We start from the raw sequence: 54,848 nt of genomic DNA on the forward strand, positions 1-54,848 counted from the left end.
CCGCTCGGCGGCGCGCGTCATGTGAAGCTGCGCGGCCACTTCCACGAAGACGCGCAATTGCTCGAAGGTCATCGCAATCCCTGCCGCCCCGGATCGCGGAGCCGGCATCGGTTCTACAGCGAACCGTCGGAGATTAGAAGGCGCGGGCCGTTTTGGGTGGAACACACCAACGGCTCCGGTCAAAGACCGGAGCCAAGCGGGTTTCGCTCAGGCGCCGCGCGGGCTTTTGGTATCAGACGAGGCTGACCAGCCCGTAGCCGCCCACCGCCGCCACAAGGGTCGCCGCGCCGCCCAAGGCGAGGGGCTTGAGGCCCTTGGCCTTCAGCTTGCGCAGGTCGCTGTCCAGGCCGATGGCCGAGAGGGCCACCGCCAGCAGGAAGGTGGTGACGGGCGCCGCGATGGCCTTGGTCTCGGCGGGCAGGATGCCCAGGCTGTTGATGCCGATCACGCCGATAAAGGCGAACACGAACCACGGCACGGGGGCGGACGCATCCGTCGAAGCCTCCCGGCGGCGGGCGAGGAAGGCCAGCGACAGAACCAGGGGCGCCAGCAGCATCACGCGGGTGAGCTTGGCGATGGTGCCCACTTCGCCCGCTTCCTGGCCGCCCTGGAAGGCGGCGGCCACCACCTGCGCCACCTCATGCACCGAGGCGCCGGTCCACAGCCCGTAGGCGTGGCCGCTGAGGCCCAGGAGCGGCATGAGCAGCGGGTAGACGAACATGGCCACCGAGCCGAACAGGGTGACGCAGGCCATGGCATAGGCCACGTCCTCGTCGGTGCCCCGCGTCACCGTATTGGTGGCGACGATGGCCGAGGCGCCGCACACGGCGGTGCCGGCGGCGATCAGCTCGGTGAGGCCGCGCTCGACGCCCATGAGGCGGCCGATCCACTTGGTGGCGAAGAAGATGAGGAGCAGCGTCGCCGCCACCGCCGCGAAGCCCGCCGCGCCCACGTCCGCCACCTGGCCGAACGTGACCTGGAGGCCCAGCAGGATGATGGCGAAGCGCAGGATGGGCCGGGCGGCGAATTTCAGGCCGGGCTTGGCGGCGGCAGGCACCGTGAACACGGTGTGGGCCGCCATGCCCATGAACACGCCGAGCACCAGCGGGCTCACCAGCGTGAAGCCGCTGACCGCGCGCAGCACATAAGCGAGCACCGTGACGCCCACGGCCAGAGCGAGGCCCGGCGCGAGGGCTTTCAGCCGCGCGGCGGCGGGAGCGTCAAGCCTCGGCTTGTGGGCGATGTCCATGGCGCGAAAAATTCCGGGATCCTCAGTCGCCTCAAGGAAACCAGCGGGAGAGGGGCAATCCCATCAAATTCTAATTATGGGTTTGATCCGCCGAACTTATTCATCGCGGGCGGCGTGCGGCGCGGGAGACGTGACGATTGGGTGACGTGATCTGGCGCAACGACGCCCCGTCCCGCCTCCGCCAGGGTGGGCGCGACGAAGAAGGGATCGCACGCCGTGTCCTTCCTCCAGCCCCACCAGACCCCGACATCCGCTGGTCCGGCCGCCCGGATATCCGCACCGGAGAAGCTGCTCGTGCGCTCCGTGAGCTACCATTACGGCCGCACCCAGTCGCTGTTCGAGGTGAGCCTGCCCATCCACCGCAACCGGACCACGGCGCTCATCGGGCCGTCCGGCTGCGGGAAGTCCACCCTGTTGCGGGTGCTGAACCGGATGTTCGAGCTTTATCACGACCAGACCGCCACCGGCGAAGTGCTCATGGACGGGGTGGATATCCTCTCCCACGGCCTCGACCCCATCCTGGTGCGCACCCGCATCGGCATGGTCGCCCAGAAGCCGACGCCCTTTCCCATGTCCATCTTCGACAATGTGGCGCTGGGCGTGCGCCTCAATGAGGAATTGCGCCCGGCGGCGCTGAAGGAGCGGGTGGAATGGGCGCTGCGTCGCGCGGCCTTGTGGGATGAGGTGAAGGACATCCTCCCTCGCAGCGGGCTCGGCCTCTCGGGCGGCCAGCAGCAGCGCCTATGCATCGCCCGCACGCTGGCGGTGCGGCCCGAAGTCATCCTGCTGGACGAGCCCTGCTCCGCGCTCGATCCGCTCTCCACGGCCAGGATCGAGGAGACCATGGACGAGCTGAAGGCCGACCACACGCTCGTCATCGTCACCCACAACATGCAGCAGGCGGCGCGGGTCTCCGACTTCACCGGCTTCATGTATCTGGGCCGACTGGTGGAGTTCGGCCCCACCGACGACCTGTTCACCAACCCGAAGGACGAGCGCACCCTGCGCTACGTCACCGGCCGGTTCGGCTGAGCGCCGCTATCTCTTTGTCTTTCCGCGTTTCCTTCACGCGAACCGCTTCACGCTTCGCTCGGAGACGCTTTAAAGCGCGATCACGGTTCGCCCGCGCACCTCGCCCTTCAGGATGGGATCGGCGAGGCCGATCACGTCCTCCAGCCGCACTTCGCGGGTCATGTGGGCGAAGTCCTCGGGGGTCAGAAGATCGCCCAGGCGCGCCCAGACGGCGGCGCGGCGCACGGTGGGATAGGCCACCGATTCCACGCCCAGCAGCGCCACGCCGCGCAGGATGAACGGGAAGACCGTGGTGGGCAGGTCGCTGCCGCCCGCAAGGCCGCAGGCCGCCACCGCGCCGCCATAGGCGGTGGCCGCGAGCACATTGGCGAGCACGCCGCCGCCCACCGTGTCCACCGCGCCCGCCCAGGTCTCGCTCTGGAGCGGCTTGCCCGGCACGGCATAAGTGGCGCGATCGACGATGTGCGCGGCGCCCAGCGCCTTCAGATAGTCCGCCTCGGCGGGGCGGCCGGTAAGCGCGCTCACCTCATAGCCGAGCCGGGAGAGCAGGCGCACCGCCACGCTGCCCACGCCGCCTGCGGCGCCCGTCACGAGCACGGGTGCGCCCGCGGCCAGTCCGTGCCGCTCCAGCGCCTCCACGCACAGCATGGCCGTGAAGCCGGCGGTGCCCAGGACCATGGCTTCGCGGGCGGAGAGGTTCGGCGGCAGCTTCACGAGCCATTCGCCCTTCACCCGGGCGCGTTCCGAAAAACCGCCGGACCAATGCTCGCCCACGCCCCAGCCTGTGAGCACCACCGTGTCGCCCGCCGCGAAGCCGGGGTTCGCGCTGGCCCGCACGGTGCCCGCGAGATCGACGCCCGGCACCATGGGGAAGGTGCGCAGGATGCGGCCCAGGCCCTTCAGCGCGAGGCCGTCCTTGTAGTTCAGGGAGGAATATTCCACGTCGAGGGTGACATCCCCGTCCGGCAGGTCCGCCAGCGTGATGGCCTCCAGCGCCACCGTCTGTCCCGCCTCGCTCTTGCGCGCCATGATGGCCCGGAAGGTGTCGCTGCTCATGGTCCGGTTGCTCCCTTTCGCCGTGCCGGTTGTCCGGCCGCGTGCGGTTCTTGCCGGCACTGAAGCCGAAAGCGGGCGGGCTGACAATCGCGCGTCATGCGGCCATCGCGCAGTCGGTGCAGGATTGGAACCAAGCGCGGGCTTTGCCGATTTCTGCTAGGCTATATCGCGGAGGGTCATCATGGGTATCATCTGGACCATCATTATCGGCTTCGTCGTCGGGCTGGTCGCCAAGTTCTTCTATTCCGGCGCCAATGAGCCGCGCGGCTTCATCCTGACCACGGTGCTCGGCATCGTCGGCGCGCTGGTGGCCACCTATCTCGGCCAGGCCATCGGCTGGTACCATGCGGGCGAGAGCGCGGGGTTCATCGGCGCCATCGTGGGCGCCCTCATCGTCCTCGTCGCCTGGGGCCAGCTCGCCCGGCGCATGTGAGATCGGCGCGCGGGCTCTTCGGTCTCGGTGGCGTGAAGGGTGTCCCGCTCCGGGGGGAAACCCTCTAATGTGGGATCGCCCCTGACGCGAGACCTTTCATGCCGCCCCGTCCTCCCGCCGAACTCGGCGCGCCGGTGTCCGAGATCGAGACGCCGGCTCTGGTGATCGACCTCGATCTGTTCGAGCGCAACCTCGCCACCATGGCCGATGCCGTCGGGGGGTCCGGTGTGCGCCTGCGGCCCCATGCCAAGGCGCACAAATGCCCCGATATCGCCCTGCGCCAGATGGCATCCGGAGCGATCGGTGTGTGCTGCCAGAAGGTGAGCGAGGCGGAAGTGTTCGTGGCGGCGGGCATTCCCGATGTGCTGCTGACCAATGAGGTGGCGGACCCGCGCAAGCTGCGCCGCCTCGCCGATCTGAGCCGCACGGCCCGCATCGGCCTGTGCGTGGACGGTCCCGCCCATGTGGCGCGCCTCGCGCAGGCGAGGGCGGGCCATGAGGGGCGGCTGGATATCCTCATCGAGATCGATGTGGGGCAGGGCCGGTGCGGCATGCCGGTGGGGCCGCAACTGGTGGACCTCGCCCGTGCCATCGACGCCGTGCCGGGCCTCTCCTTCGCCGGGCTCCAGGCCTATCAGGGCAAGGCCCAGCACCTGCGCGCGCCGCAGGACCGGCGCACGGCCATCGGCCATGCGGTGGAGCGGGCGCGCATCGCCAAGTCCATGCTGGAAGGTACCGGGATCGCCTGCCCCATCGTGACCGGCGCGGGCACGGGCACCTTCGCGCTGGAAATGACGTCGGGCATCTATACGGAGCTACAGCCGGGCTCCTACGCGCTCATGGATGCGGATTATGCCCGCAACGCCTTTGACGGCCCGGTCTTCGCCCATGCCTTGACCCTGCACGCCACGGTCATCAGCACCGCCGTGCCGGGGCAGGCGGTTCTGGACGTGGGCTATAAGGGCGCGGCGGTGGATAGCGGCCTTCCGGTGCCGGTCTCGCCCGCGACCGAGGTGCTCGGCATGTCGGACGAGCACACCGTTCTGCGCCAGCCGGAGCGCGCGCCGCTGGCGGTGGGCGACCGGGTCATCCTCTTGCCCGGCCATGTGGACCCCACGGTCAATCTCCACGACTGGTTCGTGGGCGTGCGCGACGGGCGGGTGGAGACCCTCTGGCCCATCACCGCGCGGGGCGCAGGGCTGTAAAGCATTTCCGGGGGAAGCCCAGGACACGAAAAAGCCGGGGCGTTTGCAGGAAACGCCCCGGCTCTGATCTCAGGCTGCGGAAGCGGCGATCAGGCCGCCTTGGCTTCCAGGGCCACTTCGAAGGCCGCTTCGGTCTTGGCCTTCACCTCGTCCAGCGTGACGCCCGGCGCCAGCTCGATGAGGCGGAGCGGGCCGCCGCGCTTCGGGAACTCGAACACCGCCAGATCGGTGATGACCATGTCCACCACCTTGGTGCCGGTGAGGGGCAGGGTGCATTCCTTCAGGAGCTTGGAGGCGCCGGAGCGTTCCACATGCTCCATGAGCACGATCACCTTGCGGGCGCCGGCCACCAGATCCATGGCTCCGCCCATGCCCTTCAGCATCTTGCCGGGCACCGTCCAGTTGGCGATGTCGCCGGTCTCCGACACCTGCATGGAGCCCAGGATCGAGAGATCCATGTGCCCGCCGCGGATCATGGCGAACGCATCGGCGCTGGAGAAGTAGGAGGTGGAGGGGATCTCGGTGATGGTCTGCTTGCCGGCATTGATGAGGTCGGGATCCTCTTCGCCCTCATAGGGGAAGGGGCCGATGCCCAGCATGCCGTTCTCGCTCTGGAAGCTCACATCCATGCCGGGGGGCAAGGCGTTGGCCACCAGAGTGGGGATGCCGATGCCGAGATTGACGTAAAAGCCGTCCTCGATCTGGCGGGCGGCGCGGGCCGCCATTTCTTCACGGGTCCAGGCCATGTCAGCGCGCTCCCTCGGTCACCCCTTCGCGGGGGCGTGTGATGACTTTTTCAATCCGCTTCTCGAAATGATCGCCCACGAACAGGCGGTCCACATAGAGGCCGGGCGTGTGGATGGAATCCGCGTCGAGCGCGCCGGTTTCCACCAGTTCCTCCACCTCGGCCACCACGAGGCGACCGGCGGTGGCCATCATGGGATTGAAGTTCCGCGCGGTCTTCCGATAGATCAGGTTGCCCTCGCGGTCGCCCTTCCACGCCTTGATGATGGAGAGGTCGGCGGTGAGGCCGGTCTCCAGCACATAAGTGTGGCCGTCGAACTCGCGGGTGGGCTTGCCCTCGGCCACCACGGTGCCGACGCCGGTCTTGGTGTAGAAGCCGCCGATGCCAGCCCCGCCGGCGCGGATGCGCTCGGCCAGGGTGCCCTGCGGGTTCAGCTCCAGCTCCAGCTTGCCGTCCAGATAGAGGCGCTCGAACAGCTTGTTCTCGCCCACATAGGACGAGATCATCTTCTTCACCTGGCCATTGGCCAGGAGGATGCCGAGGCCGAAATCGTCCACGCCGCAATTATTGGAGATGAAGGTGAGATCCTTCACGCCCGCTTCCTTGATGGCGGCAATGATGTGCTCGGGAATGCCGCACAGGCCGAACCCGCCGGCCATGATCACCATTCCGTCCTTGAGCGCCCCCTGAAGGGCGCTTTTCGCGTCCGTCCGGACCTTGTCGCGCATGAGCGCGTCCTCCCTTGATGTCTCGTCCTCAGATCAGTTCGACCGCGCGTTTTGCGAAGGCTGCCGCAAGGCGCCCCGTCTCGCCCGCATTCTCCGAGGAGGCGGTGCCGGCCTTGGCGCGCGCCGCAATGCCCTCGAAGATCATGGACCAGCGGAACAGGGCAAAGGCCATGTGGAACGGCCTCATCCGCGCTCCGTGACGCACCGCATCATCATAGGCCGTTACATACGTCTCGCGCGAGGGAATTTCGAGGGCGGCGAGGTCGATGCCGGCGATGCCGCCATACTCGTCCGGGGTGGAGACCCAGGCCATGGCGCTGTGGGCGAGGTCCGCCAGCGGATGGCCCAGCGTGGACAATTCCCAGTCCAGCACCGCCACCACCCGGGGCTCGGTGGGGTGGAACATGAGGTTGCCGATGCGGTAGTCGCCATGGACGATGGCGGTGACGTCGTCGTCAGGAATATTTTCCGGCAACCAGGAAATGAGGCGCTCGATATTGGCGTCCTCACGGGTGCGGATCTCCGCCCATTGGCGGCTCCACCGGCTCACCTGCCGGGCGAAGTAATTGCCGGGCCGGCCATAGTCCGAAAGCCCGGCCGCCGCCACATCCACATTGTGGAGCGCGGCGAGGGTGCGGGCCATGTCCAGATACATGGCGTGCCGGTCCGCCGGGGCGACGCCGGGGAGGGTGCAGTCGTGGAAGACGCGCCCCTCCACCTTGTCCATCACATAGAAGGGCGTGCCCACCACGCCGCGGTCGTCGCAATAGAGCAGCGCCGCGGGAACCGGCACGCCCGTGCCCGCCAGCGCGGAGATGATGCGATGCTCCCGGTCCACCGCATGGGCGGAGGGCAGGAGCGGGCCCGGGGGCTGCTTGCGCAGCACCAAGGCGCGATTGTCGTAGGTGACGAAGAAGGTGGGGTTGGACTGCCCGCCCGCAATGGCGGCGAAGCGCGGCGTGCCGTCGAGGCCGGGAATGGCCCCGCGCAGGAAGGCGTCCAGGCGCGCGGTGTCGAAGCCGGTCGGTGCGTCGCTCATGACGGGGCCACCGGCCAGCGCCAGAAGGAATTCCCCTCTTCCGAGAGGAAGCGGTTCAGCACCATCTGGTGCACCTCGTCGGCGCCGTCCACGAGGCGGGCCTGGCGGGCATAGCGGTAGATCCATTCCAGGACCGTGTCCTTGGAATAGCCCCGCGCGCCGTTGATCTGGATGGCCATGTCCACCGCTTGGTGAAGCGTGTTGGCGGCCTGGATCTTGGCCATGGAGATTTCCTTGCGCGCCCGGCTGCCCCGGTCGAGGGCGAAGGCGGCCTTCATCACCAGCAGGCGGCCGATCTCGATATTCATGGCCGTCTGGCCGAACTTCAACTGCACGCTCTCCCGGTCCGCGAGGCGCACGCCGAAGCCTTCGCGCACATCCGCATAGGCGCGGGCGATCTCCATGGACCGCTTGGCGAGGCCCAGCCAGCGCATGCAATGGGTGAGGCGCGCCGGGCCGAGGCGGATCTGCGTGGCCTTCAGGCCGTCGCCTTCCTGCATCAGCACGTCCTGCGGGGCGATGGTGAGGCCGTCAAACTCCAGCTCGCAATGGCCGCCATGCTCCTCCGGCCCCATGATGGGGATGCGGCGGATGATGCGCCAGCCGGGCTGGTCGCGGTGGAACAGGAAGGCGGTCAGCCCCTTGCGCGGGTCATCGGACGTGCGCGCCATGAGGATGAAGTGCGCCGCCTCCTCCGCGCCGGTGATGAACCATTTGTGGCCGTAGATGCGGTACGACCCGTCCGGCTGCTTCTCGGCGCGGGTGCGCATCATGGAGGGGTCGGAGCCGCTGCCGGGATGGGGCTCGGTCATGGCGAACACCGAGCGCACGTCGCCATTGACGATGGGGACGAGCCAGCGCGCCTTCTGGTCCGGCGTCGCCACCTTGTCCAGCAACATCATGTTGCCGTCGTCGGGGGCGGCGGAATTGAACACCACCGGCCCGAAGATGGAGCGGTTCATCTCCTCGTAGCAGACCGCCATGCCCATGCGCCCGATGCCGAGGCCGCCGCTCTCCGGGGGAAGCTGGAGGCACCAGAGGCCCGCCGCGCGCGCCTTGGCGCGCATCTGGCGCAGGAGACCGGTCTCGATGTTCTCGTGGGCGTCATAGGCGGCGGGGTCCGCCTCCAGGGGAATGATCTCGCGGTCCACGAAATCCGCGATGCGGCTGCGCAGGTCTTCCAGCGCCGGGGAGATGGTGAAGTCCATGGGAAGCCTCAGAGGGAAGAGACGAGATGGCCGCCATCCACCACCAGCGAGGTGCCGGTGACATAGGCGGAGGCGTCGGAGCACAGGAACAGGAGGGGACCGTTGAGGTCGCTCATCTGGCCAAGGCGGCGATAAGGGATGCGCTTCACCAGCGCCGCGCCCGCATCGCTCGCGAAGAAGTCGCGGTTGAGGTCGGTTTCCACATAGCCGGGGCACAGCGCGTTTGCCCGCACCTTGTGGCGCGCCCATTCCAGGGCCATGGACTTGGTGAGCTGCACCAGCCCCGCCTTGGAGGCGCAATAGGCCGCCACCTGCCCGGCCACGCGATGGCCGAGAATGGAGGCCACGTTCACGATGGCGCCGCCCTGCTTGTCGGCCGCCATGGCGCGGGCGGCGGCCTGGCCCATGAGGAAGGCGCCCTTCAGGTTGGTGTCCATGATGCGGTCCCACACCGCTTCCTCCTCGTCGAGGAGGCCGGTGGTGGAGGTGACGCCCGCATTGTTCACGAGCACGTCCAGCCGCCCGAAGGTCTGGGCGACGCTGTCCACCGCCGCTTCCGCAGAAAGACGGTCGGTCACGTCCAGGGTGACGGCCAGCGCCGCGCCGCCCTCGGCGGTGATGCGCGCGGCGAGCGCCTCGCAATCCGCGCGCTTGCGGGCCGCCACGGCGACCTTCGCCCCGGCGGCGGCGAGCACCTGCGCGAAATGGGCGCCGAGGCCCTGGGAGGCGCCGGTGACCAGCACCGTGCGTCCGTCGAGGGATGCGTGAAAGCTCATATGGCGGCCTCCCATGGCCCGTATGGGCCTTAATTTTTCGAGCGAGCGCTCGCTTTATAGACTTCGCCGCCCGCCCTGTGCAATAGGAGATGGTGCCCCGGCAAAGACCGGGGCCTGTGCCCGCAGGGAGCGGAGCTTGAGCCACCCATCGCCCGTCGCCCGTCCGCCTCTCGCCCGCCTGGACTTGTCCATGGAGGCGCTGGCGGCGCGCATCCTCGCGCGCCATTCCGAGACGGTGCGGGTGAAGAAGGCCCATGTGGCCACCATGCGGCTCGCGCGCATCATGGAGAGCACGCTGGCACTGGCCAACCGGGTGGGCTTCCACTCCATGAGCCTGCGCGACCTCTCGACGGAATCCGGCCTCTCCATGGGGGCGCTCTACGCCTATTTCGACAGCAAGGAGACGCTGCTCCTCATGATCCTCGGCACCGTGTCCGAGGTGGTGGAGGAGGCGCTGGGGGAGCCGCCGGCCGATTTGCCGCCGCCCGAGCGGCTGCGCTGGCTGCTGGCGGGCCATGTGGCCCTCACCGAGGCCATGCTGCCCTGGTTCACCTTCGCCTACATGCAGGCCAAGAGCTTTCCGCGCGAGGCCCGCGACATGGCGGTGGCCAGCGAGCAGCGCACGGAAGGGCTGATCGCGGCCATTTTGGCGGATGGGAACGCCACCGGCGATTTCCGGGTGGCGGACGTGGAGATGGCCGCAGCCCTCATCAAGCCCATGCTTCAGGACTGGTACGTGAAGCGCTCGAAATATCGTCGGCGCAAGGTGAGCGCGGCGGCCTTCACCGACGCGCTCATGGGCTTCGCCATGGCAGCCCTGGGGGCGCGGGCGTCCGTTCCCGCCTGATCCTCAGCCCTGCGTGGAGGCCATGGCCCGGGCGGGCAGGATGGCGGCCAGCACCAGGAGGCCGCCCACCGCCAAAAAGGGCGCGGGCGGCAGCACCACGAGAAGCTGGGTCATGAGCCCGGAAATGAAGACGCACACGGCCACCGCCGCGCTGGAGAGGCCCAGCACCCATCCCCGCTCCGTCTCCTCCACCACGCCCGAGGCGGCGGAGAGCAGCGACACATAGCCGAACACATTGGCGATGCAGATGCCCACCGCCAGCACCACCTGCGCGGTCGCGCTCACGGGGAAGGCGGTCATCACCAGCAGCGCGCCGCAGATGGCATGGCCGAAAATGGCGATGCGCCGCTCTTCCTTCAGCCACTTCGCCACCGGCCCGTAGGCCACCGCCGAGCCCAGCATGAAGCCGACGCCCATGGTGACCGAGAACAGGCCAATGCCTGCCGTCGAGAAGCCGTGGACGCGCTGCATCTCCACCAGGATGAAGGTGTAGTAGATGAGGAAGCCCAGCTGGAACAGGAAGAAGGACGCGAGCGGCGGCACCGCCGCCGGCCGGTCCTTCAGCCGCGCGAACAGCAGGAAGGGCTGGCGCCAGTCGAAATGAAAGGCCCGGCGTGGGGCGTCCTCGCCGAAGCGGGCGCGGGCCAGCATCACGGTGTTGATGACGCACAGCACCAGCGCCACCGCCAGCGGCAGGCGCAGGTCCAGATGGCCCAGCACGCCGCCGATGGCGGGGCCGGCCATGAGGCCCACCGTGTTCACCACCGTCACTTGCGCCATGGCGGCGCCGCGCTCGGACGGGTCCACCGCATCCACCATGCTGGCCTGGGCGATGGGGGCGGTGCCGGACATGAGACCCGCCAGGAGGCGCCCGGCGAAGAACAGCCAGAGCTGGTCCACCACCAGCGAGAGCCACATGAGCCCATAGGAGGCGGCAAGCCCCGCCATGCAGGTGAGCAGCGTGCGCCGCCGCCCCAGCGCGTCGGACAGGTCGCCCAGCAGCGAGCAGCCGAAGAAGGCGCCGATGGGGAACAGCCCGAAGGCGAGCGCCATGAGCGTGTCCCGGTTCTGCGCCGTCACCACTGCGCCAAACCCCTGTGCGCCCGCGCCCGGCCCGTCGAACAGGCTGACGATGAGCGGGTACATGAGCCCGAAGGAGAAGATGTCCAGGAAGACCGCGAGGAACAGCGGCGCATGGCTCTTGAAAAGGGTGACCTTCATTCAATCGATCCTAGAGCCGGATGTGTTGAGACGGCAGCGCTCCGCGATCCCATCTCAACACTGAATCCGTCTCCTTTTTTTGAAAAATGAGAAGGCGATTCACCGTTTGGAAGGAAGCAAACTGCTTCCTTCCAAACAGATCCGCGCTCTGAAAAAAGCCAGAGACCTCCTTGCCCTCTGCGCACGCCGCGGGCAAGCGGCTCCCGGGTCGGGAATGAAACCGGATTCGGATGGGTTTCCGGTGGCACCGGCGGTCGCCCATGGATTAGATGGCCTGAAAACCCGTGGGAGGGATCAGCCATGGATCTGGGATTGACCGGAAAGACCGCTCTGGTGCTGGGTGCCGGTGGAGGGCTGGGCGGCGCCATCGCCCGCACGCTTGCCCGCGAAGGCGCGAAGGTGGCGGTGGCGGACCTGGACGGTGCCGCGGCCGACCTCACCGCCGCCGATATCCTCGCGCACGGAGGTCGCGCCGCCGCCGTCGCCTGGAACCTCGCCGACCTCACCGCCATCGGCCCCGCCGTGGCGCAGGTGGAAGAGGAACTGGGCCCGGTGGACGTGCTGGTGAACAATACAGGCGGCCCGCCCCCGACCCCGGCGGGCGGCCAGTCCACGGAACTCTGGGGCGTGCAGTTCCAGTCCATGGTCCTGTCGGTGATCGCCCTCACGGACCGCGTCCTGCCCGGCATGCGCCAGCGCAAATGGGGGCGTATCATCACCTCCACCTCCTCTGGCGTGGTGGCGCCCATCGCGAATCTCGGCATGTCCAACGCGCTGCGCCTGTCGCTGGTGGGCTGGTCCAAGACCCTGGCGCGCGAAGTGGGCCGCGACGGCATCACCGCCAATATCGTGCTGCCCGGCCGCATCGCCACGCAGCGCATCACCTTCCTGGACGAGCAGCGCGCCAAGCGCGAGGGGCGCCCGGTGGAGGAGGTGGCGGCGGAAAGCCAGGCCTCCATTCCCGTGGGCCGCTATGGCGATCCGCAGGAATATGCGGACATGGTGGCCTTCCTCGCCTCCACCCGCGCCGCCTATGTCACCGGCTCGGTGATCCGCGTGGATGGCGGGCTCATTCCCAGCATCTGATCCTTCCCCCAGCCTGCGCGGCGCCGTGCCGTCAGGCTACCGCATGCGCCACGCTGCGGCGGGTGCGGGCGAGGCGGCTCTCGCCGGTCTCCTCGCCGAAGCAGTAATCGAAATCGTCGCACGCGGCGCAGCTGGGCGCCGTGCACAGGACGAAGCCTTCCTGCTCGCACAGGCGGCGGTAGAAATACTTCTTCCATTTCATGTTGGTGGTGTTGCCCGCCGCCAATGCCGGGAAATGCGTGGCGAGAAGCCGGTTCAGCTCGCCGCGGTCCCGGAGGCCGAGATCCTGCCACAGATGGTTCGGCCGCAGCGCGCGGCAGGCGATGATTGCCGCGAGCCAGCGGGCGGCCTCGTCTCCCGGCCGCGCCTGCGCGTGCAGGAAATCGTGCAGGATCGCCCCTTCCTCGTCCTTCGGCGCGTGGCCCACGGGCACGCCGAGGCAGGCCAGCGCGCGGGGCGTGAAATAGCGGCCGATAATCGTCTCCAGCGCCTCGGCATCAAGGCCGAGGCAAGGGCCGAGCGCCAGGTTCTCGTGCAGGGCATCCTCCGCCGAAACCGCGATGGCGCAGGCGAAGACGTGCGCGTCGAACAGATGGGCCTCGACGCGCCGCGCCGTGTCGGAGCCGGCCTTTCCGGTGCGGGCACAGGCGCCGCGCCGGCGCGGGCCCATCAGCGCGCTGAAGAGACCGTCCGCATGGCGACCCATGGCGCCCTCACGCGGCCAAGGCGGCGGCCTTGTCGGCCGTCACATGGGTCTGGCACGCCTTGGGGCAGACCCGGGCGCAGGCGCCGCAGCCGATGCAGGCGCCCGCATTGTCCACCACCATGACCTTGCGCACGAGTTCGCCGTCGAAATCGTCGTCCTCGTCCTCATCCACCTTGCCGAGCATGGCGTTCCCGTCGCCCACGCCCCACAGGTGCATCACGTCCCGCGAGCAGACCTTGTAGCAGCGCCCGCAGCCGATGCAGGTGGTGGCGTCGATGGCGACGAGATAGTCCGGCATCCAGTGGGAGCCGTCGCGGGAGAGATGGGCCATGGCGATGCTCCGGGCGTCAGGCGGGTTGGGATTCGAGCGCCTTCAGGCGCTTGCGGGCATCATCCAGGGCCTTGAACGTGTCGTAGGTCTCCTGCGCCACCTCCAGGATATTGGTCCAGTTGATGGGCAGGTCCTCCGACAGGTCGTGGAGGTTCATCTTCCAGGTGACGGACTTGGACGAGAGCTTCTTGATCTCGGCCTTCAGCGTTTCGATGTCGGACATGGCTGTTCCTTCAGAGACGGGCGACGTCGGGATAGGCGCGGATGAAGGTGACGGCGTCGTCCAGGGCCTTGGTGCCGGCCTCGGCCAGCTTGGCCAGGCTCTCGAAGCCGAAGCGGTGGACATCGCGCACATGGCGGCTCAGCACCACGAGGCGGCCGGCGGTGAGCAGCACGCGCCCGAAGCCCTCATGGCTCATCTTCATCATGGGGCTGGCGATGAGCTGGGTTTCCGCCTCAATGGCGAGGCCGACGGACGTGTAGAACATCTCCACCCGCCACAGCACGTCGGGGTCGGGATCGCCCATGATGGGGATCTCGCGGCGCTGCTCCTTGGTGACGATGAAGTCCTTCAGGATCTTCGCGTCGGGCTTGCCTTCCCAGCTTCCATACGTGTCCTGCGCCCGCATGAGGCGGACCAGGGACTTGAGGAAGGGCGTGGCGAGCGCCTCTGCGTCGGCGTCCTCTGCAGTCAGGGCGTCGGTCATGCGTCTCTCCTCTCACTCATCATCATCAACGAAGGACGGCTTCGGCGCGCCCGCGCCGGATTCGGCCAGGATCTTGCGCAGCCAGGGCGGCGGGGAGCCCGCCAGCATGTCGCGGGTGCGCTCCAGAACGGTGTCGATGGGCTGGGCCTGCGGGATCTTGATGGGATGGATGCGGGCCGAGACCACCTTGGCGGCGGAGGGGCCGCCGATGGCGAGGCAGAACAGGAGGTGGCAGCCCTTCAGCGCCTCCACCTTGGGCGTGATCTTGTCGTCGCCGTCATTCTGGTGCTTGCCGCCCTCGTCCGAGACGAGATCGAAGGCCACCGTTTCCACAAAGCTCCAGCCGTCCACGCTCACGTCATAGACGGCGAACTTCTTGGCCGAGCCGAAATGAGCGTTCAGCCCCTTCATGTCCTGGGTCGCGATAGCGATGCGGATGGCGGGGCCGGAGGGCGGCGCGGCCTGGGCGCCCTCGCTCTCAACGAGCCGCAGTCTGCGCGTGGCTGTCATGGGTGTCCTCGCTGGTCGGGCGTCTGTCGCGGAACGGGTTGAGGGACTGGGGCGTGGGCTCCCGGCGGTTGGCCTGGAAAATATTGGCCGCCTCGAAGATCAGGTTCCGGGCGCCCTGGTAGCCCACCGTCAGGCGGTGCTGGCTGCCCAGGCGGTCGAACACGGGGAAGCCCACGCGCATGAGGGGGATGCCCAGCCGCTCCGACGCCTGGCGGCCGTGGCTGTGGGTGACGAGCAGGTCGCAGCCCGCTGCGCGGGCCTCGAAGTCGCCGAGGTCGCCCACCAGCACCTCCCGCGCCGGCACCTTGCGCAGGATGGGGCTGCTGCCCGTGGTGGTGACGGCGAGCGCGATCTCGGCGCCAAGGCCGGCGAAGAAGCTCGCCAGGGTGAAGAGCAGGTCCGGCTCGGCGGCGAGGGCGATCTTCTGCCCGCCGAAATGGAAATGCCCGTCCAGCAGCGCGTCCTGGAGCTGGCTGCGCTGGCGGCGCAGACGCGCGGGCACGGGGCGCCCGGACAGCCTGGCCAGCAGCGCCACGAAGCGGTCCACCGCCTTCAGGCCGGAGAGGCTCTCGAACACAGTGAAGGGCACGCCCGCCCGCGCCTCCAGCAAGGCGGCGGGCGCCCGCACATGTTCGGCCAGCGCGATGGTGTGGACGGAGCGGCCCATGGCGCGGATGTCGGGCACCAGCGTGCCGCCATAGGCGGTGGGCACCCAGCGCTCCGGCACCGTGCCGTCCAGCGAGCCGGAAATGTCCGGCAGGATGATGGGCTCCAGGCCGAACGCTTCCACGAGGTCGCGCAGATGCTCGATGTCGGCCACCGTGTGGTGCCAGCCGGGCAGGATATTCACCTGGGTGAGGCTCACCATGCGCTCGGGATTGGGGGGCACCAGCGCGTCCACCATGGAGGTGACCGCCTTGGTCCAGCCTTCCTCCATGGCGCCCTCGAAATCGGGTGTCTGGGCGAGCACCACTTCCGTGCCCGCCAGCGCGTCCGCATTGCGGCGGCGGATGGCGGAAAGGTCGGCGGCGAAGTCCTCGCCGCGCGTCTCCACGAGGGCGGTGGTGCATACGCCGATCAGGCTCGGCTTGGTGCGGGTCTTCAGGTTGAGGATGGCCTCCTCCAGATGATCCGCGCCGCCCAGCACGGTGGCCACCTCGTCCATGGCGGTGGTCTGGAGGGGGATGGCCTCCTTGAAGTGCCGCACCAGCAGCACGAGGGCGAAGGAGGTGCAGCCCTGCGAGCCGTGGAACAGGGGCATGGCCCCGTCCACGCCCAGATAGGCGAGGGCGGCGCCCAGCGGCTGGCTGGACTTCAGCGGATTGAGGGAGGCGGCCTTGGTGCGGGGGATGACGGCGGTCATGGCGCGCGCCTCAGCATTCGGCCATGTCGTCGGCGCCCGCGCCGGCGAACTTTTTGCGGTGATGGGCGAGGAAATGGGGATCGGCTTCTTCCCGGCTCCCGATGACCCCCTTTCCCGCTTGCAGGAGAGGGCTTTCCGTCAGGTTCCCCTCCCTGTCCCAGGGGGCGTCCTCGCGCACCGTTTCCCAGACGGGGTTCTCGATGGCGAGGGCGATCCGCTTCACCAGCTCCACCATCCCGTCATAGCCCGCATAGGGGAAATGGCGCTCCTGGTTGATGTCGAGCCACGGCATCTTGGCTTTCAGCGCGATGAACTGGGTGCGCCCGCCGGAGAGCATGATGTCCGCCTTGTTGGCGGCGAGCATGGCGTAGAGGTCGCGCGGCGCCATGGATTCGAACATGTGGTGCTCGTCCTTGAGGAGTTGCTTGATGCGCTCCTTGTCCTCGTCCGTGGACTTCTTCACCGAGGTGCCGACGATCTCGATGCCGATCTCCTGGAGCGCCGCCACCACCGACCAGGACTTCACGCCCCCGGTATTGAGCAGCACGCGCTTGCCTTGGAGCCGGGGCCGGTACGCCTCCATCCTGGCCCAGGCGATGGCCTCTTCCTGCGCGATCAGCGCCTCGGTGCGATTGAGGAGGGAGGGATCGGCGCCGCGCGAGACCAGAAGCCGCGCGGTCTGGCGCAAGGCGTCGGACGTGTCGGAGATGCCGTAGAAGGAACCCTCGAAGAAAGGGATGCCCCAGCGCTCCTCCATCTTGCGGGCGAGCGTGATAAGGGCGGTGGAGCATTCCATCATGGTGACGCGCGCCGTATGGGCGCCGGCCACGTCCAGATAGCGCGCATCGCCGGGGATTGAGGCGCGGATGCGGATGCCCAGCGCCTCGAACAGGGGCTTCACCGCCCAGAACTCGCCGGAGAGATTGAACTCGCCGAGGATGTTGATGTCGGTGGGGCCCACATCGTCGGGCTCATGGGTGCCGATCACATGGTCGAGCAGCGCCTCGCCCGCTAGCTTGTTGCCGAGATTCTTCGAGCCCACGAAGCCCGGCGCGTTCACCGGCACCACGGGCAGGCCGTATTTGGCGGAAGCCGCCTTGCATACCGCCTCGATGTCGTCGCCGATGAGCGCGGTGACGCAGGTGGAATAGACGAAGATGGCGGGCGGGTTGAAGGCTTGCGCGATCTCGCGCACCGCCTTGTAGAGCTTGCGCTCGCCCTGGCCCATGACGATGTCGAGTTCCGTGAGATCCGTGGTGAAGGACCGCCGCCACAGGTCCGAGCCGGAGGACCCCGCGCCCCGATTGTCCCAGCTATTGCCCTCGCACGCGAGCGGGGCATGGATGAGATGGGCGGCGTCGGTCACCGGCTGGAGCACGATCTTGGCGCCGTCGAAGGCGCACCCGCCCGCCGCCGCCCCGGGGGTGAGCGGCTTGGAGCAGCCCTTCTTGCGGGCCTTGGCGTCCTTGGCCTGGTTCTTCTCGCAACCGGGCTCGTTGAACATGTCCGCGATCTTGTCCTTCAGCATGGCCGCGCGCTCCTGGCATGTGGACTCGGCATCTGGATCGGAAAGGCCCCGGGCGATGGGCGCCCGGGGAAGGCCGCCGCGCGTGCAGGAGCGCGCGGCGGGGGGCTCGTGTCAGCGCGTCAGATCGAACGAATAGTCGGTCTTGGACGGGATGTTGGTGTCCTGGTCGAGCTTGTCGAAGATCTTGTCGAGCAGCGTCGTCAGGAAGCGCAGGCCGCCCTGGTAGCCCATCAGCGGGAAGCGGTGATGGTGGTGGCGATCGAAGATCGGGAAGGCGGTGCGGATCAGCGGCGTGCCCGTGTCGCGCTCCAGATATTTCGCGTAGGAATTGCCGAGGATGAAGTCCACCGGCTCGGTGAAGAGCAGCGAGCGCAGGTGCCACAGATCCTTGCCCGCCCACACCTGCCCGGCACGGCCGAAGGGCGAGGAGGCGAGCAGCGCCTTCATGTCCTCTTCCCACTGCTTGTTGCCGTTGGTGGCCAGGCAATGGATGGGCTCGCCGCCGGTCTCCAGGATGAAGCGGGTGACGCCGTAGACCACATCGGGGTCGCCGAAGATCGCGTACTTCTTGCCGTGCAGCCAGGACTGGCTGTCGGCCATGGCGTCGATGAGGCGGCCGCGCTCCATGGTGATGGCTTCGGGGATCTCCTTGCCGGTCAGCTCGGAAATCTTGAACAGAAGCTCGTCGGTGGCGCGCACGCCCAGCGGGTAATGGAGGTTCACCGTCTCCTGCCCGTGCCCGGCGATATAGTCCATGGTCTTGCGGGTGCAGTATTTCTGCAGCGACACGGTGGCCTTGGCGTTGAGCGCGTCGGCGGTCTGCTCCAGCGTGGTGCCGCCCGAATACATGCGGAACTCGCCGTCGGAGGGCGTGTCATAGGTGTCCGAGGCGTCCTGCAGCAGGGTGTATTGGACACCCATCAGGTCCAGCAGGCGCTTCAGCTCGCGATTATTGCCCACGCAGAAGCCGTCGAAGCCGGGAATGAGGGTGATCCCCTCGCCCGCGACCCGTTCCTTATCCTTCCAGAAATGCTCCAGGATGCCCTTGATCATGGAATCGTAGCCGTCCACATGGCTGCCCACGAAGGCAGGCGTGTGGGCGAAGGGCACGTCATAGTCCTGGGGCACGGAGCCCTTGGCCTTGGCGGTCTGGATGAAGGCGTGCAGGTCATCGCCGATGACTTCCGCCATGCAGGTGGTGGAGACGGCGATCATCTTCGGCTCGTAGAGCGAATAGGTATTCGCGAGGCCGTCGATCATGTTGTTGAGGCCGCCGAACACGGCTGCGTCCTCGGTCATGGAGGAGGAGACCGCCGAGGAGGGCTCCTTGAAATGGCGCGAGAGGTGCGAGCGGTAATAGGCGACGCAGCCCTGGGAGCCGTGGACGAAGCTCATGGTCTTCTCGAACCCGGCGGAGGCGAACACGGCGCCCAGCGGCTGGCATGCCTTCGCGGGGTTCACCACCAGCGCCTCGCGGGCGAGGTTCTTCTCGCGATAGTCCCAGCTCTTGGCATATTCGCGCTGGGCGTCCACGGCCTCGGAAGAGGCGGGGCATTCGAACTGCTCGCGCTTGCGGGCGAACATTTCCTGGTATTCGGGCTCGCGGAACAAAGGGGCGTGGTCGAGCACATGCTCTGCGGATTGGGGCATGGTCTGATCCTCATCTGGCGGCCGCGCCATACGGCGGCACGCGCGTGTGGGAGCAAGGGAGTGTCACGGGGTGCCGGGGCGCGGGCTTGCGCGCTCCGGCACGGTCGATGCCACGAGGGCAGAATGGAGGGGCGGCCGCGCGGCCGCCGCGCTCACTCGGCGGCTTCCAGGAAGCCCTCGCTCTGCGGCTTCTTCTTCCAGGGCGGGTCGAACAGGCCCCAGACCGGATTGTTGATGGCCAGGTCCATGTCGCGGGCGAAGATGGCGAAGCCGTCATAGCCGTGATACGGGCCCGAATAGTCCCAGGAATGCATCTGGCGGAACGGGATGCCCATCTTCTGCACCGGGTACTTTTCCTTGATGCCGGAGCCCACCAGATCCGGGCGGATCTTCTCGATGAACTTCTCCAGCTCGTAGCCGGTCACGTCGTCATAGATGAGCGTGCCGTCCTTCACGTAATGGCCGGTGCGCTGGTAGTCGTCGTTATGGGCGAACTCATAGCCCGTCCCGGCGATCTGCATGCCCAGGTCCTCATAGGCGGTGATGACGTGGCGGGGGCGCAGGCCGCCCACATAGAGCATCACGCTCTTGCCTTCGAGGCGGGGCCGGTACTTGGCGACGACCGCGTCCACCAGCGGCTGGTACTTGGCGATGACCGCCTCCGCCTTCTCCTCGATCTCGGGGCCGAAGAACTTGGCGATGCTGCGCAGCGAGGCGGCGATCTGGGAGGGGCCGAAGAAATTGTATTCCATCCACTGGATCGAATACTTCTCCTCCATGTAGCGGCAGATATAGTTCATCGACCGGTAGCAATGGATGAGGTTGAGCTTCGCCTTCGGCGCGCGCTCGATCTCGGCCAGCGTCGCATCGCCGGACCAGTTGCCGACGATCCGCAGGCCCATCTCCTCCAGCAGGATGCGGGAGGCCCAGGCGTCGCCGCCGATATTGTAGTCGCCGATGACGTTCACGTCGTAGGGCGTGGTCTCGAACTCGATCTCGCCCTCCTGGGCGGCGAACACCCAGTCGCGGATGGCGTCGTTGGCGATGTGGTGGCCCAGCGACTGGGACACGCCGCGGAAGCCCTCGCAGCGCACCGGCACGATGGTCTTGCCGATTTCCTTCTTCTTCTTCCGCGCCACCGCCTCGATGTCGTCGCCGATGAGGCCGATGGGGCATTCCGACTGGATGGAGACGCCGTGATTGAGCGGGAACAGCGCGTCGATCTCGGTGATCACCTTCTCCAGCTTCTTGTCGCCGCCGAAGACGATGTCCTTCTCCTGGAAGTCGGACGTGAACTGCATGGTCACGAAGGTGTCGATGCCGGTGGTGCCGATATAGTAATTGCGGCGCTGGGACCACGAATACTGCCCGCAGCCCACCGGGCCGTGGGAGATGTGGACCATGTCCTTCACCGGGCCCCACACCACGCCCTTGGAGCCCGCATAGGCGCAGCCCCGGATGGTCATGACGCCGGGAATGGACTTGATGTTCGACTTCACGTCGCACTCGGTGAGGAGCTTCTCCTCGCCCTCTGCCGGGGCGTCCGCGTCATCGACGCCCTTGGCCACCGAGAGATGCTTGCGCCGGCGCTTGGCGAACTTGTCAGGATAGGCGGACAGCACGTCCTCGATGATCTTCTCGTGGAGCGCGCCGTCGTTTTCGTAATCGAGGCTCATGGCAGTCAACCTCTTCTGGCGACCGGAAGGAAGGGGCCCGGCGCGCGGCCGGGCCACGGTTCTCGTGTCAGACGGCGGCGGCCGCGGCCTTCGCGGCTTCCTTGGCGGCAAGCTCGGCGAGCTGCTGCTCCTCGGTCTTCATGATGCCGAAATCGAGCAGCATCTCCTCCAGCTCCTCCATGGTGATGGGGGTGGGGATGGTGCCCTTGCCGGCATTATTGTGGACCTTCTCCGCCAGCGTGCGGTATTCGAGCGCCTGCTTGCTGTCGGGCGCGTATTCGATCACCGTCTGGCGGCGCAGCTCGGCGTGCTGGACGATGTTGTCGCGCGGCACGAAATGGATGAGCTGCGAGTTCAGGCGCTTGGCGAGGGCATCGGCCAGGTCCCACTCGCGGTCGGTCTGGCGCTCGTTGCAGATGAGCCCGCCCAGGCGCACGCCGCCGGAATGGGCGTATTTCAGGATGCCCTTGGCGATGTTGTTGGCCGCGTAGAGGGCCATCATCTCGCCGGACATGACGATGTAGATTTCCTGCGCCTTGTTCTCGCGGATGGGCATGGCGAAGCCGCCGCACACCACGTCGCCGAGCACGTCGTAGGACACATAGTCCACGTCGTCATAGGCGCCGTTCTCCTCGAGGAAGTTGATCGAGGTGATGACGCCGCGCCCCGCGCAGCCCACGCCGGGTTCCGGACCGCCGGACTCGACGCACTTGATGCCCTTGTAGCCGACCTTGAGCACGTCCTCGAGCTCCAGGTCCTCCACCGAGCCCGCCTCGGCCGCGAGGCTGAGGACGGTGTCCTGCGCCTTCGCATGGAGAATCAGGCGGGTGGAATCGGCCTTGGGATCGCAGCCCACGATCAGGATTTTCTGACCGAGATCGACAAGGGCGGCGAGGGTGTTCTGGGAGGTGGTGGACTTGCCGATGCCACCCTTCCCGTAGAATGCAATCTGGCGCAGACCGGCCATGGTCAAACCCCACTTGGTTGTTTCGACATCGTCAGTGATGCCACCATCGGCGCGCGGCGCTCGCCGCCACCGACACCATCACCGCAACCGCCGTGCCAAACGGCTTTCGAGCCGTGGGGTCATCCTGAAAATCATTCACTTTCAATAGTTTGCGCGGGTTGACCGCTCGGCGAAAGACGTTTCCGGCCCCTGTCTCGAACCTGACAAAACACGACAGCGCTGTGAGATTTCCGGTGTCCGTGTCGGGTGGCAGGGGGCCGGCCCAGCTGTCGCACAGCGCTGTCGGGAACCGGACATAGCTGTCGCGCGCCGCCGGAGAGATATAAAAATATAACATTAAATCAACAGCTTATGACACGGCGTCGAACTTGCAGCGCACGGCGCACCAAAACCAGCGCGAGATGAGACATGACCGCCATCGACCACACCGCCTTTGCCCGCCTGGAGAGCGAGGGGCGGCTTCTCAATCCGGTCCTGAAGGGGCCGACCCACAAGCCCGGCCGTTTCGGCTTCCGTGGCGAGCTGGCCCTGAAATTCACGCCCAGCACGGCGGGCGAGAAGCGCCCGCCGGAACTGGCGGTGGACCAGGTCATCTCCACGACGCGCGAGGGCGAGCCCACCATCGCGCTGTTCGCGGCCTACCTGCTCTCGTTCGATTATGCCGGCGTCCTGGCGGATGTGCTGGGCGAGACCCTGTCGCCGGAGGGGAAATACTTCCTCTTCTGCAACAACATTCCGCTCGACCGGAAATTCCGGCTGGCGCTGGGCGGAGCCACGTTCCACATCGTGCCCATCGACGAGGCCACGGTCTATAACGAGCTGCTGGAGCTTCTGAAGATCGACAAGACCGACCTGAAGAAGCTGGACACGGCGGGCAAGCAGGATTTCGTGGCCGACAAGGCCGCCCGCTTCTCCGCGTCCTGGCCCTTCCTCACCTATGAGGAGGCCCTGGCCATCATGGGTCCGGTGCGCAATCCGGGCGAGAACCGTCCGGTGTGAGAAGAGGCCGCCGGAGGCCCGGCTTCCGGCGGCCTCTGCCAGGAGAAGGGCTCCGTCAGTCCTCCGCGACTGCGCGGGCCGCCATGGCCTGGAGCAGGACGCGGGTGCGGGTCTGGTCGCGCACGTCCAGCTCCGACAGGCGGCGCAGCGCGGCCTCGCCCTCCACTTCCCGGCCGAGGCGCAGCAGCACATAGCCATAGGCTTGGAGCACGAACATCCAGAAGCGCACATGGGCATCGTCGCAGGCGAAGCGCGCATCCGACGCGCGGACCGCGCGCCAGTCGGTGGGGATGTTCAGCCGCCGCGCGGCGGCGCCCAGGACCTCCACGGCCATGACGAACGCCTCCTCGAAACGGTGCTTGTAGAAAGCATGCCGGTAGCGGGCGATCAGCACCGCCAAATGTCCGGGCGCCAGGCGGGCGGCTTCCGCCAGCAGCCGCTCGGCGCCAGCATCGTCCTCCCAGCACAGGCCCGCCATGCGGATGGCCCGCTCGGCCGGGGCGGGCAGGTCGTCATGATAGCGCCCGTCCAGCCAGGCGCCCGCCGCCGCGCGGGCGGGAGCGGTGCTCACGCCGCGTCCCCGCCGCCCGTGCCGGGAGAATGCACGCAGGCTTCCCCAACAGGGGCCGCCCCGGCCTTGAGGCCGATGAGGGCATCGAGCCGGCCCTCGTCCCAGCCCGCAAGGCGGTGTCCCCCGATGTCCAGCAGGGGGCGGCGGATGAGGCGCGGGTCCGCCAGCAGCAAGGCGAGCGCCGCCTCGGGCGCGAGCGCTTCGGGATCCACTTCCCGGCTCTTCACGCGCACGGCGGAGCGGTTGAACCAGCCGGCGGGGGCGAGGTCACCGAGGAAAGCGCGCAGCTCGTCCCCGCTCCAGGGATGGCCGAACAGGTCGCGTTCCTCCACCTGGTGGCCGGAGGCCCGCAGCCGCGCCCGCTGGCGGGCATTCCCGCCGCAGGTGGGCTTTCCGTAGAAGATCACGCGCGCCATCGCTCAGCCCGCCATCAGCGCGTCGAGTCCCGCCGCCAGCGGCAGGTCGATGAGGGCGATCTCCTGCTCGGTGAGGAAGCGCGCCTCGTTGCGGGTGAGCCCTTCGGCGGGCATCACCGCGAAATGCGGCCCCCGCGAGCGCTTCATGATCTGGCGGGCATAGGTGCGCAGCATCTGGTCGTGGAACCGACAGCCCAGGAACAGGAAGCCCCGGAACGCGCGGCGCTCGCGCACCTGGGGCGGGATGGGCGACTGGATGTCGATCTCGGTCATCACCTCCACATAGTCGCTGTCGGCCACCAGGAAGTTCCGCGCCGGACGCACCGCGCCGTGGGGCTTGTAGAGGAGGCTCGCCCAGGAGGCCGGCGTTTCCTCGTCCACCAGCGTGCCCGTCGCGTCATAGGCGCGGGTCCAGATATCCCGCGTCTCCCCTGCCCGCGTGATGCCCTGCACCTCGCCCCAGTCCGTGCGGCCGGAGGCGGCGAAGGCGGCGCGCAGGCTGTCGTCATACCAGGTGTCCACCACGAGGCCCAAGGGCAGGCCCGCCAGGAACGCCTGGAACGGGGTGGGCGGCACCTGCGGATCGAAGATCTCGCCCATCCAGGTGGCCAGCGTCTTGCGGTGGCGGCGCTGCTCGATGAACTGGGCCACGGACCACAGATTGGTGCGGATGCGGCCCGGCGCGGGATGGCGCTGGTGGAGCGCGGCGGCGAGTGCCTCGGGGCCGAGGGGAACGGCCTCGCTCCCCTCCAGCAAGCCGGGGCCGAGATAGGGGGCGAGCCGGTCCGCCTTCAGCCAGGCGGAAATGTCCCGCAGATGGGCGCGGGCCTCCTCGCCGGAGAGGAATGGCACCGGGGCGGGGCGCTGGAGCGCGGCGGCGGTCATGGTCACTCCTCCTCCCCGCCGAGCTTGCGGGCGGTGACGGTGATGGGCAGGCGGGTGTCGGCGGGCATGTCCGGCAGGGCGAACACCCAGCCGTTCTTCAGCTTCACCCAGCCGCCCCACAGGCCCTCGTGCTCCCGCTCCACGATGGGCTCCTCCAGGTCTTTCTTGGGCGCATAGGCGGAGAATGCCCCGGAGGGGGTCTTGCGGATCATGAGCTTCATGGCTGGGCTTCCGGGCTGGGGAGAGCGGGCGATGTCAGGGGTTCGGGCGGCGGCCGGTCGAGGCTCACCAATTCCTTGCCGCGCATGCCCACGATGGTGCCGCGCTCCACCCACTCCACCGAGTAGATGTAGAATTGCTGGAGGAAGGTGCCGATGTCGCGCACATAGCCCACATCCCCCTTGCGGACGAGATTCTCGCCGATCTCCTTGTGGGGATAGGTGCCGTCATTCTTCACATGCTTGGTGGCGCGCACCTTCTCGCCCGGTCGGAAGACCGGCTCCCGGGAGAGTTCCACATCCTGCTCGCGGCCGAGGCCCATGGTCAGTCTCCTTCGGTGAGGCGGCGCCGGGCGAGGTCGCGCACGGCATCCACGGGGTCGTCCGCCAGCAGCGCCAGGGCCGTCGCCGGCAGGCGCTCGGCCACCGCGAAGCGCACCCGCATGTCGGCGTCGCGCGCCAAAACGAGAAGCCGCTCCGGCGGCAGGCGCTCGGCGACCGCAAGGCGCACCAGGGGATTGGGATCGCCCACCATGTTGGACAGATATTGGGGTGCCACCCGCCGGGCCACGGCGCGGCGCACCTCGGGCTCGCCGTCATAGACGAGGCGCACCAAGGCGGCGGGCGGGGCGCGGCGCACCACCGTGAGGCGCACGTAATAATCCTCGTCCGCCATCATGGAGAGCAGGTCGCCGCCCTCCAGGCGCTGGGCCACCGCCATGCGCACCCGCCGGTCGGGGTCGGTGCGCAGGGCGCGGACGCGGGCGGCGGGCAGGCGCATCACCGCCATCGCGCGCACCTCCGGCTCGGGGTCCGCCAGGAGCGGGCCGATGAGGAACAGGCTGGCATGCCGCCCCGCCAGGGTGCGCACCTCGAAATAGGGATGGGCGAGATAGCGCGCGGCGAGATCCGGGTTCCGCGCGAAGAAGCGGTCGATGCGCTTGCCCCGCCGATCCGCGACGCAGGCTTTGCCCAGGTCGCAGCGGCCCTCGGCGTGGATCTCCTCGTGCGTGCAGTCCTCGCAGCTCACGGGAAGGCCCTCCCAGTCGAGGGCCTCCGGCACGCTCTCGGGCGTGCTGTCGCCGATGCCTGCGGGGGCGGCCACGGCCCGCCTCAGTTCGCGGGAACGCAGGTGTTGGGCACCGGGCAGACGGCGGCGCATTGCGGCTCGTCGAACTGCTCCAGGCACTCGGTGCACTTCTTGGGATCGATGATGTAGGTGTCGCCCTTCATGCGGATGGCCGCGTTGGGGCATTCGAACTCGCAGGCGCCGCAGACGGTGCACTGGGACACGATGATCTTGAGGGCCATGGGAAAAGCCTTTCCTGGCTGTGGGTTCAGGCCGAGAGGGCCAGCTTCCGGTCGGTGACGGCATGGCCGAATTCGGCCGCGTAGAGGGCGCCGATGGCGGCTTCGATATATTCGAGGGCGTATTGGTCGGTGGCGCGGATGCCGGCGGCCTTCAGGCTGTCCTTCGGGCAGTCGCCGATCTTGGAGCACAGCACCACCTCGACCCCCTCCAGGGCCGCGATGACGCCGTCGAGGGTCGCATCCTCGCCGAAGCCACCCAGGCAGTAGGTGTCCACCTTGCGATGTCCCACGAAGGTGATGCCCTTGGGGGTCGCCTCGTAGACCTGGAATTCCCTGGCGTGCCCGAAATGCTCGTTCACGCGCCCGCCGCCCTTGGTGGCCACGGCCACAAGCAGCTTGCCCTCAACGCCCAGTGCGCGGATTTCGGTTTCCACTTCCTGCTTCTTGGCCACATGGTCGCCCCGCTCATGGGCCACCACCTCGCGATAGGCGACGCGCTTGGCCGGGTCATAGGCCACCTCCTCGGGAAGCTGGTCGAGGGTGAATTCCTGGCCCCGGTCCTCGCCCAGCAGGCCCACCGCGTCGGCGCGGCACTGGCGGCAGTGGCGCATCAGCTTGGCGCCGCCGTCCAGCTTGTCCTGCAGCGCCTTCAGCTCCATGGCGGTGGGGCCGCGCTGGCCGGTGAGGCCGAAATGCGTGCCATGCTCGGCGGCGGAGATGAGCGGCATGATGTTGTGAAGGAAGACGCCGCGCTCCTTCACCCATGCATTCACCTCGACGAGATGATCGTCGTTGATGCCGGGGATCATCACCGAGTTCACCTTCACGAGGATCCCCCGGTCGCGCAGCATTTCGAGGCTGAGCATCTGCCGCTCGTGCAGGATCCTGGCGGCTTCGTAGCCGGTGTAGCGCCTGTGATTGTGGAAGATCCACGGATAGATCCTCGTGCCCACTTCCGGGTCCACCATGTTGATGGTGACCGTGACGTGATCGACATTCATGTCGGCGATCTCGTCCACATGGTCGGGCAAGGCGAGGCCGTTGGTGGACAGGCACAGCTTGATGTCGGGAATCTCCCGCGCCACCGCCTCGAAGGTAGCCTTGCTCTTCTTCCAGTCGTAGCAACTGTCGCCGGGACCGGCGATGCCGAGCACGGACAGCTGGGGCACCTCGTTGGCCACCGTGATGACCTTGCGCATGGCCTGGTCGGGGGTCAGCTTCTCCGAGACCACGCCCGGGCGGCTCTCATTGGCGCAGTCATATTTGCGGTTGCAGTAATTGCACTGGATGTTGCACGCGGGCGCCACGGCCACATGCATGCGCGCGAAATAATGGTGCGCCTCTTCCGAGTAGCAGGGATGGTCCTTGATCTTGTCCCAGACGGCCTGTGGCACGTCGTCGGGCTTGGCGGAGGAGCCGCAGGCGGAGGAAGAACAGCCGCCGCCTTCCAGCTTGGCGCGCATCTCCTCCATGGAGACGGGCGAGGCGAGGAGGCTGTCCAGGGATAGCATCGCGGCGGACATGGCGGGCTCCCGAATGATGGTCCGCCCCAGGCTTCGCAATCCCCGTGCCAGATAAAATTATGTTATTTTACAATGTATTGTACTTCTTGTTGGAAGAACTCCACGACACGCATGTCGGGTCGTGTCGCATCCGCGACAGGCGTGTGCGGGTCAGAAGCGCTTGATGTCGATGCCGTGCTTGCGCAGCGCGTAGCCGATCTGGCGCGGGGTCAGGTTCAGGATGCGCGCCGCCTTCGCCTGCACCCAGCCGGAGCGCTCCATGGCGTTCAGCAATTGCTCCCGCTCCGTGAAGCGGGGCGAGGTGGCGGTGCAGGCGGCGGTGCCGGGACAATTGGGGGGAAGGCCGGCGGCCTCGTTGCTCTCAGTCATGGGCAGCGGCTCGCGCGCCAAAGGTATCGGCGCCAAGGGGACCGGCGCCAAGGGGACCGGCGCCGGAGGCTGGGGCGAAGGTTGGTTCGCGGGCGCCGCCTTGGGGGCGCTGCCCTTCCAGAGCACGGCCGAGAGGCACTGGCCGGTGTCGCAGGCGAAATCGTGGGAGGAGATGATGGCCTCGCGGGCCAGGGTGGCGGTACGCCGCACGCAATTTTCCAGCTCGCGCACATTGCCGGGGAAGTAGCAGCGCATGAGCACGGCGACGGCGGAATCCGACATGCTGAGGCGGCGCTTGTTCTCGCGGTTGAAGCGTTCGAGGAAGGCGCGGGCCAGCGTCTCGATGTCGCCCGGCCGTTCGCGCAGCGGCGGCAGGACGAGCGGCACCACATTGATGCGGTAATAGAGATCGGCGCGGAACTCGCCCTTGGCCACCGCCTGCTCCAGATCCTTGTTGGTGGCGCAGACCAGGCGCACATCCACCTTGAGCGTCTTGTTTCCGCCCACCCGCTCGAACTCGCCCTCCTGGAGCACGCGCAGCAGCTTGGCCTGGAAGGCAGGGGAGATCTCGCCGATCTCGTCCAGGAACAGCGTGCCGCCATGGGCCAGCTCGAAGCGGCCCTGGCGCATGGCGAGGGCGCCCGTGAAGGCGCCCTTCTCATGCCCGAACAGTTCGGATTCCAGGACCGTCTCCGGCAAGGCGGCGCAATTCACCCGGATGAAGGGCTTGTCGGCGCGCGGCGATAATTCGTGGATGGCGCGGGCGAACAATTCCTTGCCGGTGCCGCTCTCGCCGCGCAGCAGCACGGCGGAATTGGAGCGCGCCACGATGCGCGCGGTGGCCACCAGCCGCTTCACGGGCAGGCTGTCGCCGATAATGCCCACGGCTGTCTGCGGCTCGGCGCCCGCCTCCTCGGTCAGCGCCTTCTCCAGGCGGTGGGTCTCGGCGATGAGCCGGTCGCGATCACGGGCCACCAGATCATGCAGGCGCACGGTCTGGCCCACCAGATTGGCCACCATTGTCAGGAAGCGGACATCGTCGTCGAACCGGAAGCGGGCGCTGCCGTCCCAGATGCGGTCGATGGACAAGGTGCCGATGACCCGCGTGTCCGCCTTGATGGGCACGCCGATGAACGAGACCTTGGCCCGTTCCACCGGCTCGAACAGGTCCACCAGCCCCTCGAACAGCGCGTCGGCGGCGACATCATGGACCACGAGGGGGGTGGCGGTGGCGACGATCTGGTCGATGGCCTTCTGGGGCACCCGGGCGCGGATCTGGCTGGCGATCTGCGGCGTCCAGCCGGTGGTGGCCACCATGTCCGGCTCGCCCTCCGGGTCCAGGATCACGATCATGCCGTGGCGCATCTGGAGCATGGAGGAGAGCACGTTCACCACATTGGCGAGGGTGATCTCCAGCCGGCGGGCGGCGGTGAGGATCTTGGAAATCTCATAGATGCCGATGAGCGCGATGTCCGGCGAGGTGCCGCGCTGGGCCGGCTGGGTGCCGGACGGGTCCGGCAGCGGGGCGGGGCGCGCGGCGATGACGGCGCGCTCGGGCATGGCAGGGCGCTCGCTTCCGGCGTCGCGTTCCGGCGGCGGCACGGCTGCGCCGGCCGCATCGGGAGAAGCTGCGGCGTCAACCGGGGCAGCCGGAACCGGGGCCTTTGGCGCCGGGGTGGTGGGCGCGATGCCGGCGGGCTTGCTCGCCGGGCTCGACGCGCGGGGAATGCGAACCTGGTAGAAGTCGCTCATGGGCTTGCTCCTTCACCGCACGCGGCGAGTGGGCGCGCCCTCCTTCAGCAGCTTTCCCTTAGCTTATCTCCCGCCTGGGGATGACATGTCCCGGAGGGCAGGAGCCTGTGGCCTTTCGGCTGAAGCTTTAGAAAAGATCCAAGCCGGCGAAGGGGCCTTGATCTCGATCAAATTCGAGTAGGCCCGCAGGGTGCGGGTCTGCTCAGGGTTGTGTCATAGCCGCGGCGACCGGCCGGCGCTCGCGCCTCGCTTCCCGGGCCACCGCCGCCGGCCATGATGTCAGTCTCCGAATGAAAGAGGGGCGGGACCGCAGGCGCGTGGCTGTGTGCAGTTCAGCAAACGGCGTGCCATCTGGTGCATCGCGAAAATTCTCATGGTTCCAATGTGCGATGGGCGGGAGTGTCGGGTTTGCGACACACCGCCGGCCACGGATGCGTCGGTTTTCGCACGCGAATGACGGCTTGGAGCGGGCTGGTGGTGCCATGATGGCGAGAAGGTCGTTGGCACGAATGTCGCTTTCTCCTGGGGCAGCGACACCGGTAGCCCCGGCGCGCGCCTTGCCCCGGAGGCACCATGCGCAGCGAGACGGATTTCAGGCCCACAGGCCGGGTGCCCATCGCGGTGGTGCTCGGCACCAACGACGTGGCGTCCGCCGTGGGCCGGGCGCTGTTCCTGGCGGGCTATGGCGTGGTGCTCTCGCGCGATCCCGCCCAGCCGGTGCTGCGCCGGACCATGGCCTATGACGTGGCCCTGGATACCGGGATCGCCGAGCTGGACGGGGTGAAGGCCCGCGCGGCCGACAGCCTCGTGGATATCCTCAATGCCTGCACCGACCGGCAGGCCATCTGCGTCACCATCATGGAGCTGGGCGAGTTGCTGTGCCTCGGCCTGATCGACGTGCTGGTGGATGCGCGCATGCGCATGCGCTCGCTGAAGGTGGACATCCGCCCCTTCGCCCGCGCCACTGTGGGGCTTGGGCCGGGCTTCTCGGCGGGGCGGCATGTGGACGTGGCCATCGAGACCGCGCCGGAAGCCATCGGGGTGCTCCGTGCGGGGGCGACGCTCGCGGCCCATGGCCGCTCCACGCCCTTGTCGGGCGCGGGCCGCGAGCGCTTCGCCCGCGCCGAGGGGGCGGGGCTCTGGCTCACTGCCCATGCCATCGGCGACCAGGTGGCTGCGGCAGAGGTGGTGGGCTGGTGTGGCGAAGCCCCGGTCCAGGCGCCCATGGCGGGCCATTTGCGCGGCCTAGTGCGGGGTGGCACGCAAGTGCCCGAGGGGCTGAAGCTGCTGGAGGTGGACCCGGCAGTGGGCGGGCCGTCCAGTTGGCTCGGCCTTGCCGAGCGCCCGCGCCGGATCGCGGATGCGGTCCTGGAGGCGCTGGACACGTTGGGCACTCTGAGCACGGCCGCTGCCGGTCCGGTGCCGCACTGAGCAGGGCCGGCATGTATTTTCCCGAACGCCTCGCGGATACCCTTCTGGATGAGGACGTGCCCCACGGCGATCTCACCACCCATCTCCTGGGCATCGGTGACCGCCCGGCCCGCATGGATTTCACGCTGCGCCGTGACGGCGTGGTGTGCGGCACCGAGCTTGCTCTCGCCCTGGTGCGCCGCGCCGGGGCGGAGGGGGCGGTCCTGTCCCCCACCGGCGCGCGCGTTCCGGCCGGAGGGGCGCTGCTGCGCGCGCAGGGCTCGGCGGGCGCCATCCTCGCCGCCTGGAAGGTGGCGCAGACGGCGGTGGAATATCTCTCCGGCATCGCCACGGCCACCGCCGCCATCGTGGATGCGGCGCGCGCGGTGGCGCCAGGCATCGCGGTGGTCACCACCCGCAAGACCTTTCCCGGCACCAAGCGCCTGATGATCCCCGCGATCCGCGCGGGCGGGGCGGAGCCGCACCGCCTCGGCCTGTCGGAGACGGTGCTGGTGTTTCCCGAGCACCGCGTCTTCCTCGATGATCCGGTGGCCGCCCTCGTCGCGCTGCGCCGGGCGGCGCCCGAGAAGAAGGTAGTGGTGGAGATCACGAGCCGGGAGGAGGCGGAGCGCTTCGCGCCCGCCGCGCCGGACATCCTCCAGTGCGAGAAAATGTCCCCCGAGGCGGTGGCGGACCTGGTGGCCGCGCTTCGCGCGCGGGGCGCTGCCTCGCTGGTGGCCGTGGCGGGCGGGGTGGTGGCCGCCAATGCGGCGGCCTATGCGGCGACGGGAGCGGACATCCTCGTGACCTCCGCGCCCTATTCCGCCGCGCCTGCGGACGTGAGGGTGGAGATCCGCCCCGCCTGAGCGTGTCGCAAACCCGCCGCGCAGCCCCATGGCTGCGGCCCGGTGTCGGCTTTGCGACAGGTCCGACAAAGCCATAAATCTCTTTGTTTATAATTATTTAAATGAGTGGCACATCGCTTGCGTGATCCTTGTCGGAACCATCTTCCTGCGAGGGAAACCGACATGATCACGCTCACCGAGAATGCGGTCGCCGCGGTGAAGTCCGCCTTGGCGCAGACCGCGAACGGCGCCGAGGGCCTGCGCATCATGGTGGAGGCGGGCGGCTGCGCGGGCTTCAAATACATGATGGGCCTGGAGAGCCAGTCGCGCAGCGGCGATCTGGTGGTGGAGCAGGAAGGCGTCAAGCTGTTCATCGACGACCGTTCCCAGCCTTTGGTCTCGGGCATGCGCATCGACTTCGTGACCGCGCTGGAGAATTCCGGCTTCGTCTTCGAGAATCCAAACGCGGCGTCAAAGTGCGCCTGCGGCAAGTCCTTCGGGTGAGGAGGCAGCCATGTGGGATTATTCGGACAAGGTGAAGGACTATTTCTTCAACCCCAAGAATGCCGGCCTGCTGGCGGACGCCAATGCGGTGGGCGAGGTGGGCGCCATCGCCTGCGGCGACGCGCTGAAGCTCATGCTGAAGGTGGACCCCGCTACCGACGTGATCACCGAGGCGCGCTTCCAGACCTTCGGCTGCGGCTCGGCCATCGCCTCCTCCTCCGCGCTCACCGAAATCGTCATCGGCAAGACGCTGGATGAGGCGCTCGCCCTCACCAACCAGGACATCGCCGATTTCCTCGGCGGCCTGCCGCCGGAGAAGATGCACTGCTCCGTCATGGGCTACGAGGCCCTGCAGGCGGCGGTGGCTCATTATCGCGGCGAGACCTGGGAGGACGACCACGAGGAGGGCGCGCTCGTCTGCAAGTGCTTCGGCGTGGACGAGGGCATGATCGAGCGGGCGGTGCGGGTCAACAAGCTGACCGCGCCCGAGCAGGTCACCTTCTACACCAAGGCGGGCGGCGGATGCCTCACCTGCTTCGAGGCCATCGAGGAAGTGCTGGCCCGCGTGAACGCGGACATGGCCGACGAGGGCCTGATCGAGGTGACGGCCGCCTATCGCATCGGCTCCGTGGACCCGCGCAGCCTCAAGGGCAAGCCGCGCGTCAACGGTGCCAAGGCCGCGCCGGGTGCGAAGTCCGCCGCCGTGGCAGTTCCCCTCTCTTTGACCCCGCCCAAGGAAAGCGCCCCACGGCAGAGCCCGCTCGCGAGCCTCGTGCCGCCGCCTTCCGCGCCCGCCCCGCTCACCGCCGTCCAGCGCATCAAGCTGATCGACAAGGCCATCGAGGAGCTGCGCCCCTATCTCCAGCAGGATGGCGGCGACTGCGAGTTGGTGGACGTGGACGGGAACCTGGTCTCCGTGAAGCTCTCGGGCGCCTGCATCGGTTGCCAGATGGCGTCCGTCACCATTTCCGGTGTCCAGCAGCGGCTGATGGAGAAGCTGGGCATGCCGCTGCGCGTCGTGCCGGTGAAGTGATCCCGCGCCCTTGCCCGGGGCGCGTGTCGCCCCGTCCCACTTGGCCCAGATCCCCATTGGCCCAGATCCCCATTGCGAAGATCCCGGAGGCGGAGATGAAGCCGGTCTATTTCGACAATAACGCCACCACGAAGGTGGACCCCCGCGTGCTGGAGGCCATGCTGCCCTATTTCACGGAGCAGTTCGGAAACGCCTCCTCGCTCCATGCCTTCGGCGCGGAGGTGGGAGCGGCCGTGAAGGGCGCGCGGCGGGACCTGCAGGCGCTGCTGGGCGCCGAGCATGACCATGAGATCGTCTTCACCTCCGGCGGGACGGAAGGCGACAATGCCGCCATCCTCTCGGCGCTGGAGGCGAGCCCCCGCCGCCGGGAGGTGATCACCAGCGCCGTGGAGCACCCCGCCGTGCTCTCGCTCTGCGCCTGGCTGGAGAAGAACCGGGGGGTGAAGGTCCATGTGATCCCCGTGGACGCCAAGGGGCGGCTCGACATGGCGGCCTACGAGGCGGCCCTCTCGGAGCGGGTCGCCATCGTCTCCATCATGTGGGCCAATAACGAGACCGGCACGCTCTTCCCCGTGGCGAAGCTGGCGGAGATGGCGAAGCCCTACGGCATCCTGTTCCATACCGACGCTGTCCAGGCGGTGGGCAAGGTGCCCATGGATCTGAAATCCACCGCCATCGACATGCTCTCCTTGTCGGGCCACAAGCTCCATGCGCCGAAGGGCATCGGCGCGCTCTATGTGCGCCGGGGCACCCGTTTCCGCCCGCAGATCAAGGGCGGCCAGCAGGAGCGCGGCCGCCGCGCGGGCACCGAGAACACGCCGGGCATCGTCGCCCTGGGCGTGGCCGCGCGGCTTGCGGGCGACTACATGGCCGAGGAGAACGGCCGGGTGCGCGGGCTGCGCGACCGGCTGGAGAAGGGCCTGCTCCAGCGCATCCCCAGTTGCTTCGCCACCGGCGATGTGGAGAACCGCCTGCCCAACACCGCCAATGTGGCGTTCGAGTTCGTGGAGGGGGAGGGCATCCTCCTGCTGCTCAACCGCGCGGGCATCGCCGCCTCGTCGGGCTCGGCCTGCACGTCGGGTTCGCTGGAGCCCTCCCATGTGTTGCGCGCCATGAGCATTCCCTACACGGCCGCCCACGGCGCCATCCGCTTCTCCCTTTCCCGCGACAGCAGCGGGGAGGAGGTGGACCGGGTGATCGAGGCCATGCCGGGCATCATCGAGAAGCTGCGCGCGCTCTCTCCGTTCTGGGACGGCTCGGGCGCCGCCTCGGCCTTCAACCCTGTTTATGCCTGAGGCCGGCGCGCGTCCGGTTGGTGCGGTGGAGGTGCCCATGTTGGACCCTGTGTCGGAACGCCCTCGGCCCCCATCTGCCGGGCGCGCGGTGTTCCTCAACGACACGACGCTGCGCGACGGCGAGCAGGCCCCCGGCGTCGCCTTTTCCCGCAAGGAGAAGCTCGCTTTGGCCGAGGCCCTGGTGGCGGCGGGGGTGCCGGAGATCGAGGCGGGCACCCCCGCCATGGGCGATGAGGAGATCGAGACGCTGCGCTCCATCGCCTCGCTGAAGCTGCCCGCCCGTATCGCCGCCTGGTGCCGCATGAGCGAGAACGATCTGATGGCGGCGGTCACCGCCGGGCTGAGCGCGGTGAACCTCTCCATCCCCGCCTCCGACACGCAGCTCGCGGGCAAGCTGGGCCGCGACCGCGCCTGGGCGCTGGAGACGGTGGAGCGGGTGGTGGGCCTTGCCCGCTCGCTGGGCCTGTCCGTGGCGGTGGGCTGCGAGGATGCCTCGCGCGCAGACCCGGATTTCCTCTGCCGCCTTGCCCGCGCCGCGCAGAAGGCAGGCGCCTTCCGCCTGCGCCTCGCCGATACGCTGGGGGTGCTCGATCCTTTCAGCACCCATGCCTTGGTGCGGCGGGTGGCGGTGGCCAGCGACCTGGAGCTGGAATTTCACGCCCATGACGATTTGGGCCTTGCCACCGCCAATACCCTGGCGGCGGTGATGGGGGGGGCGCGCCATGCCAGCGTCACCGTCACGGGCCTCGGGGAGCGGGCGGGCAATGCGCCCCTGGAGGAAGTGGCCATCGCGCTGCGCCAGACCGCGCGGCTGGAATGCGGCATTGATCCCGGCGCCTTGCGCGCCCTCGCTCTCCAGGTGAGCGCGGCGGCGGGCCGGGCCTTGCCGCGCGCCAAGGCCATTGTGGGCGAGGATGTGTTCACCCACGAATCCGGCATCCATGTCTCCGGCCTCCTGAAGGATCGCAGCACCTATGAGGCTTTGAGCCCGCAGGTGCTGGGCCGCGACCACCTTGTGGTGATCGGCAAGCATTCGGGCCTTGCCGCCATCCAGATGGCGCTGGCGGACCAGGGCGTGCAGGTGGATGCGGAGCGCGGCCGCGCGGTGCTGGAGCGGGTGCGCGCCTTCGCGACCCGCACCAAGGGTGTGGTGCCGCCCGCCATCCTGCGGGAATTCTACGAGGACGCCTTCAGGGAGGCGGCCCTGCGCCGCCGCCCGGCGCGGCCGGTGGGCGCATGACCATGCTCATGGGCGGAGGCGGGCGCCGCAGGGCCGCGCGGGCGGCGGCACTCTCGCAGGCGGAGCCGGTGGGCCTGTGGCGGCGCATCCGGGAGGATGTGGCCTGCGTACGCTCGCGCGATCCCGCCGCCCGCTCCACACTGGAGGTGATCCTGCTCTATCCCGGCGTCCATGCCCTCATCTGGCAGCGCCTGTCCCACCGGCTATGGACCGGCGGCTTCAAGTTTCCCGCGCGTTTCCTGTCCTGGCTGGCGCGGGCGCTCACCAATGTGGACATCCATCCCGGCGCGCGCATCGGCCGCCGCTTCTTCATCGATCACGGCGCGGGCGTGGTGATCGGGGAGACGGCGGAGGTGGGGGACGATGTGACCCTCTATCACGGCGTGACCCTGGGCGGCACGTCCTGGAGCCCGGGCAAGCGGCATCCCACCCTGAAGGACGGCGTGCTGGTGGGAGCGGGCGCGAAGATCCTCGGTCCCATCATTGTTGGCGCGGGCGCACGGGTGGGCGCCAATTCCGTGGTGATCGAGGACGTGGCGCCGCGCATGACCGTGGTGGGCATTCCCGGCCGGGTGGTGAAGCCGCTGGAAGACCGCCGGCGCCTGGGGGACGGCCGCATCGATCTTGAACATCACCTCATGCCGGACCCCGTGGGCGAGGCCATCGCCTCGCTGTTGGACCGGATCGAGTTCCTGGAGGCGCGCGTCGCCCATCTGCGCGAGGCCGCGCGGACGCCGGGCGGGGCGCCGGTCTGTTGTGAAGAGGAGAAGGGGCCATGGGTGTCCTTGAGCAATTGAAGAGCCTGTCCAGCGCGGAGGACTTCTTTGTCCGCCTGGGCGTGCCCTATGACCGGCAGGTGCTGGACGTGGCGCGCCTGCATATCCTCAAGCGCATGGGCCAGTATCTCGCCCGCGAGACCTTCCCCGATCGCTCCGACGCGGAGATCGAGGCGGCTTGCCGGGACACCCTCGCCCGCGCCTATGCGGATTTCGAGCGCTCCTCGCCTCTGGCCGAGCGGGTGTTCAAGGTGCTGAAGGAGCGCGACCCGCAGGCGCCCGCATCGAAGACCGCCTTCGTGCCCTTCTCGGCCTTGTTCGAGAGCGTGGAGCGCACCTGACGCATCCTGTCGCAAACCCGACACCGACACCCCGCCAATGGCGGGGTGTCGCGTTTCAAGCTCTAAAAATCAAGGAAATTCAACGGTCTGAGGTTTGGCACGGGTGATGCGAAGGACAGGGCGGAGCCAGTTGAAGGAAGCCGCCATGCACATCGTGGTCTGTCTCAAGCAGGTGCCGGATTCGGCGCAGATCCGGGTCCATCCCGTGACCAACACGATCATGCGCCAGGGGGTGCCCACGGTCATCAACCCCTATGACCTGTTCGCCCTCGAAGAGGCCCTGCGGCTGCGCGATGCCCATGGCGGGCAGGTAACGGTGCTCACCATGGGCCCGCCCATGGCCTCCGATTCCCTGCGCAAGGCGCTGGCCTATGGCGCCGACCGGGCGGTGCTGCTCACCGACCGCTTCTTCGCGGGTTCCGATACGCTCGCCACTTCCTTCGCCTTGTCCGCCGCCATCGCCAAGGTTTCGCAGACCTTCGGCGCACCGGACATCGTGTTCACCGGCAAGCAGACCATCGACGGCGACACGGCGCAGGTGGGGCCGGGCATCGCCAAGCGGCTGGACCTACTGCAGCTCACCTATGTGGCGCGCATCGCCGAGCTGGACCTTGCGGGGCGCTCCATCACGGTGGAGCGGCGCGCGGAGGGCGGCGTCCAGGTGCTGCGCACGCGCCTGCCCTGCCTCATCACCATGCTGGAGGGCACCAACGAGATGCGGCGCGGCTCCATGGCCGACGCGCTGCGCGCTGCCCGCGCGGAGGTGGTGACCTGGAGCGCGGCGGATGCGGGCATCGAGGACCTCACCAAATGCGGCCTGCGCGGCTCGCCCACCGTGGTGAAGCGCGTGTTCGCCCCCGCCGCCCGCGCCGAGACGGCGCAGATGGTGCCCCCCGCCGAGCGTGACGCGGCCGCCTCCGCCGAGGTGCTGATCGACGCCCTGTTCACCCGCGCCCCGGCCCTTGAGGCCGACCTCGCCCGCCTGGCGGCGGGATACTGAAGGAGACCGCCATGAGCGACGCACCCATAAGCGACGCACCCACGAGCGAGGCACCCGGGACCCCCGCCAAACCCGCGCCCGCCAAACCTGTACCCGCCCGGCCCGCAGGCGGCCGCGCGGGCATGAAGAAGGAGCTGCCCGAGCACTTCAAGGCCTACAAGCATGTGTGGGTCTTCATCGAGATCGAGCGCGGGCAGGTCCACCCGGTGTCCTGGGAGCTGATGGGCGAAGGCCGCAAGCTCGCGGATAAATTGGGCTGCGAGCTGGCGGGCGTGGTGGCGGGGCCGCCGGGCGAGGCGACGCGCGCCGCCGCCGCCGAAGCCTTCTGCTATGGCGCGGACCTCGTCTATCTCTGCGAGGATCCCCTCCTCACCCATTATCGCAACGAGACCTATACGCGGGCGCTCACGGACATCGTGAATGCCTACAAGCCCGAGATCCTGCTGCTGGGCGCCACCACGCTCGGGCGTGATCTGGCGGGCTCGGTGGCCACCACGCTGCTCACCGGCCTCACCGCCGATTGCACCGAGCTGGACGTGGACCCCGACAAGTCGCTGGGCGCCACGCGCCCCACCTTCGGCGGCTCCCTGCTTTGCACCATCTATACCCTGAACTACCGCCCCCAGATGGCGACCATCCGCCCGCGCGTCATGTCCATGCCGGAGCGGGTGGAGCGTCCGGTGGGCCGGGTCATCCCCCATGTCCTCGGCATGGCGGAGGACGACATCGTCACCAAGATCCTGAGCTTCATCCCCGACCGCGACGCGGCGCAGGCGAACCTTGCCTATGCGGACGTGGTGGTGGCGGGCGGGCTCGGGCTGCAATCGGCGGAGAATTTCCAGCTGGTGCGCAACCTCGCCTCGGTGCTGGGCGCGGAGTTCGGCGGCTCCCGGCCCTTGGTGCAGAAAGGCTGGATCACGTCCGACCGGCAGATCGGCCAGACCGGGAAGACCATCCGCCCGAAGCTCTACATCGCGGCGGGCATTTCCGGAGCCATCCAGCATCGCGTGGGCGTGGAGGGGGCGGACCTGATCGTCGCCATCAACACCGACCCCAACGCGCCCATCTTCGATTTCGCCCATGTGGGCATCGTGGCCGACGCCATCCGCCTGCTGCCTGCTTTGACGGAGGCGTTCCGGCGCCGCCTGTCGCCCCATTCCCGCGACCGCCTCGCCGGGTGAAGCCCGCGCGGCGCCTGAGCGAACCCGCCTGGCACCGGTCGCAGACCGGAGCCGATGGTTTGAGGAGGACAAGATGATCGACGAGACGTTCGACGCCATTGTCGTCGGAGCCGGCATGTCCGGCAATGCGTGCGCGCTCACCCTCGCCCAACGGGGCCTGAAGGTGCTGCAACTGGAGCGGGGCGAATATGCCGGCTCCAAGAATGTGCAGGGCGCCATCCTTTATGCGGACATGCTGGAAAAGCTGGTGCCGGACTTCCGCGAGGATGCCCCGCTGGAGCGCCATGTGCTGGAGCAGCGCTTCTGGATGATGGACGACACATCCCACATGGGGATGCATTACCGCTCCGACGACTTCAACGAGGCGCGGCCCAACCGCTACACCATCATCCGCGCCCAGTTCGACAAATGGCTCTCCCGCAAGGCGCAGGAGGCGGGGGTGACGCTGCTGTGCGAGACCACCGCCACGGAGCTGATCCAGGACGCCTACGGCCGGGTGATCGGGGTGCGCACGGACCGCACGGGCGGCATCGTGCATGCGGATGTGGTGGTGCTCGCGGAGGGGGTGAACGGCCTCCTGGGCTCCCGCGCGGGCCTGCGCGCCGTGCCCAAGGCCGAGCAGGTGGCGCTGGCGGTGAAGGAGATGCATTTCCTGCCCTCCGAGACCATCGATGCCCGCTTCAACCTCAAGGAGAATGAAGGCGTCGTCATCGAGGCGGCCGGCACCCTCTCCAAGGGCATGACCGGCATGGCCTTCCTCTACACCAACAAGGAATCCATCTCGGTGGGCCTGGGCTGCCTCGTCTCCGACTTCCGGGACGGGCAGGAGACACCCTACGGCCTGCTGGAGGCGTTCAAGCGCCATCCCTCCATCGCCCCGCTCCTGGCGGGCTCGGAGGTGAAGGAATATGCCGCCCATCTCATCCCCGAGGGCGGCTATCGCGCGGTGCCGCAGCTTTACGGCGACGGCTGGCTGGTGGTGGGCGATGCCGCCCAGTTCAACAATGCCATCCATCGCGAGGGGTCCAACCTCGCCATGACCACGGGGCGGCTGGCGGCGGAGGCCATCTTCCAGATCAAGAGCCGCCGCGAGCCCTGCACGAAGGCGAACCTTGCCCTCTACAAGACCATGGTGGAGGAGTCCTTCGTCATGAAGGACCTGAAGAAATACAAGGATATGCCCGCGCTGCTGCACACCCAGTCGCGCAATTTCTTCCTCACCTATCCGGAGCTTATGTCCAAGGCCGCGCAGAATTTCCTGCGCGTGGACGGGACGCCGAAGATCGACAAGGAGAAGGCCACCTGGCGCAGCTTCGTGCAGCGCCGCTCCTGGCCCGGCCTGATCGGCGACGCCTTCCGCCTCGCCCGCGCCTGGCGCTGACCTAACCCCGTTCCCGCCTCCGAAGGAGACCGCCATGAGCACGCCGAGGGTTGAGGAAAAACTGTTCCAGAACCGCTATCTGGTGGATGCGGGGCGCCCCCACATCCGGGTCGCCGCGCACACCGCGCCGTCCGCGAACCTGCTGGCCATGACGCGCCTGTGCCCCGCCGGCTGCTACGGCCTCAACGATGCCGGGCAGGTGGAGGTGGTGCCCGACGGCTGCTTCGAGTGCGGCACCTGCCGGGTGCTGTGCGAGCCGTCCGGCGAGATCGAGTGGAATTATCCGCGCGGCGGCTTCGGCGTCCTGTTCAAGTTCGGCTGACCATCCCGGTGCGTCATGCCTGGGGGTGTCCCGGGCATGACGCTTGTCCCATTTTGGTGCCGATGCTGTGCCCGAACCCGTTCGCGTATCCCAGGCATAGAGTGCGCTCGACCGTCAGAAGACGGGCCCAATCAACGCTCTGCCAGCCGTCATGGCCCGCCATGACGCCCATAAGGTCGGGTGTGGATCTGCGCGCTGTCCATCCGCCCTTGTCTCTGCGCGCCCGCTTGGTCCCGGCGGTGCCATGGCGGCTGATGCCGGAGCCGGGGAGAGACGCCTCAATCCGCCCTACTTCCTGTCTGCAAAATGAGCGCGCGTGCCCGATTCTTGGGCATGATGCGATGCGGTAAATATCCTGCACCGCCAGATATTTATTCCGCATGGCCGTGGTTATCCCTCATCTGAGACCGCAGTGAAATACGCCTGAAATTTCAGCTTGCGAGCGACGGGAAAATAGCTTTGTCTATTATCTAATTCATCGCCGCGGACGGGTTCGCGGACGGGTCCACAACCAGCCTCACAGGGAGCCCCCGCGACGCCATGCTCGCTCAGCAGATCGTCAACGGCCTCATGCTCGGCGCCATCTATATGTTGGTGGCGGTGGCCTTCACCCTCGCCATCGGGGTGCTGAACTTCCTGAACTTCTCCCTGCCGGGCCTGTTCATGGTGGGCGGCATGGTGAGCTTCGGCATGATGAAGCTGGGCTGGCCCTGGTTCCTTGCCTTCGCCGTGGCGCTGCTCGCGGCGGCCCTCATCTCGCTCCTGGTGGAGCGGCTCGCCTATCGGCGCATGCAGGGTGGGGACCCCGAAGTGCCCCTTGTGTCCTCCCTCGGCTTCCTGGTGCTGCTGGAGAATCTGGTCCTCATCCAGTACGGCTCCGACCAGCAGGCCTTTCCCGCCCTTCTGCCGGACATGAATTTCCGCATCGGCGGTCTCGTCATCGGCATGGCGCAGGTGTTGTCCCTCGCGGTCTCCCTGGCCCTGGTCTTCTGGCTGTCGCGTTTCCTCAAGGCCACCAATGCGGGCCGCCGCATCCGCACCGTGGCGGAGAGCCGCGAGACGGCCCTCCTCATGGGCATCGACATCTCCCGCCTCGTGCCCCAGCTGTTCGTGGCGAGCGCGCTGCTCGCCGCCTTCGCCGGCATCCTGTTCGCGGTGAACTACCAGCAGGTCTCCCCCTTCATGGGCGAGGGGGTCGGCTTCAAGGGCGTGGCCGCCATGATCGTGGGCGGCATGGGCTCCATCTGGGGCGCGGTGCTGGGCGGCCTGCTCATCGGCCTTGCCGAGGTGCTGTCCATCTCCTTCATCGGCGCGGACATGGTGAACATCACCGTCTACGGCCTCCTTCTCCTCATTCTCATTGTGCGCCCCCAGGGCCTGCTGGGCCGCCCCGCGAGCCGGGAGAAGCTGTGATGAGCGGATATCTCACCGGCGTCCTCGTCGTCCTCGCCTTCAATGTCATGGCGGCCTATGCGGTCTACCTGCCCATGGCGGCGGGGCAGCTGAATCTGGGCATCGCCGGCTTCATGGCCATCGGCGCCTACGCCTCGGCCTTCCTCACCAATGAATATGGCTGGTCCATGTGGACGGCCATTCCGCTGGGCTCCGGCCTTGCGGGCCTCATGGGGATCATCATCGGCATCCCCGTGCTGCGCACCCACGGCATCTATCTCGCCATGGCCACCTTCGCGCTGGGCCAGGTCATCTCCGCCGTCTTCCTCAATCTGGAAGTGGTGGGCGGGGCGGCGGGCTATCCCGTGTCCGACTATGCCTCGCCCCAGGTGGTGTGGGCGGCGGCGGCGGGCGTGGTGGTGCTCATGCTCTACATCTCCCGCACCCGCTTCGCGCTCTGCCTCACGGCGGTGAAGAGCGACGCGACGGTGGCGGACCTCCTGGGTGTGTCGGTGCGCGGCATGCAGGTGGCGGCCTTCGCGCTGGGCGCGGCGGTGGCGGGCTTCGGCGGCGGGCTCTATGCCCACCATTACAATTTCGTCGAGGCCCAGCATTTCAACGTGCTGCTCTCCGTCTTCACCGTGCTCTACGTGCTGTTCGGCGGCACCCAGACCGTGTGGGGGCCTCTGGTGGGCGCGGCCTTCTTCACTTTGGTGCCGGAGCTTTTGCGGGCCTCCGACCAGTGGCGCTACGCGGTGTTTGCCGCCTTCATCATCCTGTTCATGGCGGTGCGCCCGCAGGGTCTCGTCACCACGTCCCTCATGACCCTCTTCCGTCGCCGGAGGGTCACGCCGTGAGCGCCGCCCTCTCCATTTCGGGCCTCAGCAAGTCCTTCGCGGGCGTGCGGGCCATCCGCGACCTCTCCTTCGAGGTGCCCAAGGGCCGCACCACCGCCCTGATCGGCCCCAACGGGGCGGGCAAGACCACCGTGTTCAACATGGTCTCCGGCGTCTACGGGGTGGATGCCGGGCGCATCACCGTGAACGGCACGGACGTGACGCATATGCCCTCGCGGCGGCGCATCTCCACGGGCGTGGCGCGCTCGTTCCAGAACATCCGCCTCATGTCCCACCTCTCGGTGCTGGAGAATCTGCTGGTGGGCCAGCATGTGCGGGCCTCCTCGCTCGCCGCGCTGCTCACCCCCTACCGCCTCATCCCCAACCACCGCTGGAAGCGGGAGGCGCGCGCGGCGCTGGCCGAGAGCGGGCTCGAAGCCTATGCGGACGAGACGGTCGGCGCGCTGCCCTATGGGGTGCGGAAGCGCATCGATCTGGTGCGCGCGACCCTGGCCGGCGCCAGCGTGCTCATGCTCGACGAGCCTGCCGCCGGCCTCAATCCCAGCGAGACCAATGCGCTGCGCGATCACCTGAGGGCGCTCGCCGCCAAGGGCGTCACCCTGCTGGTGGTGGAGCACGACATGCACTTCGTGGACAGCATCTGCGAGAATGTGGTGGTGCTGAATTTCGGCGAGAAGATCGCCGAAGGCCCCCTCTCCGTGGTGCGACGCGACCCGAAGGTGCGCGAAGCCTATATCGGCACGGACGGGGAGGACTGACCCATGGCGCCCCTGCTCTCCGTCTCCGGCCTCTCGGTCTCCTATGGCCGCATCCCGGCGCTCACCGATGTCTCGCTGAGCGTGCGCGAGGGTGAGATCGTCACCGTGCTCGGCGCCAACGGCGCGGGCAAGAGCACGCTGCTGCGGGCTATTCTCGGCGCCGTGCCCGCCAAGTCCGGCGGCATCGCCTTCGCCGACGAAGACGTGACGGGCGAGCCGCCCCACAAGCGCATCGCCCGCGGCATCGCGCTGGTGCCGGAAGGCCGGCGCATCCTCATCTCGCTCACCGTGGAAGAGAATCTCCTGCTGGGCGCGCACATGCGCCGGGACACCGACGCGGTGCGGCGGGAGACCGACGCCATCTATGGCCGCTTCCCCAATCTGGCGGAGCGGCGCCACATGGCGGCCTCCTGCCTGTCGGGCGGCGAGCAGCAGATGCTGGCCATCGGCCGCGCCATGCTGGCCAAGCCCCGCCTCATGATGCTGGACGAGCCCTCCCTCGGCCTCTCGCCGCTGTTCGTCTCCAAGCTGTTCGACCTGATCCGCGAGCTGAACCGGGACGGCCTCGCCATCCTGCTGGTGGAACAGAATACCGGCAAGGCGCTCTCGGTGGCGCACCAGGCCACGGTGCTGGAACTGGGCCGGGTGATGATGGCGGGGGATCCCAAGGCGCTCGCCGCCGATCCCCGCCTCCAGGAAGCCTATCTCGGCGAGGGTGAAGCCGCCTGCGCCCAACACTGAAAACCTTCAGAGGAGTGTCGAGAATGAAGCGCAGTTTCCTGTTGGGCGCCACCATGCTGGCGGCGCTCGTTGTGGCCGGCGCCGCGAAGGCGGACGGCGAGCTGGTCCTTGGCTACATGATGGCCAAGAGCGGCCCCTATGTGAGCCTCGCCAACACCAATGAGGTGGCGGTGGACATGGCGGTGGAGGAGATCAACAAGAAGGGCGGCATCAACGGCAAGAAGATCAAGGTGGTGAAGTTCGACACCGCCGGCGATCCCAAGCAGGCCACCACCGCGCTGCGCCGCTTCGCCCAGGACGACAACGCGCTGGCCGTCATCGGCCCGTTCTCCTCTTCCGAGGTGCGCACCACCTTCCCCGTGGGCGAGCGCGAGGGCATCGCGCAGATGTCCATGGCCTCCTCCGCGCCGGGCCTCACCAAGGGCTTCACCTACGGCTTCCGCAACACCACGGACGAGGGCAAGGTCATCGACCAGGTGATCGGCTCCCTGAAGGACAAGAAGCTGCCCACCGCCTCCGGCGCGGCCGCCTATGCCACGGACGACGTGGTGTCCAAGTCCATCGGCACGGTGGTGATCCCCAAGCTGTTCGAGAAATACGGCATCCCGCTGAAGGGCTCGGTGGACTTCCAGCTCGCGGCCTTCGATCTCTCGCCCCAGGTGGCGCAGCTCAAGCAGATGAATCCCGACCTGGTGGGCCTCGGCTCCCCGCCGGAAGGCGCCATCAACCTCGCCAAGGAGCTGAAGCGCCAGGGTGTCTCCACGCGCCTCATCGGCGGCACCACCATCGCCGATCCCGAACTGCCCCGCCGCATGGACGGCGCCGGCGACAAGCTCACCATCGGCACCACCTTCTTCCCGGACGTGAACGCCACCACCAAGGCCTTCACCGAGGAATTCGGCAAGCGCACCAAGGCCGCCGGCCTCAACCGCACCGAGCCGAACCAGATGGACGCCTCCGTCTATGACATCGTCTATCTCTATTCGGAGGCCATGAAGCGCGCGGGCGTCACCGGCGAAAAGGCGAAGGTCGCCGAGGAGCGCACCGCGATCCGCGACCAGCTGGCCAAGCTGAAGGACTATCCCGCCCTCGAAGGCTCCATCTCCTTCACCGACAACGACGCGGTGAAGCCCGTCTACATCCTGGAGGTGAAGGACGGGAAGTGGACCCTGCTCGACACCCGCATGCCCAACTGATCCGGGCATCGGCAACCTGAGGCCGGCCGGCGGAGGAGACAGCCCTCGCTTCCTCCGGCGGCACTGCGGATCGGCGCACCACAGCCCTGACAGGCGCGCCGATCCGCCCCCCCCCTTCAAGGACAATGTCCAGCATCCATGCGTATGGAGAGTTTGATGCCCGGCACGTCTCTGACCTTCACCGTCCATGCGGACGGGAAGTCCCAGGAGAAGACCTTCACCCTCGCCTCGGCTGTGATCGCGGGCTGGACCGGCCGCGACAAGGTGGCCCTGGAGAAGCATATCCGGGAGCTGGAGGAGCTGGGCGTGCCCCGCCCCGCCTCCACGCCCATCTATTACCGCGTCGCCGCCGCGCGCTTCACCATGGCGGACGCCATCGAATGCACCGGGCCGGATTCCTCCGGCGAGGTGGAGTTCATGTTGCTGGAATCCGGCGGGCGCCTCTATCTGGGCATTGGCTCCGACCATACGGACCGCAAGGTGGAGACCTACAACATCACCGTGTCCAAGCAGATGTGCGACAAGCCCGTGGGGCGCGATCTCTGGGCGCTGGACGAGGTGAGCGGCCATTGGGACAAGCTGATGCTGCGCGCCTATGCCGTCATCGACGGCGCGCGCGTGCTCTACCAGGAGGGGTCGGTGGCTTCCATGCTGCCGCCGGCCGAGGTGATGGCGGGCTATGGCGCGCCGCTGAAGGACGCCGCCATGCTGTGCGGCACGCTCGCGGCCCATGGGGGCATCCGCCCCGCCGCGCGGTTCGAGTTCGAGATGGAGGACCCGGTCCTCGGCCGTGTCATCCGCCACAGCTATGACGTGGCTGTGCTTCCGGTCATGGGGTGAGCGGCGCCTGAAGGGAATGGTGGGGGAGGAGGCGAGGATGAACATGGCGGCCCTGGACGTGATGGAGATGCCCGCCCCCCGTTCCCTGCGGGACGAGGCCTATGACGCCATCAAGCAGCGCATCATCATGTGCCTGTTCCGGCCCGGCGAGGCGCTGAGCGAGGCGGCGGTTTCCGCGACCCTCGGCTATGGCCGGACCCCCGTGCGCCAGGCCTTCGACCGGCTCATGCGCGACGGCCTCGTGGAGGTGCTGCCGCGCAAGGGCATCATCGTGCGGCCCATCACCCAGGATGAGATCCGCGACATGGTGGAGGTGCGCCTGCTCAATGAGGGGTTTTGCGCACGCCTCGCCGCTGAGCGTGCGGAACCCGCCCAGCTCGTGGCGCTGGACGCGAATGTGGCGCAGGGCGCCCGTGCCGCCGGGGCGCGGGACGTGGTGACGCTCATGACCCTCGACCGCGAGTTCCACGCCGCCATCTCCACGGCGGCGGGCAATCCGGTGCTGGGCGAGATCCTGCGCAACCTGCATGAGCGCGCCCAGCGCGTCTGGTTCGTCTCCCTGCGCGCGCCCGAGCATCATCGCCGCGTGGTGGACGAGCATGCCGCCATCGTGGACGCCCTGCGCTCGCGCGATCCCGAGGCGGCCGAAGGGGCGGTGCGCGCCCATATCCGGTCCTTCGCGGACAATCTCAAGCGCCAGCTCTGACACTGTCCCGGCACGGGCCGGGACGATGCCGTCAACTCGCCTGCGTCAGCCCTTGGGGCCGACGGTGACGGTCAGCGTGCCCAGGCCCTCGATGCGCCCGTCCAGGCGATCGCCGGGCACCAGGGGGCCGACGCCCGCCGGGGTGCCCGTGAAGATCAGGTCGCCGGGCTTCAGCTCATACTGCCGCGACAAATTGGCGATGATTTCCGGCACATTCCAGATGAGCGCCGCCAGATCCCCCCGCTGGCGCTCCGTGCCGTTCACCGCGAGGGTGATGGCGCCGCGCCGGGGATGGCCCACTTCGGCCACCGGGTGGATGGGGCCGCACGGGGCGGACTGGTCGAAGGACTTGCCCATCTCCCAGGGCCAGGACCGTTCCCGCGCTTCCTTCTGGCGGTCGCGGCGGGTCATTTCCAGGCCCACGGCATAGCCGAACACCAGCTCTTCCGCCGCCTCCACAGGCACGTCACGCCCGGCGCGGCCGATGGCCACCACCAGCTCGATCTCGTGCTGATAATCGTCCGTATAGGGCGGATAGGGGATGATGGCGCCGTTCTGGACCAGGGAATCCGTGGGCTTCTGGAAGAAGAAAGGCGGGTCGCGCTCGTCGGCCTCCTGCATCTCGCGGATATGGTCGAGATAGTTGCGGCCCACGCAATAGATGCGGCGGACGGCGAAAAGCTCGGCTCCCCCGGCTACCGGAAGGGCATGGATTTCGGGCGCAACGGCATAGGCGGCAGAGCTGGTCACGCCTTTCTCCCCAACAGAAACGTCTCTCCTGAAAATGTATACATAAGCGCCAGTGTCAACGCTAAAATGTGTACATTCAGGCGCGAGATCTGCCGGAAAATGCGACAGTCCGGTGGGAAGGCGTGAGCTTTGAATGCACGGGAGGCATGGGGCCGGGGGGTCATAAGCCCGTGTCTGCCCATGCCGTGGCCGCGTGCAGTCCGCCACGGTGCGGGACCGTGGGCACGGGAAGCGCTCTTAGCGATGGAAAGGGGAGCACGGGTAAACGCGCCCGCGTTGAGCGGGCGCGCATGTGCGGCCGGTCAGTAGATGCCGGCGCTGGCCGGGGGCCGGGTGGTGACGGCGGCGGGCGGCCGGGTGGCGCCGGAGGCGTTCACCGGAACCGGGGAGATGTTCACCGGCCCGCGCTGGGAGGAGGGGCGGGTGCTGCCCGTGGTGGTGGGCGCGGCGGTGGAGGCCGTGGTCCCGTTGGTGGGGCGCACCTTCTTCTTCGGGGCGGCGGCGGGCACGGCTGAGGCGACCTTGGCCGTGCCGGGCTTGTCCTGCGCGATCAGCTCCGAGACCGTCATGAACTTGTAGCCCTTGGCCAGAAGGGCATCCAGCACGCGCGGCATGGCCGCCACGGTGGTGGGGTGGATGTCATGGGCCAGGATGATGGAGCCGGGATGCACCTGGCGCATGATCTGGTCGTAGATGGCGTTCGGGTCGCGGTTCTTCCAGTCCAGCGGGTCCACCGACCAGTAGATGAAGCTCATCTGGTACTTGTCGATGATGTGCTGCTGGAGGGTGCCGTTCATGGACCCGTAGGGCGGACGCAGATAAGCGGACTTGACGCCGGTGGCCTCGAAGATCGCGGCATTGGTGTCCTCGATCTGCTTGTCGACGGCCGCGACGGTGAGCTTGGTGAGTTGCGGATGGTTCCAGGAGTGGTTCGCCACCTCGTGGCCCGCGGCGACCATGGCGCGCAGGATTTCCGGCGAGGCCACCGCGCGGCTGCCCAGCACGAAGAAGGTGGCCTTGATGTTCCGGTCCGCCAGCATCTTGAGGAGCTTGGGCGTGGTTTCCGGGTTCGGGCCGTCATCGAAGGTGATGGCCACATAGGGGCTGTCGGTCTGCACCGCATTATAGGCGCGGGGGCCGCGCGCGGTGTTGCCGCTGCCGGCGGCCATTTCAGGCGCGGGCATGCCGGGAGGGGCGGAATCCCCTTCGAGCGGCACGGCAGCGCTCGTCGCGCTGGGCGGCGGCGGGGGGGCCGCCATGGTGGGCAGGGAGGGAAGACCGAGGCTGCCCGCGGACCCCTGGCCCGGCGTGGGACCCCAGAAGGGCGCGGGAGCTGCGGCCTGGACCGAACCCGGGGTCGCGGCGCCGGGCGCCGGAGAGGGGCTCGCATCGGCCAGCACGGTGGGCTTGGCGGCGACGGGCTTGGCAGCGGTTTTCGCGGGCGCGGCAGGCGCGGTCGCCTGGGAGGCAGCGGGCGCGGTGTCGTTGGCCGCAGCCGAATTGGAATCGGAAAACAGCACCTGTCCGGCAACAAGGCCCAACGCAAGGACGGCCGCCGCGCATGCAGACACTGTCACAATGGGTTTCACGGGCCGGGCCTTCTTTACCAAGACAGGAGTTTCACCCCTTATGTCCCCCACTCAGTGCATAAAGGGTGAAGAGGCGTCACGCCACGGGTAATTGAGCAGGACTGCGTTGCTTTTGGGGCAGCTCCAGCCTAGCCGGCGCTTGAAAATGCCTGCGGCTGCGACATTTCCTCCCGGCCGGGCCGGATCCCGGAATGGTTTTGCGCCGCCGCGTGTCAGAGACGGCGGGGCGCGGCGCCGTCGGCGGTGAGCACCAGGGTGGTCCAGCCCTCGATGGAACGCCGGTTCACCAGCTTGAGTCCCTGGGCGCGATAGGCGGCGAGCGCCGCATTGGCGTGGGAATCCAGCAGGCCCGACAGCACCACCCGTCCGCCCGGCGCTAGCAGGCCCGCCAGGGGGCGTGCCAGCCGCTTGAGGGGCGGCAGCAGGATATTGGCGAGAATCAGGTCGTAAGGGCCGGCCATGCGCAGCGCCGGGGCATCGATGCCCGGCGCGTGGACGCAGGTGACGAAGGGCGCGGCGCCGTTGGCCCGGGCATTCTCCCGGGCGGTGCGCACCGCCACCACGTCGATGTCTCCGGCCAAGACCGGCCGGCGCAGCCGCCGCGCGGCGGCGATGGCCAGCACGCCCGTGCCGGTGCCCACGTCCAGGATGCGGCGCGGGCGGCCCTTGCGGGCTTCGTCGGCGATGGCGGCAAGGCAGCCCTGTGTGGTGCCGTGATGGCCGGTGCCGAAGGCGAGGGCCGCCTCGATCTCGATGCCGATGCCGTTCACCGGCACCCGGCTGCGGTCATGGGAGCCGTGAATGTGGAACGGCCCCACCCGCACCGGGGCGAGCCCTTCCAGGGAGGCGGCGATCCAGTCCTTCTCCTGTAGCGCGCCGAACACTGTGGCGGCGGCAAGCGCGTCTCCGGCGGCGAGCGCCACCAGTTCGCGCAGCATGTCGGGGTCGAAAGCGGCGCCCGCATAGGCTTCCACCGCCCAGTGGCCCTCGCTCAGCTCGAAGCTGGCCACGGCCACCTCGGCCGGGTCGCAGGTTTCGGCGATGAAGTCGGCGATGCGACGGGTTTCGCCTTCCGAGGCCTCCACACGCATGTAATGGGTGGCGTCGTTGGGCAGCAGGCCTTCCAGCATTCTCGCAGGTCCCGGAACCGAGGGGGCTTGGGTGTTTCAAGCTGCGGACGCGCGGGCATCCGCGCCTCCAGCTATCAGCCCTCGAAGGCGCCGACCACCCGGCCGGCCCCCTGGGCCCTGGCGGCATAGACCCTCCGCTCGGCTGCCGACAAGAGGCGCTGGACACTTTCTCCGTCCGACGGCGTCGTGGCGATGCCCACCGCATAGGTCGGCACGGGGGCGTCCTGCAGCGATGCGCTGCCGTCGATGCGCTGACGCATCATGGCGGCCACCTGGAACGCCGCCCGGTGCGGAAGGCCCGGCGCGAGCACCGCGAGCATGTTGGTGTCGGCGCGCACCACATAGTCGCCGGCGCGCAGGCCCTCGTTCGCCGCCTCCACCATCCGGCGCAGGGCCGCGCCGGCGGCGGCGGGATCGGCGGTGCGGAGCTTCTCCAGGTCGATGGTGATCAGCAGCAGCGTGAGCGGGCGCCCGGTGGCCACGGAGACGCTCAGCAGGTCCTGCAGCAGCAGGCTGAAGCACGAGCGGTGGAACGCGCCGGTCTCGGGATCGTAGCGCACGGTGCCCTTGGTGATGCGCATCCGCTCGGGCGTGAAGACCGGCGCTTCGCCCAGCCGCTCCATGTGGCGCAGATAGAACACCATGAGGCCCGCATAGAAGGCGGTGGCCCCGAGCTTGCCCAGCCAGTTGCCGATCCCCACCCCCAGCGGCACGTCGAAGCCGTAATACAGGGCCGGGAAGAACAGGATCTGGTCGAAGGTGCAGGTGAGGATCAGGGTGAGCCATAGGCACAGCCACAGCCGTTCGCCGAGCCGCGCCATGAACCAGTTGAACAGGCGGAAGACGAAGGTGCATTCCAGGAACACGAGAAGCGTGCCCCAGAGCATGAGGGCCGCCATCTGGTTCAGGAAGGTGATGTCCGCCGGCCGGTTATAGGGCAGGCGGGTATGGTCGAAGCCCAGGATGGCGCCCACCATCATCAGCAGGAACGAGCCCAGCAGCAGCCCATAGACCGGCTGGCGGGCCACGAACGTGCCCTCGCACAGATAGGTGAGCAGGAGCAGGCTGATGAAGCCCGAATAGAGCACCACGCCGCCGGGCGACACGCCGAGCCCGAAGGGCATCTGGAAGAAGAAGGACGAACCCAGATAGGCGGTGATGAAATGCAGCGTGCCCAACGCGCAGAACAGGCCGCCGATGCCGATGAAGCGGCGGGCCCGGAACAGCGCCAGCATGAGGCCGAAATAGACCGCCATGTCGGCGAACAGCAGCACGAAATTGTTGATCAGCATCCGCCGGAAGCCTGCCCTCGGCGGCCCGCAATGGAGTGCCGCCCGCGCGCCATGAAACGTCTCTCGTATCCCGGACGGGAAGGAGGGTATCGTAATGCCGCCGGCGGGGGAAGGGAAGGGCGGGCGGTCAGGCCCGCTCGACGAAGCTGTCCAGCACCCGCTTCTCGCCCGCCTTCTCGAACTGGACGGTCAGCTTGTTGCCGTCCACTTCGGTGACGTGGCCGTAGCCGAACTTTTGGTGGAACACCCGCTCCCCGCATCCATAGGTAGATGTATTTCCGGTGGAGGAGGCGATGAGCGTGCCCTCGATGACGGGGCCGCCCCGGCCGGGGGAGGGTCCCCGGTTCGGTGCGCCGCCGCGCTCGGCAAAGCCGCTCGCGCGCGCGGTCTGGGCGCGCTGCCAGCCGGGCGTCGCATAGGTGGAGGAGAAGGGCTCCGCCCGGTCGAAGCGGCTGGCGCCGCCGCCGCCATAATTGCCGCCGCCATAGGAGGAGCCGCCGCCCCAGCCGAGGCCGCCCTTGGATTCCGCCACCCGCACATGGGCGTCGGGCAGTTCGTCCAGGAAGCGGCTGGGCACGGTGGAATTCCACATGCCGTGGATGCGCCGGTTGGAGGCGAAATAGACCCGCGCCGAGCGCCGGGCGCGGGTGAGGCCCACATAAGCGAGGCGCCGCTCCTCTTCGAGCCCCGCCTTGCCCTGCTCGTCCAGCGCGCGCTGGTGGGGGAACAGGCCCTCCTCCCAGCCGGGCAGGAAGACCGTGTCGAATTCCAGCCCCTTGGCGGAATGCAGCGTCATGATCTGCACCGCGTCCTCGCCCGCGCCGTTTTCGACGTCCATGACGAGGGAGATATGTTCGAGGAAGCCCTGGAGGTTCTCGAACGGCTCCATGGAGCGCACCAGTTCCTTCAGGTTCTCCAGCCGCCCGGCCGCCTCCGCGGAGCGGTCCTTCTGCCACATCTCCGTATAGCCGCTCTCGTCCAGCACGATCTCGGCCAGCTCCGTATGGGGCAGTTGCCGGGCCTGGTCGCGCCAGCGCTCGAAGCTGTCGAGGAGGCCGCGCAGGGTGCCGCGCACCTTGGGCTTCATCTCCTCGCTCTCGGTGAGCAGGCGCGCCGCCTCCTGCAGCGGGACGGCGGCGCCGCGCGCCACATCGTGGATCTGCTTCACCGTGGCATCGCCGATGCCGCGCTTGGGCACGTTGACGATGCGCTCGAAGGCGAGGTCGTCGCTGGAGGACTGGATGCAGCGCAGATAGGCCAGCGCGTCGCGGATTTCCGCCCGCTCGTAGAAGCGCGGGCCGCCGATGACGCGATAGGGCATGCCCAGCGTCACGAAGCGCTCCTCGAACTCGCGCATCTGGAAGGAGGCGCGCACCAGGATCGCCACCTGCGAGAGGGGATGGTCGGAGCGCTGGAGCGCCTCGATCTCATCGCCCACCGCCCGCGCCTCCTCGCCCGAATCCCAGGCGCCGGTGACGGTGACGCGCTCGCCCAGTTCGTCTTCGGAGAACAGCGTCTTGCCGAGGCGGCCCTGATTGTTGGCGATGAGATGGGCCGCCGCCCCCAAAATGTGGCCCGTGGAGCGGTAGTTGCGCTCCAGGCGGATGACCTTGGCGCCGGGAAAGTCGCTCTCGAAGCGCAGGATGTTGTCCACCTCCGCGCCGCGCCAGCCATAGATGGACTGGTCGTCGTCACCCACGCAGCACACATTGCGGGAGCCCTGCGCCAGAAGGCGCAGCCAGAGATACTGGGCGACGTTGGTGTCCTGATACTCGTCCACCAGCAGGTACTTGAAGCGCCGGTGATAGTCCGCCAGCACGTCCGGATTCTCCCGGAACAGGCGGATGCCCTCCAAAAGGAGGTCGCCGAAATCCACCGCGTTCAGCGCCTTCAGCCGCGCCTGATAGGCGGCATAGAGCATCTGCCCGCGCCCGTTGGCGAAGGCCGATCCCTCGCCCGCCGGCACGTTCTCGGGCGAGAGGCCCCGGTTCTTCCAGCCGTCGATGGTGGAGGCCAGCAGGCGGGCCGGCCAGCGCTTCTCGTCGATGGTCTCGGCGGCGAGCAATTGCTTGAGCAGGCGGATCTGGTCGTCGGTGTCGAGGATGGTGAAGCCGCTTTTCAGCCCCACCAGCTCATAGTGACGGCGCAGGATGCGCACGCCG

Annotated in this window: 58 protein-coding genes (2 of these 58 only partly in view); 25 read left to right on the forward strand and 33 right to left on the reverse strand. The window is 68.1% G+C overall.

The features are described 5' to 3' along the window. Positions 1-72, reverse strand: partial view of a LysR substrate-binding domain-containing protein gene (locus EJJ38_RS00275; protein WP_127088114.1) — the 5' portion only. Its footprint begins 819 nt before the window's first position; 72 of the gene's 891 nt are visible here — the first part of the coding sequence; it begins with the start codon at positions 70-72; the stop codon falls past the left edge of the window. Between the two features lie 160 nt (positions 73-232). Next, entirely contained in the window at positions 233-1,249 is a 1,017-nt protein-coding gene (locus EJJ38_RS00280) for a YeiH family protein (protein WP_127088115.1), read from the reverse strand. A gap of 216 nt (positions 1,250-1,465) precedes the next feature. Here EJJ38_RS00280 and pstB point away from each other — a divergent pair, with 216 nt between their 5' ends. Then, positions 1,466-2,281, forward strand: coding sequence for a phosphate ABC transporter ATP-binding protein PstB (pstB, locus tag EJJ38_RS00285; protein ID WP_127088116.1), 816 nt, complete (start codon positions 1,466-1,468; stop codon positions 2,279-2,281). A 69-nt stretch (positions 2,282-2,350) separates the two neighbouring features. On the opposite strand, the gene EJJ38_RS00290 is transcribed toward pstB, so the two are convergent. Continuing rightward, positions 2,351-3,337: an MDR family oxidoreductase gene (locus EJJ38_RS00290; protein ID WP_127088117.1), complete on the reverse strand. Its 987-nt coding sequence runs from the start codon at positions 3,335-3,337 to the stop codon at positions 2,351-2,353. 181 nt (positions 3,338-3,518) lie between these two features. On the opposite strand from EJJ38_RS00290, the gene EJJ38_RS00295 reads away from it, so the two are divergent. Together EJJ38_RS00295 and EJJ38_RS00300 are read left to right on the forward strand one after the other, a co-directional pair. Continuing rightward, entirely contained in the window at positions 3,519-3,770 is a 252-nt protein-coding gene (locus tag EJJ38_RS00295; RefSeq protein WP_127088118.1) for a GlsB/YeaQ/YmgE family stress response membrane protein, read from the forward strand. Between the two features lie 98 nt (positions 3,771-3,868). After that, positions 3,869-4,975 (forward strand): DSD1 family PLP-dependent enzyme, encoded by a 1,107-nt coding sequence (locus EJJ38_RS00300; protein WP_127088119.1) that lies wholly within the window; start codon positions 3,869-3,871, stop codon positions 4,973-4,975. Positions 4,976-5,064: 89 nt separating this feature from the next. Here the strand turns inward: EJJ38_RS00300 and EJJ38_RS00305 are convergent, their stop codons facing one another. From EJJ38_RS00305 to EJJ38_RS00325, 5 genes are read right to left on the reverse strand one after another with little or no spacing between them, the layout of a single operon-like run. Continuing rightward, a complete protein-coding gene (locus EJJ38_RS00305; protein ID WP_127088120.1) occupies positions 5,065-5,721 on the reverse strand; it encodes a CoA transferase subunit B in 657 nt (218 codons plus the stop codon). A gap of 1 nt (position 5,722) precedes the next feature. Continuing rightward, a complete protein-coding gene (locus EJJ38_RS00310; RefSeq protein ID WP_127088121.1) occupies positions 5,723-6,448 on the reverse strand; it encodes a CoA transferase subunit A in 726 nt (241 codons plus the stop codon). A gap of 28 nt (positions 6,449-6,476) precedes the next feature. Next, complete coding sequence (locus tag EJJ38_RS00315; protein ID WP_127088122.1) at positions 6,477-7,487, reverse strand: phosphotransferase family protein; 1,011 nt, start codon at positions 7,485-7,487, stop codon at positions 6,477-6,479. Next, positions 7,484-8,695, reverse strand: a complete 1,212-nt coding sequence (locus tag EJJ38_RS00320; RefSeq protein WP_127088123.1) for an acyl-CoA dehydrogenase family protein — start codon at positions 8,693-8,695, stop codon at positions 7,484-7,486. Before EJJ38_RS00320 ends, EJJ38_RS00315 begins: the two co-directional genes overlap by 4 nt. A gap of 8 nt (positions 8,696-8,703) precedes the next feature. Continuing rightward, complete coding sequence (locus EJJ38_RS00325; RefSeq protein ID WP_127088124.1) at positions 8,704-9,471, reverse strand: SDR family NAD(P)-dependent oxidoreductase; 768 nt, start codon at positions 9,469-9,471, stop codon at positions 8,704-8,706. A gap of 136 nt (positions 9,472-9,607) precedes the next feature. On the opposite strand from EJJ38_RS00325, the gene EJJ38_RS00330 reads away from it, so the two are divergent. Continuing rightward, entirely contained in the window at positions 9,608-10,318 is a 711-nt protein-coding gene (locus EJJ38_RS00330) for a TetR/AcrR family transcriptional regulator (RefSeq protein WP_205666062.1), read from the forward strand. 3 nt (positions 10,319-10,321) lie between these two features. Here EJJ38_RS00330 and EJJ38_RS00335 read toward each other — a convergent pair whose 3' ends face one another. After that, positions 10,322-11,539 carry an MFS transporter gene (locus EJJ38_RS00335; protein ID WP_127088125.1) on the reverse strand — a complete coding sequence of 406 codons (1,218 nt, stop codon included), beginning with the start codon at positions 11,537-11,539 and terminating at the stop codon, positions 10,322-10,324. A gap of 300 nt (positions 11,540-11,839) precedes the next feature. Here EJJ38_RS00335 and EJJ38_RS00340 point away from each other — a divergent pair, with 300 nt between their 5' ends. Next, on the forward strand, positions 11,840-12,625 hold the full coding sequence (locus tag EJJ38_RS00340; protein ID WP_127088126.1) for an SDR family oxidoreductase: 786 nt from the start codon (positions 11,840-11,842) through the stop codon (positions 12,623-12,625). A gap of 31 nt (positions 12,626-12,656) precedes the next feature. Here EJJ38_RS00340 and EJJ38_RS00345 read toward each other — a convergent pair whose 3' ends face one another. The 10 genes from EJJ38_RS00345 to nifH form a co-directional block, all read right to left on the reverse strand. Next, positions 12,657-13,331, reverse strand: a complete 675-nt coding sequence (locus tag EJJ38_RS00345; RefSeq protein WP_245454040.1) for a nitrogen fixation protein NifQ — start codon at positions 13,329-13,331, stop codon at positions 12,657-12,659. A 7-nt stretch (positions 13,332-13,338) separates the two neighbouring features. Then, positions 13,339-13,662 carry a ferredoxin III, nif-specific gene (fdxB, locus tag EJJ38_RS00350; protein WP_127088127.1) on the reverse strand — a complete coding sequence of 108 codons (324 nt, stop codon included), beginning with the start codon at positions 13,660-13,662 and terminating at the stop codon, positions 13,339-13,341. A 16-nt stretch (positions 13,663-13,678) separates the two neighbouring features. Next, positions 13,679-13,885 carry a CCE_0567 family metalloprotein gene (locus tag EJJ38_RS00355; protein ID WP_127088128.1) on the reverse strand — a complete coding sequence of 69 codons (207 nt, stop codon included), beginning with the start codon at positions 13,883-13,885 and terminating at the stop codon, positions 13,679-13,681. A 10-nt stretch (positions 13,886-13,895) separates the two neighbouring features. Continuing rightward, positions 13,896-14,369 (reverse strand): NifX-associated nitrogen fixation protein, encoded by a 474-nt coding sequence (locus EJJ38_RS00360; RefSeq protein WP_127088129.1) that lies wholly within the window; start codon positions 14,367-14,369, stop codon positions 13,896-13,898. A gap of 12 nt (positions 14,370-14,381) precedes the next feature. Further along, on the reverse strand, positions 14,382-14,879 hold the full coding sequence (gene nifX, locus EJJ38_RS00365; RefSeq protein WP_164738353.1) for a nitrogen fixation protein NifX: 498 nt from the start codon (positions 14,877-14,879) through the stop codon (positions 14,382-14,384). After that, the gene (gene nifN / locus EJJ38_RS00370) at positions 14,848-16,242 is read right to left on the reverse strand and encodes a nitrogenase iron-molybdenum cofactor biosynthesis protein NifN (RefSeq protein ID WP_127088130.1); all 1,395 of its coding nucleotides are present in this window, start codon (positions 16,240-16,242) and stop codon (positions 14,848-14,850) included. The genes nifX and nifN overlap by 32 nt, the downstream gene beginning before the upstream one ends. 10 nt (positions 16,243-16,252) lie before the next feature. Next, the gene (gene nifE, locus EJJ38_RS00375; RefSeq protein WP_127088131.1) at positions 16,253-17,770 is read right to left on the reverse strand and encodes a nitrogenase iron-molybdenum cofactor biosynthesis protein NifE; all 1,518 of its coding nucleotides are present in this window, start codon (positions 17,768-17,770) and stop codon (positions 16,253-16,255) included. A gap of 111 nt (positions 17,771-17,881) precedes the next feature. Next, entirely contained in the window at positions 17,882-19,420 is a 1,539-nt protein-coding gene (gene nifK / locus EJJ38_RS00380) for a nitrogenase molybdenum-iron protein subunit beta (RefSeq protein WP_127088132.1), read from the reverse strand. 152 nt (positions 19,421-19,572) lie between these two features. After that, on the reverse strand, positions 19,573-21,096 hold the full coding sequence (gene nifD, locus EJJ38_RS00385; protein WP_127088133.1) for a nitrogenase molybdenum-iron protein alpha chain: 1,524 nt from the start codon (positions 21,094-21,096) through the stop codon (positions 19,573-19,575). A gap of 67 nt (positions 21,097-21,163) precedes the next feature. Next, positions 21,164-22,063, reverse strand: coding sequence for a nitrogenase iron protein (gene nifH / locus EJJ38_RS00390; protein WP_127088134.1), 900 nt, complete (start codon positions 22,061-22,063; stop codon positions 21,164-21,166). 408 nt (positions 22,064-22,471) lie between these two features. On the opposite strand from nifH, the gene EJJ38_RS00395 reads away from it, so the two are divergent. Further along, a complete protein-coding gene (locus tag EJJ38_RS00395; protein WP_127088135.1) occupies positions 22,472-23,062 on the forward strand; it encodes a hypothetical protein in 591 nt (196 codons plus the stop codon). A gap of 55 nt (positions 23,063-23,117) precedes the next feature. On the opposite strand, the gene EJJ38_RS00400 is transcribed toward EJJ38_RS00395, so the two are convergent. The 9 genes from EJJ38_RS00400 to nifA all read right to left on the reverse strand — a co-directional run bounded on the left by EJJ38_RS00400 (position 23,118) and on the right by nifA (position 29,915). Next, positions 23,118-23,633: a hypothetical protein gene (locus tag EJJ38_RS00400; protein ID WP_127088136.1), complete on the reverse strand. Its 516-nt coding sequence runs from the start codon at positions 23,631-23,633 to the stop codon at positions 23,118-23,120. After that, positions 23,630-24,049 (reverse strand): ArsC/Spx/MgsR family protein, encoded by a 420-nt coding sequence (locus EJJ38_RS00405; RefSeq protein ID WP_127088137.1) that lies wholly within the window; start codon positions 24,047-24,049, stop codon positions 23,630-23,632. Before EJJ38_RS00405 ends, EJJ38_RS00400 begins: the two co-directional genes overlap by 4 nt. A gap of 3 nt (positions 24,050-24,052) precedes the next feature. Then, a complete protein-coding gene (locus EJJ38_RS00410; protein WP_127088138.1) occupies positions 24,053-24,934 on the reverse strand; it encodes an SIR2 family NAD-dependent protein deacylase in 882 nt (293 codons plus the stop codon). Positions 24,935-24,936: 2 nt separating this feature from the next. Beyond that, positions 24,937-25,155 carry a putative nitrogen fixation protein NifT gene (gene nifT / locus EJJ38_RS00415; protein WP_127088139.1) on the reverse strand — a complete coding sequence of 73 codons (219 nt, stop codon included), beginning with the start codon at positions 25,153-25,155 and terminating at the stop codon, positions 24,937-24,939. Beyond that, a complete protein-coding gene (locus EJJ38_RS00420; RefSeq protein WP_127088140.1) occupies positions 25,152-25,475 on the reverse strand; it encodes a nitrogen fixation protein NifZ in 324 nt (107 codons plus the stop codon). Before EJJ38_RS00420 ends, nifT begins: the two co-directional genes overlap by 4 nt. Before the next feature lie 2 nt (positions 25,476-25,477). Next, positions 25,478-26,257: a 4Fe4S-binding leucine-rich repeat protein gene (locus tag EJJ38_RS00425; RefSeq protein ID WP_245454041.1), complete on the reverse strand. Its 780-nt coding sequence runs from the start codon at positions 26,255-26,257 to the stop codon at positions 25,478-25,480. Positions 26,258-26,265: 8 nt separating this feature from the next. Continuing rightward, entirely contained in the window at positions 26,266-26,463 is a 198-nt protein-coding gene (locus EJJ38_RS00430) for a 4Fe-4S dicluster domain-containing protein (protein ID WP_127088142.1), read from the reverse strand. A 26-nt stretch (positions 26,464-26,489) separates the two neighbouring features. Next, positions 26,490-27,986: a nitrogenase cofactor biosynthesis protein NifB gene (nifB, locus tag EJJ38_RS00435; RefSeq protein ID WP_127088143.1), complete on the reverse strand. Its 1,497-nt coding sequence runs from the start codon at positions 27,984-27,986 to the stop codon at positions 26,490-26,492. Positions 27,987-28,136: 150 nt separating this feature from the next. Continuing rightward, entirely contained in the window at positions 28,137-29,915 is a 1,779-nt protein-coding gene (gene nifA / locus EJJ38_RS00440) for a nif-specific transcriptional activator NifA (protein WP_420836858.1), read from the reverse strand. A 765-nt stretch (positions 29,916-30,680) separates the two neighbouring features. Here nifA and EJJ38_RS00445 point away from each other — a divergent pair. The 19 genes from EJJ38_RS00445 to EJJ38_RS00535 all read left to right on the forward strand — a co-directional run bounded on the left by EJJ38_RS00445 (position 30,681) and on the right by EJJ38_RS00535 (position 47,925). Beyond that, a complete protein-coding gene (locus tag EJJ38_RS00445) occupies positions 30,681-31,538 on the forward strand; it encodes a hypothetical protein (RefSeq protein ID WP_127088145.1) in 858 nt (285 codons plus the stop codon). Positions 31,539-31,549: 11 nt separating this feature from the next. Continuing rightward, complete coding sequence (gene modD / locus EJJ38_RS00450) at positions 31,550-32,383, forward strand: ModD protein (RefSeq protein ID WP_127088146.1); 834 nt, start codon at positions 31,550-31,552, stop codon at positions 32,381-32,383. A gap of 162 nt (positions 32,384-32,545) precedes the next feature. Then, positions 32,546-32,866 (forward strand): HesB/IscA family protein, encoded by a 321-nt coding sequence (locus EJJ38_RS00455; RefSeq protein WP_127088147.1) that lies wholly within the window; start codon positions 32,546-32,548, stop codon positions 32,864-32,866. Between the two features lie 10 nt (positions 32,867-32,876). Then, positions 32,877-33,899, forward strand: coding sequence for a Fe-S cluster assembly protein NifU (nifU, locus tag EJJ38_RS00460; protein WP_127088148.1), 1,023 nt, complete (start codon positions 32,877-32,879; stop codon positions 33,897-33,899). A 95-nt stretch (positions 33,900-33,994) separates the two neighbouring features. Beyond that, entirely contained in the window at positions 33,995-35,194 is a 1,200-nt protein-coding gene (gene nifS, locus EJJ38_RS00465; RefSeq protein ID WP_127088149.1) for a cysteine desulfurase NifS, read from the forward strand. A 37-nt stretch (positions 35,195-35,231) separates the two neighbouring features. After that, entirely contained in the window at positions 35,232-36,434 is a 1,203-nt protein-coding gene (nifV, locus tag EJJ38_RS00470) for a homocitrate synthase (protein ID WP_127088150.1), read from the forward strand. Positions 36,435-36,436: 2 nt separating this feature from the next. Further along, the gene (cysE, locus tag EJJ38_RS00475) at positions 36,437-37,231 is read left to right on the forward strand and encodes a serine O-acetyltransferase (protein ID WP_420836859.1); all 795 of its coding nucleotides are present in this window, start codon (positions 36,437-36,439) and stop codon (positions 37,229-37,231) included. Beyond that, positions 37,210-37,551 (forward strand): nitrogenase stabilizing/protective protein NifW, encoded by a 342-nt coding sequence (gene nifW / locus EJJ38_RS00480; RefSeq protein WP_127088151.1) that lies wholly within the window; start codon positions 37,210-37,212, stop codon positions 37,549-37,551. Before cysE ends, nifW begins: the two co-directional genes overlap by 22 nt. A gap of 145 nt (positions 37,552-37,696) precedes the next feature. Continuing rightward, the gene (locus EJJ38_RS00485; RefSeq protein WP_127088152.1) at positions 37,697-38,551 is read left to right on the forward strand and encodes an electron transfer flavoprotein subunit beta/FixA family protein; all 855 of its coding nucleotides are present in this window, start codon (positions 37,697-37,699) and stop codon (positions 38,549-38,551) included. 122 nt (positions 38,552-38,673) lie between these two features. Next, positions 38,674-39,732 carry an electron transfer flavoprotein subunit alpha/FixB family protein gene (locus EJJ38_RS00490; protein WP_245454043.1) on the forward strand — a complete coding sequence of 353 codons (1,059 nt, stop codon included), beginning with the start codon at positions 38,674-38,676 and terminating at the stop codon, positions 39,730-39,732. Positions 39,733-39,805: 73 nt separating this feature from the next. Beyond that, positions 39,806-41,113 carry an FAD-dependent oxidoreductase gene (locus EJJ38_RS00495; RefSeq protein ID WP_127088154.1) on the forward strand — a complete coding sequence of 436 codons (1,308 nt, stop codon included), beginning with the start codon at positions 39,806-39,808 and terminating at the stop codon, positions 41,111-41,113. 34 nt (positions 41,114-41,147) lie between these two features. After that, positions 41,148-41,435: a ferredoxin family protein gene (locus EJJ38_RS00500; RefSeq protein ID WP_127088155.1), complete on the forward strand. Its 288-nt coding sequence runs from the start codon at positions 41,148-41,150 to the stop codon at positions 41,433-41,435. Between the two features lie 540 nt (positions 41,436-41,975). Next, positions 41,976-42,848 (forward strand): branched-chain amino acid ABC transporter permease, encoded by an 873-nt coding sequence (locus EJJ38_RS00505; protein WP_127088156.1) that lies wholly within the window; start codon positions 41,976-41,978, stop codon positions 42,846-42,848. Then, positions 42,848-43,684, forward strand: a complete 837-nt coding sequence (locus tag EJJ38_RS00510; RefSeq protein ID WP_127088157.1) for a branched-chain amino acid ABC transporter permease — start codon at positions 42,848-42,850, stop codon at positions 43,682-43,684. Before EJJ38_RS00505 ends, EJJ38_RS00510 begins: the two co-directional genes overlap by 1 nt. Further along, positions 43,681-44,442 (forward strand): ABC transporter ATP-binding protein, encoded by a 762-nt coding sequence (locus tag EJJ38_RS00515; protein WP_127088158.1) that lies wholly within the window; start codon positions 43,681-43,683, stop codon positions 44,440-44,442. The genes EJJ38_RS00510 and EJJ38_RS00515 overlap by 4 nt, the downstream gene beginning before the upstream one ends. A 12-nt stretch (positions 44,443-44,454) precedes the next feature. Next, complete coding sequence (locus EJJ38_RS00520; RefSeq protein ID WP_420836860.1) at positions 44,455-45,183, forward strand: ABC transporter ATP-binding protein; 729 nt, start codon at positions 44,455-44,457, stop codon at positions 45,181-45,183. Positions 45,184-45,206: 23 nt separating this feature from the next. Beyond that, the gene (locus EJJ38_RS00525; RefSeq protein WP_127088160.1) at positions 45,207-46,379 is read left to right on the forward strand and encodes an ABC transporter substrate-binding protein; all 1,173 of its coding nucleotides are present in this window, start codon (positions 45,207-45,209) and stop codon (positions 46,377-46,379) included. Positions 46,380-46,535: 156 nt separating this feature from the next. Next, positions 46,536-47,219, forward strand: a complete 684-nt coding sequence (locus tag EJJ38_RS00530; protein WP_127088161.1) for a DUF2848 domain-containing protein — start codon at positions 46,536-46,538, stop codon at positions 47,217-47,219. Between the two features lie 37 nt (positions 47,220-47,256). Continuing rightward, positions 47,257-47,925 (forward strand): GntR family transcriptional regulator, encoded by a 669-nt coding sequence (locus EJJ38_RS00535; protein WP_164738354.1) that lies wholly within the window; start codon positions 47,257-47,259, stop codon positions 47,923-47,925. Positions 47,926-47,970: 45 nt separating this feature from the next. Here the strand turns inward: EJJ38_RS00535 and EJJ38_RS00540 are convergent, their stop codons facing one another. From EJJ38_RS00540 to EJJ38_RS00560, 5 genes are all read right to left on the reverse strand, one after another. Next, complete coding sequence (locus tag EJJ38_RS00540; protein WP_127088163.1) at positions 47,971-48,675, reverse strand: fumarylacetoacetate hydrolase family protein; 705 nt, start codon at positions 48,673-48,675, stop codon at positions 47,971-47,973. Between the two features lie 302 nt (positions 48,676-48,977). Continuing rightward, entirely contained in the window at positions 48,978-50,252 is a 1,275-nt protein-coding gene (locus EJJ38_RS20735) for a polysaccharide deacetylase family protein (RefSeq protein WP_127088164.1), read from the reverse strand. Positions 50,253-50,476: 224 nt separating this feature from the next. Then, positions 50,477-51,394 carry a 50S ribosomal protein L11 methyltransferase gene (locus tag EJJ38_RS00550; RefSeq protein WP_127088165.1) on the reverse strand — a complete coding sequence of 306 codons (918 nt, stop codon included), beginning with the start codon at positions 51,392-51,394 and terminating at the stop codon, positions 50,477-50,479. A 74-nt stretch (positions 51,395-51,468) separates the two neighbouring features. Then, positions 51,469-52,686 carry a GGDEF domain-containing protein gene (locus EJJ38_RS00555; RefSeq protein WP_127088166.1) on the reverse strand — a complete coding sequence of 406 codons (1,218 nt, stop codon included), beginning with the start codon at positions 52,684-52,686 and terminating at the stop codon, positions 51,469-51,471. 127 nt (positions 52,687-52,813) lie between these two features. After that, positions 52,814-54,848, reverse strand: the 3' portion of a protein-coding gene (locus EJJ38_RS00560) for an ATP-dependent helicase (protein ID WP_127088393.1). 362 nt of this gene lie beyond the right edge of the window; only the last 2,035 of its 2,397 coding nucleotides appear in the window; the start codon falls outside the window, past its right edge; the stop codon is at positions 52,814-52,816.

Origin of the sequence: Aquabacter cavernae, assembly GCF_003993795.1 — a bacterium.
Lineage (GTDB): Bacteria > Pseudomonadota > Alphaproteobacteria > Rhizobiales > Xanthobacteraceae > Aquabacter > Aquabacter cavernae.

Excerpts from the sequence above, each read along its gene's own strand:
- EJJ38_RS00280 (WP_127088115.1), bottom strand. The coding sequence starts at position 1,249 with ATGGACATCGCCCACAAGCCGAGGCTTGACGCTCCCGCCGCCGCGCGG.
- EJJ38_RS00290 (WP_127088117.1), bottom strand. The coding sequence starts at position 3,337 with ATGAGCAGCGACACCTTCCGGGCCATCATGGCGCGCAAGAGCGAGGCG.
- EJJ38_RS00295 (WP_127088118.1), top strand. The coding sequence starts at position 3,519 with ATGGGTATCATCTGGACCATCATTATCGGCTTCGTCGTCGGGCTGGTC.
- EJJ38_RS00300 (WP_127088119.1), top strand. The coding sequence starts at position 3,869 with ATGCCGCCCCGTCCTCCCGCCGAACTCGGCGCGCCGGTGTCCGAGATC.
- EJJ38_RS00305 (WP_127088120.1), bottom strand. The coding sequence starts at position 5,721 with ATGGCCTGGACCCGTGAAGAAATGGCGGCCCGCGCCGCCCGCCAGATC.
- EJJ38_RS00310 (WP_127088121.1), bottom strand. The coding sequence starts at position 6,448 with ATGCGCGACAAGGTCCGGACGGACGCGAAAAGCGCCCTTCAGGGGGCG.
- EJJ38_RS00315 (WP_127088122.1), bottom strand. The coding sequence starts at position 7,487 with ATGAGCGACGCACCGACCGGCTTCGACACCGCGCGCCTGGACGCCTTC.
- EJJ38_RS00320 (WP_127088123.1), bottom strand. The coding sequence starts at position 8,695 with ATGGACTTCACCATCTCCCCGGCGCTGGAAGACCTGCGCAGCCGCATC.
- EJJ38_RS00325 (WP_127088124.1), bottom strand. The coding sequence starts at position 9,471 with ATGAGCTTTCACGCATCCCTCGACGGACGCACGGTGCTGGTCACCGGC.
- EJJ38_RS00335 (WP_127088125.1), bottom strand. The coding sequence starts at position 11,539 with ATGAAGGTCACCCTTTTCAAGAGCCATGCGCCGCTGTTCCTCGCGGTC.
- EJJ38_RS00340 (WP_127088126.1), top strand. The coding sequence starts at position 11,840 with ATGGATCTGGGATTGACCGGAAAGACCGCTCTGGTGCTGGGTGCCGGT.
- EJJ38_RS00345 (WP_245454040.1), bottom strand. The coding sequence starts at position 13,331 with ATGGGTCGCCATGCGGACGGTCTCTTCAGCGCGCTGATGGGCCCGCGC.
- fdxB (WP_127088127.1), bottom strand. The coding sequence starts at position 13,662 with ATGGCCCATCTCTCCCGCGACGGCTCCCACTGGATGCCGGACTATCTC.
- EJJ38_RS00355 (WP_127088128.1), bottom strand. The coding sequence starts at position 13,885 with ATGTCCGACATCGAAACGCTGAAGGCCGAGATCAAGAAGCTCTCGTCC.
- EJJ38_RS00360 (WP_127088129.1), bottom strand. The coding sequence starts at position 14,369 with ATGACCGACGCCCTGACTGCAGAGGACGCCGACGCAGAGGCGCTCGCC.
- nifX (WP_164738353.1), bottom strand. The coding sequence starts at position 14,879 with ATGACAGCCACGCGCAGACTGCGGCTCGTTGAGAGCGAGGGCGCCCAG.
- nifN (WP_127088130.1), bottom strand. The coding sequence starts at position 16,242 with ATGACCGCCGTCATCCCCCGCACCAAGGCCGCCTCCCTCAATCCGCTG.
- nifE (WP_127088131.1), bottom strand. The coding sequence starts at position 17,770 with ATGCTGAAGGACAAGATCGCGGACATGTTCAACGAGCCCGGTTGCGAG.
- nifK (WP_127088132.1), bottom strand. The coding sequence starts at position 19,420 with ATGCCCCAATCCGCAGAGCATGTGCTCGACCACGCCCCTTTGTTCCGC.
- nifD (WP_127088133.1), bottom strand. The coding sequence starts at position 21,096 with ATGAGCCTCGATTACGAAAACGACGGCGCGCTCCACGAGAAGATCATC.
- nifH (WP_127088134.1), bottom strand. The coding sequence starts at position 22,063 with ATGGCCGGTCTGCGCCAGATTGCATTCTACGGGAAGGGTGGCATCGGC.
- EJJ38_RS00395 (WP_127088135.1), top strand. The coding sequence starts at position 22,472 with ATGACCGCCATCGACCACACCGCCTTTGCCCGCCTGGAGAGCGAGGGG.
- EJJ38_RS00405 (WP_127088137.1), bottom strand. The coding sequence starts at position 24,049 with ATGGCGCGCGTGATCTTCTACGGAAAGCCCACCTGCGGCGGGAATGCC.
- EJJ38_RS00410 (WP_127088138.1), bottom strand. The coding sequence starts at position 24,934 with ATGACCGCCGCCGCGCTCCAGCGCCCCGCCCCGGTGCCATTCCTCTCC.
- nifT (WP_127088139.1), bottom strand. The coding sequence starts at position 25,155 with ATGAAGCTCATGATCCGCAAGACCCCCTCCGGGGCATTCTCCGCCTAT.
- EJJ38_RS00420 (WP_127088140.1), bottom strand. The coding sequence starts at position 25,475 with ATGGGCCTCGGCCGCGAGCAGGATGTGGAACTCTCCCGGGAGCCGGTC.
- EJJ38_RS00430 (WP_127088142.1), bottom strand. The coding sequence starts at position 26,463 with ATGGCCCTCAAGATCATCGTGTCCCAGTGCACCGTCTGCGGCGCCTGC.
- nifB (WP_127088143.1), bottom strand. The coding sequence starts at position 27,986 with ATGTCCGCCGCGATGCTATCCCTGGACAGCCTCCTCGCCTCGCCCGTC.
- nifA (WP_420836858.1), bottom strand. The coding sequence starts at position 29,915 with ATGCCCGAGCGCGCCGTCATCGCCGCGCGCCCCGCCCCGCTGCCGGAC.
- EJJ38_RS00445 (WP_127088145.1), top strand. The coding sequence starts at position 30,681 with ATGCGCAGCGAGACGGATTTCAGGCCCACAGGCCGGGTGCCCATCGCG.
- modD (WP_127088146.1), top strand. The coding sequence starts at position 31,550 with ATGTATTTTCCCGAACGCCTCGCGGATACCCTTCTGGATGAGGACGTG.
- EJJ38_RS00455 (WP_127088147.1), top strand. The coding sequence starts at position 32,546 with ATGATCACGCTCACCGAGAATGCGGTCGCCGCGGTGAAGTCCGCCTTG.
- nifU (WP_127088148.1), top strand. The coding sequence starts at position 32,877 with ATGTGGGATTATTCGGACAAGGTGAAGGACTATTTCTTCAACCCCAAG.
- nifS (WP_127088149.1), top strand. The coding sequence starts at position 33,995 with ATGAAGCCGGTCTATTTCGACAATAACGCCACCACGAAGGTGGACCCC.
- nifV (WP_127088150.1), top strand. The coding sequence starts at position 35,232 with ATGTTGGACCCTGTGTCGGAACGCCCTCGGCCCCCATCTGCCGGGCGC.
- cysE (WP_420836859.1), top strand. The coding sequence starts at position 36,437 with ATGCTCATGGGCGGAGGCGGGCGCCGCAGGGCCGCGCGGGCGGCGGCA.
- nifW (WP_127088151.1), top strand. The coding sequence starts at position 37,210 with ATGGGTGTCCTTGAGCAATTGAAGAGCCTGTCCAGCGCGGAGGACTTC.
- EJJ38_RS00485 (WP_127088152.1), top strand. The coding sequence starts at position 37,697 with ATGCACATCGTGGTCTGTCTCAAGCAGGTGCCGGATTCGGCGCAGATC.
- EJJ38_RS00490 (WP_245454043.1), top strand. The coding sequence starts at position 38,674 with ATGAAGAAGGAGCTGCCCGAGCACTTCAAGGCCTACAAGCATGTGTGG.
- EJJ38_RS00495 (WP_127088154.1), top strand. The coding sequence starts at position 39,806 with ATGATCGACGAGACGTTCGACGCCATTGTCGTCGGAGCCGGCATGTCC.
- EJJ38_RS00500 (WP_127088155.1), top strand. The coding sequence starts at position 41,148 with ATGAGCACGCCGAGGGTTGAGGAAAAACTGTTCCAGAACCGCTATCTG.
- EJJ38_RS00505 (WP_127088156.1), top strand. The coding sequence starts at position 41,976 with ATGCTCGCTCAGCAGATCGTCAACGGCCTCATGCTCGGCGCCATCTAT.
- EJJ38_RS00510 (WP_127088157.1), top strand. The coding sequence starts at position 42,848 with ATGAGCGGATATCTCACCGGCGTCCTCGTCGTCCTCGCCTTCAATGTC.
- EJJ38_RS00525 (WP_127088160.1), top strand. The coding sequence starts at position 45,207 with ATGAAGCGCAGTTTCCTGTTGGGCGCCACCATGCTGGCGGCGCTCGTT.
- EJJ38_RS00530 (WP_127088161.1), top strand. The coding sequence starts at position 46,536 with ATGCCCGGCACGTCTCTGACCTTCACCGTCCATGCGGACGGGAAGTCC.
- EJJ38_RS00535 (WP_164738354.1), top strand. The coding sequence starts at position 47,257 with ATGAACATGGCGGCCCTGGACGTGATGGAGATGCCCGCCCCCCGTTCC.
- EJJ38_RS00550 (WP_127088165.1), bottom strand. The coding sequence starts at position 51,394 with ATGCTGGAAGGCCTGCTGCCCAACGACGCCACCCATTACATGCGTGTG.
- EJJ38_RS00555 (WP_127088166.1), bottom strand. The coding sequence starts at position 52,686 with ATGCTGATCAACAATTTCGTGCTGCTGTTCGCCGACATGGCGGTCTAT.